The following is a 56,088-nucleotide window of genomic DNA, read 5'->3' as shown; positions in this document are numbered from 1 at the left end:
AACCGCACTTTGTTGAGTTTCAGCGTATCACCTTGAAGTGTGCGGGTAAAAGCAGCCTCCTGATCAGTCAGGGGGCGACCGCAAGCGGTGAGTACCAAAAGGGACGTCATCAAAATGAGGCGCAACATGACAAAAAATCTATTCTGGCAGCACTCGTGTGCAAATGGTTTTTTACAGGCTCATTGCCAGGACGCGGCTGATTTCCGTCAGAGATCGCCCGGACTGTTCCATCCATGTGTTGAATGCCGCTTGAACCGAGGCCATTGCCTTTTTCGATGTCGGCGGCTTATCGACCACGCCCTCGGCCACCAGCCGTGCGGTCACATCCTGCGACAGGATGAAACTGTCACGCCCCGCAAATCGCATCGCATATTGCGCCGATGCGCCACCCAGGCGCGACCCTCGCTTGCTCAGCATGTTCAGCAAACCGACATAGTCATCCGAAGGCCACCCTCCCAGAATCTTTCCGACGCCACCTTCTTGGCGCAGTTCCAGCAAAAAGGCAGCATTGTCGCGGACCGTGGCGATCTTAGTGCCATTGCGCACGATCCGAGTGTCCTGCAGCAGAGCATCGAATTTTTCGTCGTCCATAAAGGCGCAGCGTCCAATGTCGAACCCGTCAAAAGCAGTTTCGAACCCGTCCCATTTGTTTTCGATGACCTTCCAGTTAAACCCGGCCTGAAAGATGCATTTCGTGATAATCGACAGCCAGCGATCTTCGGGCATTTCAGCCAGTTCCGCAGGGCTTTTGGGTTTGGAAAGCTTGTTGCTCAGGGCATCTGTCCCGCCGTGACGGCTGGCGGCTATGGCGAAAATCTCGTCGAAATGGCGCATCTGCAGAATCCTCCAAACCTAGCGTCGCGTTTTGCGGTCGATGTTGCAAGGTGGCCCGGGACACATGCCTGCCAAGGCAAAAAAACATCCCAAGCCCAAAAGAAATGCTCGACAAAGTGGGTGATTCTGGTTTGTGATTGACTCGTCAATCAATATCCGCACCGCAATGCTGGGGAAATGCAGTGGGCGCGGGCGCCTAGCATGATGCTGAAAGAGGGAAAACACTGGGGCAAAGGGGCGAGTTATTCCGTGCCGCGCCGAACTGTCTGCTTCCCTTCTTCGCCAGTTTTTGTGCATGTTGCGACATGGATTTGTCACATGACAAGCCGACTGGCGCGAAACAACGCGCCGGACCGGGCAAAACGAATATTGCAGGGAGAAAATCAATGAAAAAACTGAGTGTAAGCCTGATGGCGCTGACCGTTGCAGGCTCTGCCTATGCCGCCGAGATGGGGGCCGTGGATCAGCCGATCAAACTGGCGATCAACGAATGGACTGGCCAGCACGTGACCACCCATGTCGCGGGTGAGATGCTGAAAGCTGCCGGATACAATGTGGAATATGTGACTGCAGGCATGATGAATCAGTTCCAGGCGTTGGCCGATGGTGACATCGACGCGACCCTGGAAATCTGGTCGTCCAACGTATCGGATGAATATGCCAAGAAGATCGACGAAGGCACCGTCGTTGAAATCGGCGATCTGGGCCTCGACGCCAAAGAAGGCATCGCCTATCCCGCGCATGTGGCTGATCTGTGTCCCGGCCTGCCCGCATGGGAAGCGCTGAAGGACTGCGCGCAGGTGTTTGCGACGGCCGAAACGCTGCCCGGGGGCCGTCTGGTCGATTACCCGGCCGATTGGGGTACGCCCGGCGCTGACCGTATGGTGGGCCTGGATCTGCCGTTCAAAGCGGTTCCCGCAGGTTCCGAGGGTGCTTTGATAGCCGAGCTTCGGGCCTCGACCGAGCGCAACTCGCCGCTGCTGATCACCTTCTGGCAGCCGCATTGGGCCATGTCGGCCTATGATGTGCAATTCGTCGAACTGCCAGCCGGGGAAGACGCCTGTTTCACCGATCCCGCTTGGGGCCCGAACCCGAACGCTGTGAACGATTGCGATTTCTCGCCGTCGCGCATCTTCAAGGCGGGTTGGAGCGGCATGGAAGACAAATGGCCCGCAGCCTATGAAATCCTGACCAACTATCAGCTGGCGGTCGAAGATCAGCAGCCGATGATGGGTGCGATCGACGTTGAAGGTGGTTCCGTCGAAGAGGTCGTCGGCGCTTGGATGGCTGAAAACGAAGGCAAATGGCGCCCTGTTGTTGACGCGGCAACGCAGTGAGCTGACATCAGTGACTGATGTAAATTCGCCAGCCATCGCCTGCCAGAATCTCTGGCAGGTGTTTGGCCCCGGCGCTGACAAAGCCCTGACCGACGCGCTGTCTCGGTCAGGGAATGACGCTGACAAAGCCGCTGCCGATCTGCGGGAAAACGGGTTCATCCCCGCCGTTCAGGATGCCAATTTCGAGGTCAAGGAGGGCGAGCTGTTTGTGATCATGGGCCTGTCCGGTTCGGGCAAGTCCACTTTGATCCGCTGTATCTCGCAGCTTTTGCCGGGCACGGGTGGCGAAATCCGTGTGGATGGCGAGAACGTCATCGGCGCGTCAAAGAAAGCCATGACCGAGCTGCGCCGCAAAAAGCTGGGCATGGTATTTCAGCATTTCGGCCTGTTCCCGCATATGACCGTTGCCGAAAACGTCGCCTATCCGCTGCGTGTTCAGGGTGTTAGCCGCAAAGAGCGGCAGGCCCGTGCGCAGGAGGTGATCTCGTTGGTCGGTCTGGAGGGGCGCGAAGACAGCTTCCCGCGTCAGCTTTCGGGTGGTCAGCGGCAGCGTGTCGGGATTGCCCGGTCTCTGGCCGTGAACCCCGATATCTGGTTTTTGGACGAACCGTTCTCGGCCCTCGATCCCTTGATCCGCCGTCAGTTGCAGGATGAATTCCTGCGCATTCAGGCGACGTTGCAGAAATCCATCGTCTTCATCACCCACGATATTCAAGAGGCGCTGAAACTGGCCGACCGGATTGCCATCATGCGCGACGGAAAGATAGTCCAGATCGGTACACCCACCGATATCGTACTGCGCCCGGTGGATGATTACGTGCGAGAGTTTTCAAAGGATGTCGCCAAGGGTCAGCATGCCAAGGTCGCATCGGTCATGCGCCAAGACGGAGAGCGGGGACCAGATGACCCTGGCCTGACAACATCGATGACATTGGACGCTGCATTGGCGCATTGCATGGAGTTATACGAACCGGTGCCCGTCAGGGATGCCGATGGTAACATCGTCGGAACGGTTCATCCGTCCGATCTGGCCGCCGCCCTGCAGGTTGATGAAACATGACTGTAGCGACGGAAGTTTCTGTGCCGCAGGCGCGCCTGAGCATTGGCGCGCGCGCCGCACTGATCACAGTGATCGTCGGTGCGCTGTGTCTGGCGCTGGAAGGCGTCGCGCCCTGGCTGGTGAAATGGCCCGCAGGCTGGGAACTGCCTGCAACGCAATGGGTCGGCACGTTTCTGGACTGGTTCCTGAACGGGATCAAACCGGCGGCGCGGCTGTTTTCCGATCTCATGGCCTATCCCATGAACTGGGCCAACTTTGTGCTTGGCAATACGCCATGGCCCATCCTGATCGGTCTGGTGACTGCGCTGGGTTGGTATCTGGGCGGCTTGCCGATGGCGGCGCTGGGCTTTGTGGGCCTTAGCTTTGTGTTGGCATCGGGCTATTGGGCCGAAAGTATGAACACCCTAGCGCTAGTGGCCGTTTCCGTGCCGGTTGCGCTGATCATGGGCGGAGCTATCGGTATCCTTGCCAACGAAGTTCCGCGCGTGAAGTCATTTGTGCAGGCCGTGCTGGACGTGATGCAGACCGTGCCGACATTCGCTTATCTGACGCCGCTGCTGCTGCTGTTTGGTTTCGGTCCTGTGGTTGGGCTGATCGCCTCGGCCATCTATGCGGCCCCTCCGATGGCGCGCAACGTGATGTTGGGGCTGGAGCGGGTCGAACCGGAAATCAAAGAGGCTGCCATCATGTCCGGCGGCACGCGGTTTCAACAGCTGTTTCAGGTCGAGATCCCGGCTGCAGCCACGCAGATCATGGTCGGTGTGAACCAGTGCCTAATGGCTGCGCTGTCGATGGTTATCATCGCTGCCGTCATTGGCGGCTTCAACGATATCGGTTGGGAGGTTCTTCTGACCATGCGCAAGGCACAGTTCGGCGAAGCCTTGATGGCCGGTCTGGTGATCGTGGTCTTTGCCGTCGTCATCGACCGGATGAGCGGGACGCTGGCGACCGAACGTAAACGCTATGACCAGCGTGTCGCCTGGGCAGTAATTGGCGTTGCCGTGCTGTTCACCGCTGTCTTTTGGACCAGGCTGCCGAACCCGTCCGAACTGACCATTCTCGACCCGCTGGCCGGGGTGATTGACGGCGGGCTGACGGCGTTTACCCAGGCTAATGGGCCGTGGCTTGACGCGCTCAAGAACAACTCTCTGTTCTATGTGCTGCTGCCGCTTCGGATTGGTTTGGACCAGGCCGTGCTGCCGTTCACATGGGGTTTTCAGTGGACGCCCGTGATGAGCTATGGCCTGTTCGCCGCCGCCGCAGCGATTGCTGTGCTAATGGCATGGCGCGGACACCTGACCGGCGGGCTGGTGATGCTGATCCTGATCGGGATGCTGGAAACCGGCATTGCCAATCTGCCCTGGCCTTTCGTTCTGACTGCCGCCGCCGCGTTGGGTTGGGTGGCAGGGGGCTGGCGATTGGCGGCGCTTTCGGTCGGATTGCTCTGTACCATTCTTGTCTCGGGCCTGTGGGAACGCGCGCTGTTATCGCTGTATCTGAGCGGTGCTGCGGTGTTTTCTTGTGCCGTAGTCGGCGGTGTGATCGGTCTGGCCAGTGCGGTCTGGTTGCCTGTTTGGAAAGTAGTCCGCCCCGTCTGTGACATGTTGCAGACGATCCCACTGTTCGTGTTCCTGATTCCTGTGCTGATGGTGTTTCAGATCGGCGAGTTTTCGGCCTTTCTGGCAATCTGCGCCTATGCCGTTGTTCCGATGATCCGCTACACACGGCACGGGCTGGTCAATACACCGGATGAGATGATGGAGGCCGCCATCTCTAGTGGCGCGACCGAGTGGCAGATCATGCGTGACGTGCGCGCACCTTATGCTGCGCCGACTATCTTACTGGGTCTGAACCAGACCATCCTTTACGCCTTTGCCATGCTGGTGATCGCTGCGCTGATCGGAACCACCGGTCTGGGCCAGTCGATCTATCTGGCGCTGGGGCAGGCGGATGTGGGATTGGGGATTTCAGCAGGGGCGGCGATGGCTATCCTTGCGCTGATAGCTGACCGCATCGTGCAGGGCTTTGCCGAGGAACGTCGCATGGCGCTGGGCCTGTAAACATCGGCAGAAAGGCGGAACAACCGCCTCTCTGCCTCATTTGATTTCGGGCAAGGACGTTCCGGCGCAGGTGATTAAACCTGGTGCAAATGATCGGAGACTACCATGGCAGGCTGGCCCCTATTCTTTGCTGCACTGATAGCGTTTCTGGCGACCCATGCGATACCAGCGCGCCCCGCTGTGCGCGATCGCCTGATCACTACGTTCGGACGGCGCGGGTATTTCGTGGCTTATTCCATCTTGTCTCTGCTGGTTCTGGGTTGGTTGATCATCGCCGCAGCGCAAGCCCCGTATGTCGAGGTGATCCCACCCATTTGGATATTCCGCTGGATTCCCGTTCTGATGATGCCCGTAGTGTGCTGGCTCGCGGTTGCGGGCTTGACGATCCAGAACCCGTTTTCATTTGGTGGCTTGGGCCAGCGCCCGTTCGATCCGGAAAAGCCCGGCATTCTACGCACCACGCGCCACCCTGTTTTGGTGGCGCTGTTGGTGTGGGCTGTCGCTCATCTGCTGGCCAATGGCAGCCTGTCCCACGTGATTTTGTTCGGTTTGTTTGCGGTATTTGCTGCGATGGGGCTGCCGCTGATTGATCGACGCAAGTCCCGTCAGATGGGTGCTGAATGGGGTCGGCTGTCGCGCAACACTGCAAGGTTTTCTTTGCGTGCGCCACGCCCTTGGCCGCCTGTTTGGATCGGGTTTGTAGCGCTGGTGGCATTTGCAATCCTGCTTCACCTACACGAACCGGTGATCGGATTGTCTCCGCTGCCATAAGCTGAGTGGTGGTCGGGGCGGGTCGTGCGTGCTATTTGATGTTTCGAATTGTTGCGACAAGGGGATTTGCATGTACCTCGCCTATGTTACGACCACCGACCGCGGTGCAACCGACCGTCTGCTGAGCGCGGCTGCGGATCGCCTTTTGGCCGCAGATGCGCAGTTGGCGGGTGTGGTGCAAACCAACACCGAATGCGCCGACAGCAGCAAGTGCGACATGGACGTCCGTGTCCTGCCAGAGGGAGAGACCATCCGGATTTCGCAGTCTTTGGGTACACAGTCGCGCGGCTGCCGTCTGGACCCTGCGGCACTTGAGCGGGCAGTTGGATATGTGACGGCATCGCTGGCAGAGAATCCCCATTTGCTGATCGTTAACAAGTTCGGCAAGCACGAGGCGGATGGGCGCGGTTTTCGCCCGGTCATCGCTGAAGCACTGGCGCAGGACATTCCGGTTCTTGTCGGGGTGAACGGTTTGAACACGGCCAAATTCGAAGAATTCACGGGCGGCGGTGCCGAGCAGATTGAGCCCGACCTTGAGGCGATCTTGGCCTGGTTTGACCGGGTCACTGCGCAACGTGAAGCTGCCGCCTGACAGAGCGGTCATAAGGCGGGGCCATCGGTCCTGCCAATTTCTGCTTGGTACGGTGTGATCAGCCATGCATCACTCGCGCTGGCAAAGCTTGCTGGATGTCTGGAAGAAAATGGTGGGCGACCCTGGAATCGAACCAGGCGTGCGTCTCCGCGAGGGAGTTACAGTCCCCTGCCACACCTTGCGGCCTGTCGCCCACTGTCAGGCGTTGCACCTGACGTGGAGGCGTGATTACTAGCGCTCTAAAGGAGCGTCAACAGGAAAATACTGCTTTGACGCAGGAAACCGAATTCGCGGCCCGGAGGCCAAAGAAATGAAGAAACCCAAGTGGGTCGTCGAAAAAGAACAGGCGCGCAAAGCTGCTGCATCCGAAACTGTTTGGCTGTTTGGTCTGCATGCGGTGCGGGATGCGCTGATGAACCCAAACCGCACAAAATTGCACCTGATTGTGACGCGGAATGCGCGAGACAAGCTGGTGGAAGCCATTGAATTTGCAGGTATTGAGCCCGAGATGGTTGATCCACGCAAATTTACCGCTCCGATCGACCCGGGGTCGGTTCATCAGGGCGCGGCCCTTGAGGTTAAGCCTTTGGAATGGGGTGGTCTGGCGGAAAACTGCATCGGGCGCGAACACCCGCGCGTCATTTTGTTAGACCGCGTAACAGACCCCCATAATGTCGGAGCGATTCTACGGTCAGCTGAGGTTCTTGGAGCCAGCGCTGTAGTCGGTATGCGCCATCACGCGGCGCCGGAAACTGGCGCGCTGGCCAAGACCGCCAGCGGCGCACTGGAACGTCAACCCTATCTGCGAGTGCGTAACCTGGCTGATGCCATAGTCGAGTTGCAGGGAATGGGGTTTCTGGTCCTAGGACTGGACGGCGAGGCGGACGACACGATCGAGGCCGCCTTGGAAGGTAACCCGGACCAGCCAGTGGCATTGGTGTTAGGCGCAGAGGGACCGGGCCTGAGGCAAAAAACCAAAGAAACCGTCGACAAGTTGGTCAAAATTGACGCTGTGGGCGGGTTTGGTTCTCTCAATGTCTCAAATGCGGCGGCGATTGCCCTATATGCTTCTAGGCAAAGATAACGACAGGAGAACGCCATTTCCACGCCATCCAAAATTGCGACCTGCTGTTATTGTGGGACCCGGGCAGCGCTTGTTCTAAAAGGCACGCAGCGCCAAGAGCTCAGTTGTTCAAGCTGCGGTGCCCCGCTGCATAACCTCAAGATGATGCCAAAGCGCAAACTGGACGATGCCAAGGCGAACCGTCAAACAGCCAAGCAGGATCGTCCCTACAAAGGCAAAAAGAAGAAGAAAAAAGGCGTTTTCTCACGGGTGCTGGATGAAGCCTGGGATGTGATCGAGGACATTTTCGACTAAAGGCTGGCTTTGCCGGTTCGAATGTTCACAAGCGCGTTAAAAGGGGTTTCAGTTGCGATAAAAAATTGCATCTTGATACCCTGAGTTTCTATTTGTGATCCGATGACCATGAACAGACGTTTCCTTTTTGGCGCGATTGCCGCCTGTGTGATTGCTCTTCCTGCGTTTGCGCAGGATCTGCCCGTCTTCTATCGGACGGACGGTGCAGCTATGGCCGGATATGATGCGGTGTCCTATTTCAATGGCGAAACACCTGTTCGGGGTCAGCCTGAATACGCGGTTATGTGGAAAGGCGCTGAATGGCATTTTGCCACAGCTGAGAATCGGGATGCGTTTGAGATGAATCCGCGTGCCTATGCACCTCAGTTCGGCGGGTACTGCGCCTTCGCAATGGCGCAAGGAGAGCTTGTCAGCACCGATCCGACTATTTGGCAGGTGATTGACGGTCGGCTATATCTGACCCACTCGCCAGAAATCGAGCGCATCTGGCAACGCGATACTGCCGCTTATATCCGCGAGGCCGAGGCGCATTGGCCAAGCGTTCTGTATGAATAACAGGGCGACGGCCGTTTTTTCTGATCTGTCATCACAAAATCGCGCGCTACCTCTTTTTTTCTCTGAACTCATGCTTAAATGTCACAGTGACCGCGGAACGGAACTGCCGCGGGTCATTTCACTGTCCCTCGTTCCAACAACTGGCGCTCAGGTATTCCTGGGCGCTTTTTTCTTTTGAAAACGGCGGCTAGGGTGGCCGAATGACTGAGTATTCCGATGAATTCCTGACCCAGATCCTGAAACATACCAAAACCGTTGCTGTGGTTGGGGTGTCGATGGATCCTGTGCGACCCAGCTATTATGTGGCGCGGTATTTGTCACTCAGGGGATACAAAGTGATCCCTGTTAACCCCGGCCATGCGGGCAAGATGCTGTTTGGCCAGACAATCCGTGCGTCGCTATCCGAGATTTCCGAACCGGTAGACATGGTCGATATCTTTCGCCGATCCGAAGCTGTACCACCCATAGTGGACGAGGCGCTTGAGGCGTTTCCCAATCTGCGCACAATCTGGATGCAGATTGGAATAGAACATGCCACGGCTGCGGCCACAGCGCAGGCGCGCGGGGTGGATGTCGTGATGAACCGCTGCCCGAAGATCGAATATCAGCGTTTGTTTGGCGAATTGCGCATGGGTGGTTTTGCAACCGGAATGATTTCGTCGAAACTCTGAGCGGTTATTCACCGAGATATGGTTGCAGTTCGCCGAATTGTTCCAAACGTCGCCTTTCCAGAACCACTTCGCGCGGGACCCAGTCATAGCGCGTGTCTTGTGGTAAGGGCGTCCAGTACAGCACGCCGCCATAGCGCCAGGGGTCCAGCACAACACCGTCATACATTGTCTCGCCTTTGCGACTGATGATTGCCGTGCTGTGGTCGATCCGGAACGGGTTGTCGGCATTAGCGATGGCGCGGTGCATTTCCAGCGTCTGGAAGTTTTCCTGATCCAGCCGCCGTTCGATATCCTCGGCCCAGTGCCAGCACAGGCCGCGCGGTTTCAGGCCCTTGTTGACCTTGGCATTGTGGATCAGCGGCGGGTCGGTGATCTGGTATGACTGTGCCAGCTGCGCGGTATAGGCATAGGCAATGCGCGCGGCGCGGTCGGCCTCTTCGGGGTCGATATCAGGCCCGAGGCTGCGGATTTCAGATGCCAGCCGCTGAACCTCATCACCTGTGGGCGGGGGCGCGCTTGCGCAGGCCCCTAGAACGGCAAGGGCCAATCCAATCACCAAAGCTCTGATCATATCTGCGCCCTTTGCCCTGCGGAGCTGTCAGGATCAGAATAAAAAAGGATCGGCAACATCCGCGTCACCCCTTGGGCCGCGCGGCCTTTTCCGCGATGCCGCTGGAGCCCTGACGGCGGGCCAGTTCGGCCAGCACATCATCCAGCGCCACATCGCGCGCGGCCAGCATGACCAGTAGGTGATACAGCACATCCGCCGCTTCAGAGGTCAGCTTGGCCTGATCGCCCTTGACCGCCTCGATGATGGCCTCAACCGCCTCTTCGCCAAACTTCTCGGCGCATTTTTCGGGGCCCTTGGCCAACAGCTTGGCGGTCCAGCTGCTGTCTGGATCGGCGCCTTTGCGGGCCTCAATCGTTTGGGCCAGGTCGTGCAGAATGCTCATGTCAGCCTCATCGGGATGCCAGCGGCGGCCATATGTTCCTTGGCCTCGCGGATGGTGTATTCGCCGAAGTGAAATATCGAGGCCGCCAAGACGGCGCTTGCTCCACCCTCGGTGACGCCTTCGACCAGATGATCCAGAGTGCCAACGCCGCCCGAGGCAATCACCGGTACATTTACCGCATCCGAGATGGCGCGTGTCAGCGGCAGATTGAACCCGGCCTTGGTGCCGTCGCGGTCCATCGAGGTCAGCAGAATCTCGCCCGCGCCCTTGGCAACGACGGTCTTGGCGAACTCGACAGCGTCAAGGCCGGTGGGCTTGCGCCCGCCATGGGTGAAGATCTCCCACTTGCCGGGGCTGACGGTTTTGGCGTCGATGGCGCAGACGATGCATTGGCTGCCGAATTGGTTCGCGGCTTGGGCGATCACATCCGGATTTGCCACCGCGGCTGAGTTGAAGCTGACCTTATCCGCCCCCGCCAACAGCAGGGCCCGCACATCATCTTTGGTGCGCACTCCGCCGCCAACGGTCAGGGGAACAAAGCACTGTTCCGCCGTGCGCTGCACCACATCGAACATGGTGCCACGGTTTTCATGGGTCGCATGGATATCCAGAAAACAGATCTCATCCGCGCCCGCCGCGTCATAGGCCTTGGCGGATTCCACCGGGTCACCCGCATCGCGCAGGCCAACAAAGTTAACACCTTTGACAACGCGGCCATCGGCGACATCCAGACAGGGTATGATACGGGTTTTCAGCATCTCTCGTCCTTTGTTGGCGCACCTCTAACGGCAAAGCCCCGCCGATGCCAGACTTGTGATTGTCACAACTCTGGAACCTGTGAAAACTGTCCCCAATTCATCAGGAGATCAATGAGATGCGTAGACTCTTTTTAGCAACCACTTTCATTTTCGCAGGAGCAGCTGCCGCAATGGCTGACGATATCATCAAGATGAAGACCGACAAATCGGTGACACAGGCGCTGGACGCGCTTGAGACGGCGATTGGCAACGCGGGTGCAACGGTTTTTGCGCGGGTTGACCACGCGGCCGGGGCCGAAAAGGTCGGAACGCCGATCCCGCCCAATCAGGTGCTGATTTTCGGCAACCCTGCGCTGGGTACGCCTGCAATGCAGATCGACCCGCGTGCCGGACTGTTCCTGCCGCTCAAGGTGCAAGCGTATGAAGATGCCGACGGTCAGGTTTGGCTGATCTATGAAGATCCAAAAGAGACGATGGATGAGTTCGACGCGGTCGAAAACTCTCCCATCATCGAGAAAATGCGCGGGGCGCTGGCAAAGTTGACTGCGGCTGCCGCGCAGTAAATCAGGTCAGGGCGCGAATGGCCTCTGCCAGGTCAATCGCGCCGTCATACAGCGCCCGGCCGGAAATCGCGCCGTTCAGTTCCACACCGCAATCACGCAGAGCAATCAGATCATCCAATGAGCTGACGCCGCCTGACGCGATCACCGGGATCGATACGGCACGGGCCAAGTCCGCGGTGGCCTCAATGTTAGGGCCCTGCATCGCGCCATCGCGGTTGATATCAGTATAGATGATTGCAGCAACGCCGGCATCCTCGAAGCTGCGCGCCAGATCAGTGACCTGCACATTCGTCTCTTCAGCCCAGCCTTTGGTCGCGACCATGCCGTTGCGGGCATCAATGCCAACGGCAACTTTGCCGGGAAAGGCTTTGGCCGCCTTGCGCACCAGATCCGGGTTCTCGACCGCGATTGTGCCCAGAATCACTCGGGCCAGACCTTTGTCGATCCAGGTTTCAATGGTGGCCATGTCGCGGATACCGCCGCCAAGCTGGGCGGGAACGTTGCATTCCTTCAGAATTGCCTCGACTGGGGCGGCGTTGACCGGCTCACCGGCAAAGGCACCGTTCAGGTCAACCAGATGTAGCCATTCGCACCCCGCGTCGACAAAGGCACGGGCCTGGGCGGCGGGGTCTTCATTGAACACGGTCGCTTTGTCCATTTCTCCGCGCAGCAGGCGCACGGCCTGTCCGTCTTTGAGGTCGATGGCAGGATAGAGGATCATGTTGTCAGGCCTTGAATCGCTGTTTTCCCGGCGGGATATCGCACAGGCAGGGCAGGGGATGCAACGCGACGCAAAGTCAATCTTGCCCCACGTCCACCAGCGCGCCAGACTGCTGGTCAAATAGGGAGGATTTTATGAAGAAAACAACTTTTGCAGCAGCCTTGGGGCTGGGATCTCTGATTTCGGGAGCGGCGATGGCCGACCCGGTTGACGGTCTTTGGAAAACCCAGCCCGGAGACACCGGCGGATATCTGCATGTTTCGATCGCCGAATGCGGCAGCGCGATTTGCGGTACCATCGATACCGCTTTTGACAAAGACGGGAATGAACAGCTGGAATATGAAAATCTCGGCAAGCAGATCATCTGGGATATGGTGCCTGATGGCGACGGCACCTATGGCGGGGGCAAGATCTGGGCTCCGGACAGAGACAAGACCTACAGCTCGAAAATGACCCTGGACAGCCAGAACAAGCTGACCGTCAAAGGTTGTGTTGCGGGTGGATTGGTGTGTCGCGGGCAGGATTGGACACGGGTTCAGTAACCGCTCAGGGCGTCCAGGTCAGGAAATTCCCGATCATGCGCAGGCCCACATCCTGGCTTTTCTCAGGATGGAACTGCATCCCGACCATAGTGTCACGGCCAATTACGGCCGTGACGTCCTGACCGTAATCCACATAGGCCAGACGCTGTGCGGGATCGCTGACCCGGAAATGGTATGAGTGGACGAAATAGGCGTGATCGCCTGATGTGACCCCGGCAAAGACAGGGTGTTCGCTTTCCAACACCAGATCGTTCCAACCCATATGCGGCACTTTCAGCGACCGGTCTGACGGCGCAATTTGCACCACATCCCCGGCAATCCAGTCCAACCCATCGGTGTCAGTGTACTCATGACCTTTCGAGGCCATCAGCTGCATACCCACGCAGATACCCAGAAATGGGCGGGCTTTCTGCTCGACCGCTTCGACCATCGCGTCATAGATACCCTTGTGCCCGCGCAGCTCGGCCGCGCAGGCAGGGAAAGCGCCGTCACCGGGCAGCACCAGCCGGTCGGCGCGTGCAACGACATCCGCGTCTGAAGTTACTACGACCTCGCCGGCGTCCAGTTCCCGCGCCATGCGCTGAAACGCCTTTTCAGCGGAATGCAAATTGCCGCTTTCATAGTCGATAATGGCGGTGAGCATTTACAACGCGCCCTTGGTCGACGGAATCGCATCTGCTTTGCGCGCATCGGTCTCAACCGCGTCGCGCAATGCGCGCGCGACAGCTTTGAACGCCGCTTCTGCGATGTGGTGGCTGTTGAACCCGTGCAACTGGTCGATATGCAGCGTGATGCCGCCATGAGTGGCCAGCGCCTGAAAGAACTCGCGCACCAGTTCAGTGTCGAAGGTGCCTATCTTGGGTGTCGGCAGGTCTACGTTCCAGATCAGAAACGGTCGTCCTGACAGATCCAGCGCACAGCGCACCTGTGCATCGTCCATCGGCAGGTGACATTCGCCATACCGCCGGATGCCCTTTTTGTCGCCCAAGGCCAGTGTCAACGCTTGCCCCAGTGCGATTCCGGTATCCTCGACCGTGTGGTGGTCGTCGATGTGGTAATCGCCCTTGGCGCGGATCGTCATGTCGATCAGAGAATGGCGCGCTAACTGATCCAGCATGTGGTCAAAGAAACCGACGCCGGTCTGATTGTCATACTGGCCGGTCCCATCCAGATTGACCTCGACCGTGATCTCGGTTTCGGCGGTCTGACGGCTGATCTTTGCGCTGCGCATGGGCGAATTCCTTTTACTACAGGCGTGCTTATAGACGGGGTAGGGCGGGTTGATCCAGACCATCCGTCGCAATCGCCGCAAACTGTTGCAGGGGATTGCGCCCGGGCACAGCCCGTGTCAGCCTGCGGCCAACTCAACCAACAAGGCTCGGCCCATGTCCACCTGTGTTTTCATCCAGATCCGCTGCAAACCCGGCACCACTTACAAGGTGGCTGAAGAGATCGCGTTGCGCGAAATCCACTCGGAGCTCTACTCTACCAGCGGCGAATATGACCTGCTGCTGAAGCTTTACATCCCCGAGGCCGAGGATGTGGGACATTTCATCAATGAAAATCTGCTGGTGATCTCGGGTATAGAACGCTCGCTGACCACAATGACGTTCAAGGCCTTCTAGCCCTGCTCAAACGTGGTCACGCGGAAGATTCGGTCCAAGTCGTGATTGGAGTACTTCGGCGCGGTGTCAAAGACGTTCTTACGCGCCGCCCGCGCGGCCAATGTGAAGGCGGCTTTGTTCGGTTGCGGCATATGAACATATACGCGGGTCATGCTTTTCAGCAGGCCGCGCCATAAGAAAACAGCGTTGAGTGAGAGGGTTTGTATCTGGAGCGGGCGAGGCGATTCGAACGCCCGACCCTAACCTTGGCAAGGTTATGCTCTACCCCTGAGCTACGCCCGCATCAGATACATATTTGGTCCTGAGACCTCTCAATGGAGCGGGCGAGGCGATTCGAACGCCCGACCCTAACCTTGGCAAGGTTATGCTCTACCCCTGAGCTACGCCCGCGCCGTTGAGTGAGGCGTGAAGTATTAATTCTGGCGGAAAGCTGCAAGGGGAAAAACGCGACTTTTGCAAAAAATCTTCTCGTGCGGAGGAAATCCAGACAGACTTGACCTCGCGTAGTAGCAGCCCGGTTCAACTGGACCGGTCGAGATTCCGCGTTAAGCTTTGCCCAGAGCTTAGGAATATTAATAGACGGAGCCACCCATGCTGACAATTACACCGGTTTATGCGGCATTAGCCGCCTTTTTGTATCTGGCGCTGAGCCTTCGGGTCATTGGCCACCGACGAGGCGAAAAGGTTTCCTACGGGGATGGTGGCAAGGGTCAAATGATCAAGGCTATCCGAACTCATGGCAATTTCGCCGAATACGCGCCGTTTGCGCTGTTATTGATGGCAATGGTTGAATTGCAGGGCGCCAGCGGGTTGCTGTTGAACCTGTTGGGATTGGCCTTGCTGGGTGGTCGCCTGCTTCATGCATATGGGTTTGGCAGGTCTCCGCAGATCGTTATCCTCAGGCAAATCGGAATGCTGCTGACATTTGGTTCAATCCTCGTAGCTGCAATAGCCAATATTGTGCTGGCGGTGTGAGCGCGGTGGGTCGCTCACGCCGAAAAAGGCCACCGTTTTACCCAAATTCGATTATTAACTAACTGTCAACATTATCTCAGGCGCTTGATTTTGTGGTATCTGCTGCCACTGCTCAAGAAGGACAGGTGAATAATATGAAACGGTTCCTGTTACTTTCGCGTGTAGTTGCGACCTCATTTCTGCTGCTTGGCGCTGTAAGCTTTGTGGCAGTTGTTGCCGCACCTGATATGGCCATCGCCAAAAATGGTGGCGGCAAAGGCAATGGCGGTGGCAAAGGCAATGGTGGTGGAAGTGGGAACGGCGCGGATAAGTCTGGCGACAAGTCCTCAAGGTGAAAGGTGGCAAGTCCTTGGGTGAAAAGGGGACGGGCAAAGGGTTGCTCGCCAGTCTTGGCCTGAAAAAGCAAAAAACTGCCAAAACGGGCGCTACGACTCAAAAGAAAAACGGGCTGGTCGCTTCGATTGGTAATCTGGTCAAGGGCAATAAGAAACCTGCCAAGATGACCAAAGTTACCACTGCTGTCGTTGATGAGAAGCCGGTTCACCCCAACAAGCACGGCAAAATTGCATCGGAGCTTAAAGGTCTGAACGCGGCCCATGCCAGCCAAACGGCTCTTATGAATGCGTCCCCGAACAGTATGCCAGGAAAGCTGTACTCTTATCAGCAGAACATCCTTGGTCATACCGACGCGACGACAGATCTGCAGGATAAGAACGACGAACTGGAAGACCTGCAGGAACTGACCGCAGAAGAGATCGAAGAGGCCTATGAGCCGACCGAGGACGAGCTTGCCGAGGGCATCACCGCTCAGGACAAGTACGACGACGCGGTCGAAGAGGCTGAGCTGGCTGTAGAGGAGGCCGAGACAAACTTGGCCGGATCTTCTGACCCGCAAGAGGCTCTGGATACTCTGACCGGCGGTCGCGAGTTGTCTGACGACGCCCTGAACGAGCTGCACGACCTGCTGGGTCTGCCGGCGCTTGCGGATTATGATGTTTCTGATGATGAAACAGAAAAGGAATTGGTCGAAGATGAGGTTGAAGAAGAAACCGTAGACGGCTGAACCTTAACCCAATGAAATGGAAAAGGCGCGCCCCAGAGGCGCGCCTTTTTTGCTATTCCAGCTCGATCAGCAGGTCCTTGGCGTCAATTTGGCCGCCTGGCTGAACGTGGATGGCTTTGACTACGGCGTCCCTTTCGGCGTGAATGCCAGTCTCCATCTTCATGGCCTCGATGGTCAAAAGCATATCGCCTTCTTTGACCTCTTGTCCCGCAGTAACCGCAACGGTTGCCACGACACCCGGCATCGGTGCGCCGATATGTGCGAGGTTGCCGATTTCTGCTTTGGGTCGGGCCTGCGTGGTTGATGTCACCAAACGGTTTGGCACCCGGATCACACGGGGCTGACCGTTCAGTTCAAAGAACACTTTGACCTCACCATTTTCATCGGTTTCACCGATGGCCTGACAGCGAATTTCCAGAGTCTTGCCGGGATCGATTTCCGCGGCGATCTCTTCGCCGGGCTCCATTCCATAGAAGAATGTGCGCGTGGGCAGGGTGCGGACGGGGCCATAGATCCGATGGCGACCCATGTAATCAAGGAACACCTTGGGATACATCAGGTATCCGTTCAGATCCTCGTCGTCGACCTCTTTGCCGTCCAGTTGTTTGGATAGCTCGGCGCGCGTTTCCTCCAGATCGACCGGGGGTACGTCTTTGCCGGGGCGGTCAGTGTTGGGGCTTTCGCCCTTAAGCGCCTTGCTGATGATCGCATCAGGGAACCCGCCTGGAGGTTGCCCCAGATTGCCGCGCATCATGTCTATGACCGAATCCGGGAAGGCCACATCCGAGTCCGGGTTTTCGACATCGGCGCGCGTCAGCCCCTGGCTGACCATCATCAGCGCCATGTCGCCAACCACTTTTGACGAAGGCGTGACTTTGACGATATCGCCGAACATCTGGTTCACGTCCGCATACATCTGCGCCACTTCATGCCAACGCTCTTCCAGGCCAAGGCTGCGCGCCTGAGCCTTGAGGTTGGTGAACTGGCCACCGGGCATCTCGTGCAGATATACCTCGGATGCAGGGGCCTGCAGGCTGGATTCAAAGGCCGCATACTGGCCTCGGACCACCTCGAAATAGTCGCTGATTTCGCGGATGGCCTTGATGTCCAGGCCGGTGTCGCGTTCCGTATGGCGCAGCGCTTCGACCACAGTGCCCAATGTCGCCTGAGAAGTGTTGCCACTGAAGCTGTCCATCGCGCAATCCACTGCGTCCACACCCGCCTCGGAGGCGGCCAGAATGGTGGCGCTGGCGATACCGGCAGTGTCGTGCGTGTGGAAGTGGATCGGTAATCCGACCTCTTCTTTCAGCGCACGGATCAAAATCTTGGCCGAGGCTGGTTTCAGCAGGCCGGCCATGTCTTTCAGGCCCAGAATATGAGCCCCGGCATCGCGCAGCTCTTTCGCCATGCCAACATAGTATTTTAGGTCATATTTGGCACGGTTCGGGTCCAGAATATCGCCAGTATAGCAAACGGTGCCTTCACAGATTTTACCGTTCTCGACCACCGCATCCATCGCGACACGCATATTTTCGACCCAGTTGAGAGAGTCGAAGACGCGGAACACGTCGATATTTTGTGACGCCTGACGAACGAATTCCTGCACCACGTTGTCGGGGTAATTGGTGTATCCAACCCCATTTGCACCGCGCAAAAGCATCTGGGTCATCAGGTTCGGCATCACCTCGCGCAGGTCGCGTAGACGTTGCCACGGACATTCCTGCAAGAACCGATAAGCCACATCGAAAGTGGCGCCGCCCCAGCATTCGACGCTGAACAGCTGCGGCAGGTTGGCCGCATAGCTCGGGGCCACTTTGATCATGTCGATCGACCGCATCCGCGTCGCCAGCAGCGACTGGTGCCCGTCGCGCATCGTGGTGTCGGTGATCAGCAACTGGCGCTGAGCCTTCATCCAATCGGCCACCGCCTGCGGGCCCTTTTGTTCTAGCAGGTTGCGGGTGCCCATCTGCGGTTCACTTTTCAGAGCCGGGGCCTTGGCCTCTTTCAGATCGGTACGCGGTTCGGGACGATCCTTGGTTTCGGGATGCCCATTCACGGTGATATCCGCAATATAGGTCAGAACCTTGGTGCCCCTGTCACGGCGTCGTTTAAAGGTGAACAGCTCGGGCGTCGTGTCGATGAACTTGGTGGTGTATTCATTCGACAGGAAGGTCGGGTGTTTCAGCAGGTTGATGACAAAGTCGATATTGGTGCTGACGCCACGAATACGGAATTCGCGCAGCGCTCGGTCCATTCGCGAAATCGCGGCCTGTGGCGTCGGGGCCCAGGCCGTGACCTTGGTCAGCAGCGAGTCGTAGTACCGCGTGATTACACCACCCGCATAGGCCGTGCCGCCATCCAGGCGAATACCCATGCCAGTAGCCGAGCGGTATGCGGTGATGCGACCGTAGTCGGGAATGAAGTTGTTCTGCGGGTCTTCGGTTGTGATCCGTGTCTGAAGGGCATGACCGTTCAGGTGCACATCCGCTTGGCTGGCGGCGCCGGTGGCTTCGGCCAACGATTTGCCCTCGGCGATCAGGATCTGTGCCTGCACAATGTCGATACCTGTGACTTCCTCGGTGACGGTATGTTCCACCTGAACGCGCGGGTTCACCTCGATGAAGTAGAACTTGCTGGTTTCCATATCCATCAGGAACTCGACGGTGCCTGCGCATTCATAATTTACATGGGCGCAAATCTTGCGGCCCAGTTCGCAGATTTCCGCGCGTTGTTCTTCGCTGAGATACGGGGCAGGCGCGCGTTCCACGACTTTCTGATTACGGCGCTGGACCGAGCAATCGCGCTCATACAGATGGTAAATTTCGCCATGTTTGTCGCCCAGAATCTGCACTTCGACATGGCGGGCGCGGATAATCATCTTTTCCAAATAGCCCTCGCCATTGCCAAAGGCAGCCTCGGCTTCGCGGCGGCCTTCCAGGACCTTTTCTTCCAGTTCGTCCTCGGATTCGATTGGGCGCATGCCGCGGCCACCTCCGCCCCAGGATGCTTTGAGCATCAGGGGATATCCGATCTCTTTGGCTTGTGACCGGATCGCGTCCATATCGTCGCCCAGCACTTCGGTCGCAGGGATCACCGGAACTCCGGCGGCGATGGCCACGCGGCGGGCGCTGGCCTTGTCGCCCAAGGCGCGCATGGTTTCGGCCTTTGGTCCAATGAAGGTGATCCCGTTCTGGACGCAGGCATCCACGAAATCTGGGTTTTCCGACAACAAGCCATAGCCCGGGTGGATGGCATCCGCACCACATTCCTTGGCCACGCGAATAATCTCGTCAATGCTGAGGTAAGCGGCAACCGGCCCCATCCCCTCGCCGATGCGATAGGCCTCGTCCGCCTTGAAACGGTGCAAGCCAAGCTTGTCCTCTTCCGCATATACGGCGACTGTGCGTTTGCCCATCTCATTCGCTGCGCGCATCACGCGAATAGCAATCTCGCCGCGGTTGGCGATCAGGATCTTGTCGAAATGTGTCATATCAGGTCCCGGTCCTGTTTGTTTGGCGAACTTCTAGGCGAACAATACGCGCAGGTATATCGGTGATTTAGGTAGAACCGGCATGTTAACGCTCGCAAACGCCTCCTGTTGGTGAAGGCTTGATAGCCTTGCTGCGCTGCGGCATCAAGACTGGTGAATTGCGGCGTGATTTGGCGTGTTCATTAAAGACTTTTTGGCCACGGTCGGCAGGTGCTTTCCCAAGTTTCGACATAGCAGGCAAGTTGCGCGCATGGTCGTGCCGGGTGCCGAGCCGATTGACTTCAAGCACGTTGGGAATGAAAGGCCTGACTGTGTCCGGTTATCGTGGATGTGCAGCCCCGAGAGGTTTTGGGCAGATCGTTTGCGTACCGCTTGCCTCAAATCATTGCGTCACTTCTTTATCCGATCCTCTGAAAGATCACCGATCGTTTATGAGTCTAGGGATTGTGCCGCTCAAAAGCGATAGGGCTGGCTAGGACGGTTGGCAAGATCGCGATGTGGCCAAGATCTTGGAGAAAGCTAACAAGTATAGAAGTGGCTACCTTGCCCGCGCAGTCAGGCGCCGGGTAACTGGAGTTTTTGCTAAGTATTAGCTAGAGCTTCACGCCGCCGCGACTGGGCCTGAAGTCCGAACCTTTTGGCCGTTGCTATCAGCGGACCCGGTTTCGGTTGGCGTTCCCTTGGCGACTTGCACCTGATTGCGACCCTTATCTTTTGCCGCATACAGCGCATCATCTGCGGCGCGCATCAATTCTTGTGGAATGGTGCCATGGGCCGGATAATGTGAAACGCCGACGGAAATCGTAATTCGAGGCAGCGACTTGTCGCCATATCGAACTGAAACCGCCTCAACCGACTGCCGCAATTTCTCGGCACGGCTGATCGCGTCATCCGGGGTGTTATCCGGCAAGATCAGCATGAATTCCTCACCACCGATGCGGCAGGCAATTTCATCCCGATCACAGCCCTGCTCCAATGCGGCACCGACCGCGCGCAAGACCATGTCGCCTGCATCATGGCCATGGGTATCGTTGAACTTTTTGAAGTGGTCCACATCAACGGCGATCAGGCTAAGCGGTACACCGGTCTGCTGACTGCGCGAAATGGATTTGCGTAGGGTTTCTGTCATATGGCGACGGTTGAAAAGCCCGGTTAGCGGATCGCGCACGGATTGGTCGTGCAGTTGATCGCGCATCCTGACATTCGCGATGGCCATGCTGATCTGTTCGGCACAGAGTTGCGCCAGCTTCCTGCTGACATGGAACTCTTCTTCGCGATCTTCAAGCGCGCGCAGATGCAGCAAGCCCACCGTTTCGCCATGTGCCAGAATCGGAAAGCAGAAATACGGACGCCCGTCATGCGGCTCTGCGTGTTCGCAGATGAAATCAATCTCGGAGGCGCCGAATTCATAGGTGCGACCCCGTCGCAAGCCCCAACACCCCTCAGGGTGGATATGTGCCTTATGGGTGCCGCCGTTCCAACTGGCGCAGCCATCAAGCACATCGCGCGAGTTCGAGTAGACGTAAACGCTGCCCTCTGCTTCGGGCAGGATATGGGTCATAAAACGTGAGACCATGTCGAACAGCTCATCCAGAGAACGGCTGGATTGCAGCCACTCGTTCAGCTCCCCTAGCAGCCGCACCTCACGCGCCAGCCGCAACTGGTCAGCCATCAGATCACGCTCTTTCTCGGATTGTTTGTGCAAAGAGCGCAGTTGCGCCCGGTTGGTCCTGTAGGTCACCAATGACACCATCGCCAGCGCCAACAGGGCCACACCGCTTAGAACGATCAGCGAAATTCTCAGCCGGGTTATGAAGGTCGCCCGCAAATCCGAGATATCGGTAAAAAACTCTATCGCACCGATGAAGCGACCGTTTTTTGTAACCGGCATAAATACTTTGACTATGTGATGCGCACTGGAGTTCTGAATGTTGCCTGTGTGCAAGTCCAGGCCGTCAATCTCGGATAGGGGCACAACCTCTTGTAAATAGTACACCATTCCCCGGGCAACATCGGCGCGAAAGAACGCGCTGTCTTCGCGCAGGCCGACCTCACCTTGACGAGTGGACCAGACCACGCGTCCACTCGTGTCGAACAACCTGAACCGGTAGACATCCGATGCTTCGGGCATCGACGTCAGAAACTCTGCATCATGCCCATCTATATGGCCGGTTCGCAGCGTTGTTTCGGGGTCTTCAAGGTGCAAAACAACCCTGCGTTTCCACAATTCTGACTGTTTGAGGATATCTGTCCGCAGCATCCGTTCCACCAAGGGCGAAGGAAGCCGATAGACACCCCAACCCGCACCAATGGCGAGGCTGATCAGCAATAGGGTGATCCCGGTCCATTTGAGTCGATGATTGATCGTCCCCCGCTCAGCCAATGCCATATCCATATGCTCCCAAACCTTTGAGCCAAGCATCTGACCTAAGGCTTTACAGAGAGTTAATGGCATCAGTCGAACACCGCTTCATTTGGTTAGAATTGAACGCAAGGAAAATCTTAAAAGCTTGTGAACAAGCCGTGAACAAAGCCTTTCCCTTTGCGCCCATCCGGCGTAGTTTGAGAGTATGAGCAGTTTTGACGAAATGGACGCCTTCGAGGGCGCATCGCTGTCGGCGCGGGCGATGCCTGCAGCTGAGCACTATGAATTGGATTATCTCAATCCCGACCAACGTGAGGCTGCTGAGAGGGTAAGCGGCCCCATCCTTATTTTGGCTGGGGCGGGTACCGGGAAAACCAGAACGCTGATGGCCCGAGTCACGTACCTCATCCGGAATCGTCTGGCACAACCAAACGAAGTGTTGGCCGTGACGTTCACCAATAAAGCTGCCAGAGACATGAAAAAACGAATGGAGGAGGATCCATACAAACTAAGGTACCCTTTACCTTGGATGGGCACTTTCCACTCAATTTGTGCACAATTGCTACGGCGTCATGCGGAACTCGTGGAGTTGAAGTCAAATTTTACAATTCTTGACAGCGACGACCAGCTGCGTTTGCTAAAGCAACTCATTCAGGCCGCGAACATTGATGAGAAACGTTGGCCACCACGCATGTTGGCTGGGCATATTGATGAGTGGAAAAACCGCGCATTAACGCCCGACAATATACCTGCGGGAGATGCTGGAGCTTACAATAGCAAGGGCATTGAACTTTACGCTCAATATCAGAATCGATTACGCGAACTGAATGCTGTAGATTTTGGTGATCTTCTGCTGCACATGATTAATATTCTGAGAACTCATCAGGACCTTCAGAAACAATATCAGCGCTGGTTCAAGTATATAGTCGTGGACGAGTACCAAGATACTAACGTCGCCCAGTACCTTTGGCTTCGCCTGCTAACTAATGACGATAGAAACATTTGCGTTGTCGGAGATGACGATCAGTCGATCTATGGCTGGCGTGGGGCCGAGGTCGACAACATTCTACGGTTCGAAAAAGATTTCCCCGGCACGCACGTGGTGCGGCTGGAACAGAACTACCGCTCGACCCCGCATATTCTGGCGGCGGCATCGAATGTGATCCGAGGCAATGAAAGTCGGTTGGGCAAAGAGCTTTGGACCGACAGAGAAGAGGGTGAAAAGGTTCGCCTGATTGGACATTGGGATGGTGAGGAAGAGGCGCGTTGGATCGGAGAAGAGATCGACGCGATGCAGAGCGGGACGCGTGGCGTGCGCCCGATGAACTTGGACGAAATGGCTATCCTCGTGCGCGCCTCGCACCAGATGCGCGCGTTCGAGGATCGGTTCCTGACCATCGGTCTGCCCTACAAGGTGATTGGCGGGCCGCGGTTTTATGAGCGGATGGAGATTCGCGATGCCATGGCCTATTTCCGGTTGGTGGTCAGCCCCGAGGATGATCTGGCGTTCGAGAGGATCGTGAACACGCCCAAGCGCGGCCTTGGTGACAAGGCGCAGCAGACCATTCAGGTGGTGGCGCGTGAAAACGGAGTGTCTCTGGTCGAGGGCGCGCGGATCGTAGTCGAGCAGGGGTTGATCAAGGGCAAGGGCGGCAAAGCGCTGCGCGAATTGATCGACGGGCTGGCTCGGTGGAATGCGATGACACGCGGACCACGTATCGAAGTGGATGATGACACCGTCATTGATGACGGGGTGTCTCCGATCCGCTATGGCGCGCCCGAGCACACGCATATCGAACTGGCGCAGATCGTGCTGGATGAATCCGGCTATACCGCCCATTGGCAGAATGAGAAAACGCCCGAGGCGCCGGGGCGGCTGGAAAACCTCAAGGAACTGGTCAACCAGTTGGACAATTTCGAGAACCTGCAGGGGTTTTTGGAACATGTCAGCCTGGTCATGGACAATGAAAAGGAAACGGACGGGGCAAAGGTCTCGATCATGACTCTGCATGCGGCCAAGGGGCTGGAGTTTCCCGCCGTGTTCCTGCCGGGTTGGGAGGACGGGTTGTTCCCGTCGCAGCGGTCGATGGACGAGACCGGAATCAAGGGGCTCGAAGAGGAACGGCGTCTAGCCTATGTGGGCATCACCCGTGCCGAAGAGGTCTGTACGATTTCCTTTGCTGCCAACCGCCGGGTGTTCGGGCAATGGCAGAATTCGATGCCATCACGGTTTATTGACGAACTGCCCGAGGAGCATGTCGAGGTTCTGACGCCTCCGGGGCTCTATGGCGGGGGGCAGCCGTCGGCCGGGATCGAAACCCGCGCGGCTGAGGCAAATGTCTATAACTCACCCGGCTGGAAACGGCTGCAGGCGCGGCAGGGACAATATGGCATGTCGCAACCGCGCGAAACCCGCAACACGGTGATCGACGCAACCGCGGTGGCAAGTTTCACACTGGGTGAACGGGTGTTTCACAAGAAATTCGGCTATGGCGCAGTGGAGGGCATCGAGGGCGACAAGGTTGAGGTCGCGTTCGACAAGGCGGGCACCAAGAAGGTTGTTGCCCAGTATCTTTTTCCGAAGGACGACGTTCCGCTTTAACCAAAAGGAATGCGCCTGACGGCGCATGCTCAATGTTTTGAAAGGCGCCTGTGTGGGCGCCATTTTCTTTGGGGGAAACGAAAAACGGCGGTTCCCAGGGAGGAGGAAGGAAACCGCCGTTCTTTTGAACACCAAGGCAGGGAGGAGGAGAGCCCCGATGTATCCTAACCCGGGTTTGATCCCGGTATGAGGAAGACGCGGCGACGTCAGGGAGGAGGAGAGACGTCGCCGCGTACTTTCAACATCAGGGCAGGGAGGAGGAGAGCCCCGATGTATCTGCTTCCGGCGTTCAGGGCCGGTATAAAAGGCGGCAACGTCAGGGAGGAGGAGAGACGTTGCCGCAGATTACAGACCCAAGGGAGGAGTAGGGTCTGATCTCTGTATTGCTGTGCGCTTAACGCGCGAATTGTTCTTCTGCGGCCTGCATTGCCAGCCGACGGATCATTGAGCGGTGCAGGCCCAGGTCGGCCAACTCGCGATCGGACAGCTCGGACAGTTCGTTAACCGTCTGGCGGTAGGCCCGATAGCGTGCAAACCGGGTCTTTGCGGTTTCGATCATCGAAGCCAGGCCGAATGCCGGAGCGCTTCTCAGAGCGGTTTGTTGTGTTGCTACACCCATCTGCGTAACCCGTTTCGTATGTTGGTGCCGAAGTGTTTCGGCGTTTGCTTGAGGATGAAAATAAGCAAATGCTGCGATTGCACAATAGTTGACGTCGTCAATGCTGCTATGCAGCAAATGCATGGATATCAAAGAGTTGAATGTTGGCAATCGAATATGCCTTAAAAATATGGGTTTGAGTTGCGCCAAGGGTGTCGCTTCTAATGCGGTTCCACTGAAAACCATAGGATCGTGACGTGAGGTCCGATTGCTTCGGTACGGTTATCGAAGAAGCTGAATGGCTGTGGTCGTGCGTATATGGGAAATCGTGGGTTCAGGTGGTTTTTAGTAACTTGGGAGTGCGTGGGAACCCAGCCACCTTTGTTGATTCGTAGTTTGGAATGGAGGATTTGCTGGCTCTATCTACAGGGAATCGATGAAAGTGAAGAAATGTTGGGAATTCATGGGACGCTTATAATTTCTCTGATTTGTCTATATATGGTTGCATTGAGGTGGCTGTATTCTAATTCTGGTGTGTAAATAGAGTTTCCATTCATTTTCTTATCGAGTACATTGTGAGTTGGGACGTGAGTGTGAGAAATTTTCTATTGATTTCCATGAATTCCCATGCCATCCCTTGGTTATCCGATGAGGACGAGGCACATGGGGCGCTAAACGACCCCGAACCAATAAAATCAGGTTTCATACAGGCATCTCGCTTTCATCAATCAAGAGATCCGGCGCGCGGGCGAGCAGACATCCCCCCAGGTGGCGCGCGCAGCTGGACATCCCGCAAAGCGGGTCAATGCGGCGGGTTGATCAGTGGCAGCAGATCAACCCGCCGTTTTAATTCTGGGGGGAGTGAGAATTTCAAGTGGGGCGCAAGCGAAAGGGACAGTCGTCTTGGCGCGCAGGTTTAGAGGTGAAAGCCACCATAAGGTGGACACGAAGGGCAGGGTCTCGATCCCGGCCTCGTTTCGCCGTGTGCTTGAGGCTTCTGACCCCAACTGGCAGCCCGGTGACAATCCCGAACTTGTAATTGTTTATGGCGACCACCGGCGCAAATTCCTTGAATGCTATACCATGCAGGCGATTGACGAAGTTGACGCCAAGATTGATGCGCTTCCACGGGGTTCAATGCAGCGGAAGACACTGCAGCGCATGTTCCACGGACAATCCTTTCCGACAAACGTGGATGAGACCGGGCGTCTGGTTCTACCCGCCAAGCTGCGCAGCAAGATTGACTTAGAGGGTGAAGCCTTCTTTATTGCCGCTGGCGACACGTTCCAGATCTGGAAGCCTGAAACCTACGAGTCTGATGAATTGGCGGCGGCCGAAGAATGGCTGGATGATCAGCCCGAAGATTTTGACCCTCTGGTGTTCCTAGATGGCGTCGGGGACGCGTGACGGCATGGCCGGTGCGCAACCCTCTTCTGGCAAACCACATATTCCGGTATTATTGCGCCCTTTGCTGGCTGCGGTCTCTCCGGTGTCGGGTGTTTGGTTGGACGGAACCTTTGGTGCCGGGGGATATACCCGTGGCCTGCTCGAGGCAGGCGCGGACAAGGTCGTCGGCGTTGATCGTGATCCGCTGGCCTTTGAAATGGCCGCGGACTGGGCCAAGGGCTATGGCGATCGGCTGGTGATGCAGCCCGGCGTCTTTTCGCGTCTGGACGAATACGCGCAGGACTTGGACGGGGTGGTGCTGGACCTTGGGGTTTCCTCCATGCAGCTGGATTTGGCCGAGCGTGGCTTTTCCTTTATGAAGGACGGCCCGCTGGACATGCGTATGAGCCAGGACGGCGAAAGCGCGGCTGATCTGGTCAACACAGCAAGCGAAGCGCAGCTGGCCGACATCCTGTTTCACTATGGTGAAGAACGCGCCAGCAGGCGTATTGCCAAAGCGATTGTCAAGGCGCGGGCGGAAGAGCCGATCACAACCACTTTGCGGTTGGTGGGGCTTATCGAATCCTGTCTGCCCAGGCCCAAACCCGGACAATCGCATCCCGCGACACGCAGCTTTCAGGGGCTGCGCATCGCGGTAAATGCAGAATATGAAGAATTGTTCCAGGGCCTGATGGCCGCTGAGCGCGCGCTGAAACCTGGCGGGCAGCTGGCTGTTGTGACTTTTCATTCGATCGAAGACCGCATGGTCAAGCGGTTCTTTCAGTCGCGGGCGGGCAAAACAGGTCGGGCAAATCGCTATGCGCCCGAAATTGCGCAGGACCAGCCGCAATTTACGCTCAAAACCCGTAAGGCAGTGGGGCCGGACGAGCAGGAATTACAAGAAAATCCGCGTTCGCGCTCAGCCAAGCTGCGTGTCGCTGTGCGCACCGAGGCTCCGGCGGGGGAAATTGAAGCTCGCGCCATTGGGATGCCGCAACTAGGGGGAAGGGCAAAATGAAGAGTGTATTGTATGTGTTGACTGCCTTGGCCGTGTTCGGGGTGGCCCTTTGGGCGTATCAAGAGAACTACCGCACCCAGCAAGTTGTGAAAAAAACGCAAACACTGCAACGAGAGATCGGCGTGGCGCAGGTCCGACTGGCCGTTCTGAATGCGGAATGGGCTTATTTGAACCGTCCTGATCGTCTTCGAGAGCTGGCGGATCTGAATTTTGAACGTCTCGGCCTGCTGCCCTTGCGAGCAGAGCAGTTCGGACGCGCGGATCAGGTTGCCTACGCCGAGGATCCGGATCTTCCGATTGTCGATCCCATCGAATTGCAGGCGATAACCAACATTAAGGCGTTGGGAGAGGTGCAGTTCCCATGACGCGCACGCCCCTCCGCCCTCTGGCCCGTGTCCTGGATGCGCGCGCACGCGGTGAAAACCCCAAGGTTATCGAGCGCGAAAACATCCAGAAGCGCCATGAAGATATGAAGGACAGGGCCCGCGCTCGGGCCGAGGGCCGTTTGCTGGTGCTGGGTCTTTTCTTCTTTTGCGCCTTCTCGGTGGTTGGTGTTCGGATGGGGATGCTTGCGACATCCGAGGCGCAAGAGCCCTTGGCCAACGCCCCCGGTGCCACAATCGCGATGCAGCGCGCCAATATTGTTGACCGCGAAGGGCGCATTCTGGCCACCAACCTGGACACCTATTCCGTCTATGCCCAGCCGCCGTTGATGATCGACCCGATTGCCGCCGCGGATCAACTGGTGGCAATCTTCCCGGATTTGGAAAAAGACCGTCTGATCAAGGATTTCACCGGCAACCGCAAGTTCCTGTGGATCAAAAAGCGTATCTCGCCCGAGCAGAAGCAAGCCGTGCATGACATCGGTGATCCAGGTATTCTGTTTGGCCCCCGCGAAATGCGCCTTTACCCGAATGGCAAGCTGGCAGCACATATCCTTGGCGGGTCAGGTTTTGGGCGTGAAGGCGTGAGCGCTGCCGAGGTGATAGGCGTGGCCGGGATTGAAAAGCAATTCGACGATTATCTGCGGGACCCCGCCAACGGAAACAAGCCGCTGCAACTCTCGCTGGATCTGACCGTACAGGCCGCTGTCGAGCAGGTGCTTTTTGGTGGCATGAAGATCATGAACGCCAAAGGCGCCTCAGCCGTTTTGATGGATGCGCATACGGGCGAGGTCATCTCGGCGGCGTCGCTGCCATCCTTTGATCCCAATGATCGCCCGCGCCCCCCGACGTCGGGGTTCGATCCATCGGACAGCCCTTTGTTCAACCGCTATGTGCAGGGCGTTTACGAGCTGGGATCGGTGTTCAAGATATTCACCGCCGCGCAGGCAATTCAGCTTGGTCTGGTGAATTCTGAAACGATCATCGACACCTCGGGTCCGATGAAAATCGGTCGTTTTCCGATTGGTGAGTTCAACGGCAAGAATTACGGCAAGATCAGCGTGGCGGATGTGATCGTCCACAGCTCGAACCGGGGGACCGGGCGTCTGGCGCTGCAGATCGGTTCGCAGCGGCAACAGGAATTCCTGCGTTCGCTGGGCATGTTCGAACCGACCCCGTTTGAGATTGTCGAAGCCAAAGGCGGCGAACCGCTCAGGCCCAAAAAATGGGGCGAGCTGAGCACCGTGACCATTTCCTATGGCCATGGCCTGTCGACCAGCCCGATGCATCTGGCGGCGGGATATGCGGCGATTGCCAATGGCGGATATTATGTCAGCCCGACCATTTTGCGCCGGAGCGGGTCACAATATGGCCCGCGCGTGATGTCTCTGGGGGCGGCGACGCAGGCGCAGAAGATGCTGCGCAAGGTTGTCACCGATGGCACCGCCAGCTTTGGCGATGTCGTCGGCTATGACGTGGCAGGTAAAACCGGTACGGCAGACAAACCGAAACCGCGCGGTGGGTACTATGATGACAAAGTCATCGCCACTTTTGCGACGATCTTCCCGGCCTATGATCCGAAATACGTGCTGATCGTCACTCTGGATGAACCTTCCATCGTGGCCTATGGCGAAAAACGCCGTACAGCAGGGTGGACAGCCGTACCTGTGGCTGCGGAGCTGATCGGGCGTGTCGCGCCCTTGTTGGGATTGCGCCCCCGGCTTGAGCCTGAGGCGCGCGCTGCTATAACGCTGACCTCGAATTAGGCGTCCGGCGAAAGGTGGGTCATGGGCACTAGGACTAAGAAACTCAGCCAACTGGCCCTGACCGCACGTGCGGGTGCAAACCCTGAGATTACCGGGTTGGCCGTTGATAGCCGCGAGGTCAAAGACGGTTATCTGTTTGCGGCACTTCCGGGAACGCGGGTCCATGGCGCAGAGTTCATTCAATATGCTCTGCGCATGGGGGCCGCCGCAATCCTCACCGATGCCGAAGGGGCCGAGGTCGCAGCGGATGTGCTTGCGGGGACGGATGCCGCGCTGGTGGTGGTTGAAGACCCAAGGCAGGCGCTGGCAGGATGCGCAGCACTGTGGTTCGGAAAGCAGCCTCAGACCATCGTGGCTGTGACGGGGACCAATGGTAAAACCTCTGTCGCGACCTTTGTCCGCCAAATCTGGATGGAACTGGGTCATGCCGCCGTCAACCTGGGCACAACCGGGGTCGAAGGCGCATGGACGGCCCCTTTGGCGCATACAACGCCCGAACCGATCACCCTGCATCGGTGTTTGGCCGAAGCGGCTGAGAACGGTGTGACACATGCCGCGATGGAGGCATCCTCGCATGGTCTCGAGCAGCGCCGCCTCGACGGGGTACAGTTGGCGGCAGCGGGTTTCTCGAATTTCACCCAGGATCATCTGGATTATCACGAAACCTTCGAGGCGTATTTTGCCGCCAAAGCAGGACTTTTCGACCGCGTGTTGCCTCAGGACGGCACGGTTGTGGTCAACATGAGCGATCCAAAGGGTGGGCAGGTTCGTCGTATCGCTGAAACCCGCGGGCAAAATGTGCTGACCGTTGGATTGGGTGATGCAGATCTGTGTCTGCTCAATCAGCGCTTTGATGCAACCGGGCAGGATCTGCGGTTTTCGTGGCAGGGTAGGGTATATCAGACCCGATTGAACCTGATCGGTGGGTTCCAGGCTGAAAACATCCTGCTGGCATGTGGGCTGGTGATCGCTGGTGGCGAAGATCCCACGCGTGTTTTCGAGACCCTGCCGCATCTGACGACGGTCCGGGGACGGATGCAACTGGCTGCGACGCGTGAAAACGGGGCTGCTGTGTTTGTCGATTACGCCCATACGCCAGATGCTGTGGCCACGGCACTCAAGGCTTTGCGCCCTCATGTTATGGGCCGGCTGATCGCCGTCATCGGTGCCGGCGGAGATCGTGATGCGACCAAGCGCCCGCTGATGGGCAAGGCTGCGGCCAATAACGCTGATGTGGTATTTGTCACCGACGACAATCCCCGAACCGAAGACCCAGCTGCCATTCGTACTGCGGTGATGCTGGGCGCGCCCGAGGCAACCGAAGTGGGTGATCGTGCCGAAGCCATCCTGCGCGGCATAGATGCCCTGCAACCGGGTGATGCGCTGCTGATCGCTGGTAAAGGGCACGAGACAGGCCAGATCGTGGGCGATCAGGTTTTACCTTTCGACGACGTAGAACAGGCCAGCATCAGCGTGGCCGCCCTCGACGGGAGGGTGGCATGACGCTCTGGACTGCGGCCGAGGCCGCTGCGGCCACGGGTGGGCGTGCCACTGCTGATTGGCAAATCAATGGCGTATCCATCGACACCCGGACACTGCAGTCCGGCGACTTGTTTGTTGCTCTCAAAGCGGCACGCGACGGCCACGATTTTGTGGCGCAAGCGCTTGAGAAGGGCGCAGGCGCGGCGCTGGTCTCGCAGATACCCGAAGGCGTTTCCCCGGACGCGCCGTTACTGATCGTCGAGGACGTGCAGACCGGGCTTGAGGCGCTGGGGCAGGCGGCCCGCGCGCGGACAGAGGCGCGCGTGATTGGCGTGACCGGCAGCGTCGGCAAGACATCGACCAAAGAAATGCTGGTCAATATTCTGGAAACGCAGGGGAAAACCCATGCCAGCGTTGCCAGTTACAACAACCATTGGGGTGTGCCGCTGACGCTTGCCCGGATGCCGCGCGACACTGAATTTGCCGTGATAGAAATCGGGATGAACCACCCCGGAGAGATTGCTCCGCTGGCGCGTCAGGCCCGCCCGCATGTGGCCTTGGTTACCACCGTCGCGGCAGTCCATCTGGAAGCATTCGAGTCCGTCGCAGGTATAGCGAAAGAGAAAGCCGCGATATTCGAAGGGTTGGTCCCGGGCGGTGCGGCCATCGTGAATGCGGATATCGAACACGCCGACATCCTGCGCCAATACGCAGATGAGGCCGGAGCAGGGATCGTCGATTTTGGGCGCGCTGCGTCAGATTACGTGCTGACCGATGTTGCGCAGAAACCGGACTCGGTCCATGCAACGGCCAGGGTCGACGGAAAAGCCATCTCCTTTGATGTGCAATCAGCAGGCACTCATTTTGTCATGAATGCACTTGGGGCATTGGCGGCCTGCGTTGAACTTGGTGTCGACCTGAACGAAGCCATCGCAGGCTTGGGCAACTGGTTGCCGGTAAAAGGTCGCGGCGTTCGCGAGCAGATTTCACTGGCGGATGGTGGTCAGGTCGAATTGCTGGACGACAGCTATAACGCCAATCCAACTTCGATGGAGGCTGCCTTGGAAGTTTTGGCCGCCTCACAGGGCAGGCGCCGGATCGCGTTTCTGGGTGATATGAAAGAGCTGGGCGCGCAAGAGATCCCCATGCATGCAGCGATGGCGAATGTCGCGGCTATGACGCAGATGGATCAGGTTCACTGCATTGGCCCGCTTATGAAAGCGCTTTACGATGCGTTGCCAGCGGAAAAGCGCGGACTTTGGTTTGAGACCAGCGTTGAGATGGCTGAACGGCTGCCAGAGCTGATCTGCGCAGGCGACACTGTTCTGGCCAAAGGATCACTCAGCATGGCGCTGGCGCGAATTGTTGACGGTTTGCGGGAAATGGGGCAAGGGGACGCGCTTGAGCCATGATCGCCGCACGGGAAAGGTATTGATATGCTCTATTGGTTGACCGGCCTGTCGGACGGAGGGGATTTTTTCAATCTCTTCCGGTACATCACGTTCCGGGCGGGCGGTGCCTTTATGACAGCGCTGATTTTCGGGTTTATCTTTGGCAAACCGCTGATCAATGTTCTGCGCCGCAAGCAGGGCAAAGGGCAACCGATCCGGGATGATGGCCCCGAGGGACACTTTTCCAAGGCGGGCACGCCGACCATGGGCGGCTTGCTGATCGTGGGCGCGCTTGTCACATCGACACTGGTTTGGGCACGGTGGGATAACCCTTATGTCTGGATGGTCTTATTCGTGACGCTGGCCTATGCCGCCATTGGGTTTGCAGATGACTATGCCAAAGTATCCAAGCAAAACACCAAAGGTGTTTCGGGGAAAATGCGGTTGGGACTTGGGGTGATTATCGCGGTTCTGGCGTCTATTTGGGCCACGATGCACCACCCTGAGGCGCTGCAGAATCAGCTTGCTGTGCCGGTATTCAAAGACACGCTGCTCAATCTGGGGATATTCTACATTCCCTTCGCGATCGTCGTGATCGTTGGGTCAGCAAATGCGGTGAACCTGACAGACGGGCTGGACGGGCTGGCGATCATGCCCGCAATGATCGCCGCATCGACCTTGGGGATTATCGCCTATGCGGTGGGCCGGGTCGACTTTACCGAGTATCTGGATGTGCATTACGTGCCCGGAACCGGCGAAATCTTCATTTTCACTTCGGCCCTGTTCGGTGCTGGCCTTGGGTTTCTATGGTACAACGCGCCGCCTGCTGCCGTGTTCATGGGCGATACTGGATCGCTTGCCTTGGGCGGCGCTTTGGGAGCGATTGCGGTGGCCACCAAACACGAATTGGTGTTGGCTGTCGTCGGAGGTCTGTTCGTGGTCGAAGCGCTGAGCGTGATCATCCAAGTGCTGTATTTCAAACGCACAGGACGCCGCGTGTTCCTGATGGCACCGATCCATCATCACTATGAGAAAAAGGGCTGGGCAGAGCCCACAATCGTGATCCGTTTCTGGATCATCTCTCTGATCCTGGCGATGATTGGGCTTGCGACGCTGAAGGTCCGGTAGGCTCCCGCTAGGTTCGGAGGACAGCCGGCCCGCCGCCTCCTGTTGGGCCGGGCTCGCGCTGCGCACGAACCTGCTGTCGATCTTGCCAATGGCAGGTTCATCTGTGCAGTGTGTCGGCGCATTTGAAGTCGAAAGAAGGTGGGAAATATGATCCCGGTCAAAGGGTTTTCAAGACAGAAAGTTGCGGTTCTGGGGCTGGGTCGGTCTGGCCTGACCACGGCGCGCGCCTTACGGGCCGGTAAGGCAGAACCCGTCTGCTGGGATGACAACCCGGCTGCACGTGCGGCGGCCGAAGCCGAAGGGTTCACATGTCAGGATCTGGGGCGCCAGGGGGCGTTTGATGAGGTTGCCTGTCTGATTGTCTCGCCCGGGATACCCCATCTCTACCCATCGCCGAACCCTGTGGTGGCGGCCGCGCTTGAGGCCGGGGTACCGGTGGATAACGATATCGGTTTGTTTTTCCGCTCATTTGCCGGGCCGGAATGGGACAATCTCGATACTCCGCCCCGCGTGGTTGCGGTGACCGGGTCGAACGGGAAATCGACCACCGCCGCCCTTATCCATCATATCCTGACCGAAGCTGGCCGTGAGGCGCAGCTGGCGGGGAATATCGGCCGAGGCGTTTTGGACATTGATCCAGGGGGCAATGGCTCGGTCGTGGTGTTGGAGTTGTCGAGCTATCAGACAGAGCTTGCGCGGTCGCTGACACCTGATGTGGCCGTTTTCACCAACCTTTCGCCGGATCATCTGGATCGTCACGGCGGCACGGGGGGCTATTTCGCCGCCAAGCGCCGTCTGTTTGCCGAAGGTGGCCCTGACCGGGCCGTGATCGGTGTGGATGAGGACGAAGGCGCCTTTCTGGCCGGTCAACTGGCCGAAGCGCCAACGGATGACCGGGTGATCCGTATCTCGGTTGCCCGCAAGTTGACCGGACCCGGATGGCAGGTATTCGCGCGCAAAGGGTTCCTGTCGGAATATCGCAAGGGGCGACAGGCGGGGTCGATTGACCTGCGCGAGATCAAAGGTCTGCCCGGTGCACATAATCACCAGAATGCCTGTGCCGCCTACGCCACGTGCCGCGCGTTGGGGTTGGCCCCTCGGATCATTCAGGATGCGTTGCACAGCTATCCGGGCCTGCCGCATCGCAGTCAGATCATCGCCGAAGCGGATGGGGTCACCTATGTAAACGATTCAAAGGCGACCAATGTCGACAGCGCAGTAAAGGCGTTGAACGCGTTCAAGAAGGTCCGCTGGATCTGTGGCGGGCTTGAGAAAGAGGGCGGGTTGTCTGCACTCAACTCAGCCAGTGAACATGTGCTCAAGGCTTATGTGATCGGGCGCGAAGCTGCCGGATTTGCAATGCAGTTACATGCAGATACCCTGGTTTGCACCACAATGGCAGAAGCCGTTGAACAGGCAATGAACGACGCGCAGTCGGGCGAGACGATTTTGCTGGCCCCTGCCGCAGCCAGTTTTGATCAATATGACAATTTCGAACAACGCGGTGAGGATTTTGCAGAACAGGTTCGTAAACGGCTTTAGGACACGCCATTTGCAATAGATCGCCGGTTGGGCCAAGCTGAGATGCTATCAGCTTGACGCGCCATATTTTTTGGTTTTGCTACCCGTCAAATTCAACACGAGGTTATGACTATGCCATATCGTAAGTTTTCCCTGATCCTGCCTGCCATTCTGATTGCGGGTGCCTGCACCAACACTGGCGCAAACTACCAGCCGATCATCGATGGTCCGGTTGGCCCTAATTACAACGTTGATCTGCAGCAGTGCCAACAGCTTGCGGCATCGCAGGCATCTGTTGATGGCACCACGGCCGGGAATGCAGCCATCGGCGCCGTTGGCGCAGCCGCAGTGACCGGGATCGTACAGGACAGCAGCGATAATCTGGGCCGTGCTGCAGTTGCAGGTGCGTTGGTTGGCGCCGGTGCGGATGTGATCAACAAGAACCAGAACAAAGAAGTGTTGGTGCGTAACTGCATGCGTGGCCGTGGGTACAACGTCGTCGGCTAGTGCCGCGCAAATACCGTGTCGGCTAACCACGACTGGCGATTGCAGTTCCAGCGGCATGGCCTGAGGACCATGCCCATTGGAAATTGTACCCGCCCAGCCAACCGGTGACATCCACCGCTTCACCTATCGCATAGAGGCCGGGGACATCCCTGGCCTCCATCGTTTTTGACGACAGATCATCGGTGTCGATGCCGCCCAGCGTGACCTCGGCGGTGCGATAGCCTTCGGTCCCGGACGGGGTCAGATGCCAGTTCGACAGGGCCTCGACCAGGTCCGAAAGGGCGGTGTCCGATTGGTCGGCCAAATTGCCTTGCATGGGAATGTGTTGGCTCAGGAAATCGACCAATCGCGCGGGTAACTGCCGGGAAAGTTCAGTAGTCAGGGCTTTGCGTCCGCTGTTTTGGCGCTGATCTCGCAGCAGGTCGAACAGTGGCATATCCTGGATCAGGTTGACCCGGATCGCCTCACCCTCGCGCCAGTATGAGGATAGTTGCAGCGCAGCTGGTCCGCTGAGGCCGCGATGGGTGAAAAGCAAAGCCTCGTCAAAGCTGGTCCGGTCGTTCGACAGCCGCGTCGGCAGCGAGACACCGGACAGGTCCTTGAATCTGCCGTCGGTAAAGGTGAACGGCACCAGAGCCGCGCGTGTCTCGGTCATCCGCAATCCAAACTGGTGTGCGATGTCATAAGCCAGACCCGTCGCCCCCATTTTAGGGATCGACTTGCCACCCGTGGCCAGAACCAGATTGGTGCAGGTCAGGGCATGACGCTGTCCCTCGCGTTCAACCGTCAGCGCGAAACCAGTGTCGGTTTTGCACAGGTCCTTCATCTCGGTCCTTACCCACAGCTCGGCCCCGGCGCGCTCTATTTCATCCAGCAACATTTGGATGATCTGTTTCGAGGAACCGTCGCAGAACAGCTGTCCCAGTGTTTTCTCGTGCCAAGCGATGTCATGACGCCCGACCATTTCAATGAAATCCCACTGCGTGTAGCGCGCCAATGCGGACTTACAGAAATGCGGGTTCTGAGACAGGAAGTTGCCCGGCCCCGCGTACATATTGGTGAAATTACACCGCCCGCCGCCCGAGATGCGGATTTTCTCACCCGGCGCCTTCGCGTGGTCGATCACCAGAACGCGCCCAACGCAATGGGCGGCACACATCAAGCCAGCAGCACCGGCGCCCAGGATGATCGTATCATAAGTCATGCGCGGGGGATGGCGTGGAATGGCTGGGATGGCAAGGGGGAGACGTAAACACGCGCTGCAATCGTCCGTCCGTGACTGTGGATCCGTCCTCTGATTGGTTTGGGAAAATGGAATGAAATTGGCAGTTGGAACATTTGTGATATTGGCCGGAATACCATGTGCCAGAATACGCCCGACAAGGAAGCTCAATATGACGCACTGCACAGGAGGGCGGTTCAGTGATCACGCGCATTTCCCAAGTCACAGTTCAACTGGGAAAAAAGGCTGAATTGGTCGAATCCAGGAGGATAAAGCACTACGATCTTGTTCCCTAGGTGTTCCGAACGCCCGGGACGGGAAGCCCTGAAGCGGATCACTGGCTTGAAGGCGCCAATTTCCCTCTGTTGCGGCGTCATTCCACTAGCCCAAACACTAAAACCCCTGTAGACTCGCTCGTAGACCCCGAAAACGGGGCGTTGACGAGGCAGATAGTGGCGGTATCTCATGACTGAGATGGTGTATGGCGCGGTTCAGGACCAGCGCGGAGAACCGATTCTACCAAAGTGGTGGCGGACGATTGATCGTTGGACGATGTCCTGCGTACTGATCCTGTTTGTCATCGGGCTGTTGCTGGGGCTGGCCTCATCGCCGCCGCTGGCTGGTCGCAACGGGTTCGACCCGTTCCATTACGTCGAACGCCAGGCGCTGTTCGGCGGATTGGCGCTTGTTGCGATGCTGCTGACCTCGATGATGTCGCCCACACTGGTTCGACGTCTGGCGGTGTTGGGGTTTCTTGCTGCTTTTGTCGCGCTGGTCTTCCTTCCCGTCTTTGGCACAGATTTTGGCAAAGGTGCGGTGCGCTGGTATTCGCTTGGCTTTGCCTCGCTGCAGCCGTCTGAATTTCTGAAACCCGGGTTTATCGTTGTGGCGGCCTGGTTGCTGGCCGCGTCACAACAGATCAACGGCCCGCCCGGTCGGCTATGGTCTTTTGCGCTGTGCATGGCGATTGTCGCCATGTTGGTTATGCAGCCCGATTTTGGTCAGGCCTGCCTGATCCTGTTTGGCTGGGGCGTGATGTATTTCGTTGCCGGTGCGCCGATGTTGTTGCTGGTTGGTATGGCGGGGTTTGTCGTGCTTGGCGGTATGTTCGCCTATTCCAACTCGGAACATTTCGCCCGACGCATTGACGGGTTCCTGAACCAAGAGGTCGATCCGACCACTCAGCTGGGCTATGCCACCAATGCGATCCGCGAGGGCGGGCTTTTCGGTGTCGGCGTGGGTGAAGGGCAGGTGAAATGGTCGCTGCCCGATGCCCATACGGATTTCATCATCGCTGTCGCGGCCGAGGAATATGGCCTGATCCTGGTGCTGATCATCATCGCGCTGTATTCCCTGATCGTCGTGCGGTCATTGCTGCGGCTGATGCGCGAGCGCGACATGTTCATCCGTCTGGCGGGTACCGGTCTGGCCTGCATGTTCGGGGTTCAGGCGATGATCAATATGGGCGTCGCCGTGCGCCTTTTGCCTGCCAAAGGCATGACTTTGCCGTTCGTCAGCTATGGTGGGTCCTCGCTGATTGCAGGTGGTATTGCAATCGGCATGCTTCTGGCGTTTACCCGCACCCGCCCTCAGGGCGAACTTGGTGATATTCTACGCGGACGAGGCTGATGGGCAAACCCTACCTTCTGATTGCGGCTGGCGGGACCGGGGGCCACATGTTCCCGGCTCAGGCGCTGGCCGAGGCGATGCTGCACAGGGGCTGGCGTGTGCGCTTGTCCACCGATACGCGCGGCGCACGATATACGGGTGGCTTTCCGCATTCGACTGAAATTGTCGAGGCGTCCTCGGCCACATTCGCCCGTGGCGGACTGCCCGCCAAACTGATGGTCGGTCCCAAGATCGCAGGTGGTGTCGCCGGTATGGCGTTTCAGATGTTGCGCGACCGACCGGACGTCGTGGTCGGCTTTGGCGGCTATCCCTCAATCCCGGCGCTGGGCGCTGCGACGATGTCGAAGATCCCGCGCATGATCCATGAACAGAATGGCGTTTTGGGCCGTGTGAATCAGCTGTTTGCGACTCGCGTGGCGCAGGTGGCTTGCGGTGTCTGGCCGACTGATCTGCCGGACGGTGCAAAGGGCATACATACTGGCAACCCGGTTCGGGCCGCTGTGCTGGACCGGGCTGCGGCGGGCTATATCCCACCAGGTGATTACCCGATGTCGATCCTGGTGATGGGTGGCTCGCAAGGGGCGCGCATCCTTAGTCAGATTGTGCCCGAAGCGATTGCCGCGCTGCCTGATGAGATGCGCCGCCATATTCGTGTCGCGCATCAGGCCCGCGACGAAGACGGTGCCCGTGTTTCCGCGTTTTATGACGACCACGGTATCCGTGCCGAAGTGAAACCGTTCTTTCAGGATGTGCCCCGTCGTATGTCCGATGCGCAGCTGGTGATATCACGCTCAGGTGCGTCAAGTGTGGCGGATATATCCGTCATCGGGCGGCCCTCGATCCTGATCCCGTATGCCGCCGCCGCGGGCGATCATCAGACCGCCAATGCACGCGGGCTGGTTCAGGCCGGAGGGGCAATCATGATCCCCGAGAACCTGCTTGACGTTCCTTCGCTGACGCAGCAAATCACCGCAGTTCTGACAAACCCTGAAGCCGCACAAAAGATGGCCCATGCCGCCCTATCGACCGGCGCACCGGACGCGACCGAGCGTTTGGTCGCCCAGGTCGAACAGTTGGCGCAGAAGGAGACCGCATGACCCCAGCAACCAAACTGCCGCAGGATGTCGGGCCGATCCATTTTGTGGGGATTGGCGGGATCGGGATGTCAGGCATTGCCGAGGTGCTGTTGAACCTGGGCTACCGGGTGCAGGGCTCGGACCTGAAAGCGTCAAAAATCACCGACCGCCTTGCTGGTCTGGGCGCCGAGATCTTTGTCGGTCAAAGTGCTGAAAACCTTGAGAACGCCGCCGTGGTTGTGGTGTCGACCGCGATCAAACCGGGCAACCCGGAGCTGGACGGTGCCCGTGCGCGCGGCCTGCCAGTGGTGCGTCGGGCCGACATGCTGGCCGAGTTGATGCGCCTGAAATCCAACATTGCCATTGCCGGAACCCACGGCAAGACCACCACCACCACGATGATGGCTGAACTGATGGTGGCAGGGGAATTTGACCCGACCGTGATCAATGGCGGTATCATTCACGCTTATGGCTCGAATGCGCGGATGGGGCAGGGCGAATGGATGGTGGTCGAGGCGGACGAATCCGACGGCTCGTTCAACCGGCTGCCCGCGACCATTGCCATTGTCACCAATATCGACCCCGAGCATATGGAGCATTGGGGTGATTTCGACCAGCTGCGCGACGGGTTCTACGAATTTGTCTCGAACCTGCCGTTTTACGGGCTTGCCGTCTGCTGCACCGACCACGCCGAAGTGCAAACACTGGTGGGTCGCATCACAGACCGGCGCGTGCGGACCTATGGTTTCAACGCGCAGGCGGATGTGCGGGCCGAGAACCTGACCTATAAGGGCGGCGTCGCACATTTCGACATTCACCTGCAATACGAAGACAAGAGGATCGAGGGCTGCACCCTGCCGATGCCCGGCGACCACAACGTCTCGAACGCGTTGTCTGCGGTTGCTGTTGCCCGCCATCTGGGCATGAAAGCCGCCGAAATCCGCGAAGCGTTGGCTAATTTCGGTGGCGTCAATCGTCGCTTTACCAAAGTGGGTGAGGTCGATGGCGTCACAATCATCGACGATTACGGTCACCACCCGGTTGAAATCGCAGCGGTTCTGAAAGCCGCACGCCAGGCCACCGAAGGCCGTGTGATCGCGGTCCATCAACCCCACAGGTATTCGCGTTTGTCTAATCTGTTCGATGATTTCTGTACCTGTTTCAATGACGCCGACGTTGTTGCCATCGCCGATATTTTCGCTGCCGGAGAGGACCCGATCGAAGGGGCGTCCCGCGATGACCTGGTTCAGGGGCTCATCCGGCATGGGCATCGACATGCCCGCGCTTTGATGGACGAATCCGATCTTGAACGTCTGGTTCGTGAGCAGGCCCGCCCCGGAGACATGGTTGTCTGCCTTGGTGCCGGTACGATCAGCGCCTGGGCCAATGGCCTGCCTTCGCGCTTGCAGAAATAACAGGCGATGTGACGTAATGGACTCTTTTGCGGTGCAACCCTAAAGAGTGATCGTGCAACCGCAGAAAAAGCGGTCTCGGAGGCAAGATTTGGCGTACTCGGTATTATTTGCAGGGATGTGGGTCATAGCGTCGACTATCGTGGCCATGCTACCGATGCGCCTGCAATTTCCACCGGGGATTGTGTTGGTTATCGTTGCGCCGGCGCTGATTGTCTGGCTGGGTTACGATTTCGGCTGGTTCTTTTCGGTCCTGGGCTTTGCGGCTTTTGCATCCATGTTCCGCAACCCAATTCGCCACTATTGGCAACGTTGGACAGGCCGAGGGGACGACGAATGAATTGGTCCATTGCCCTTGCCGCCCTGTGGGGAATTGTTGCGAATGTGCTGGCGATGATCCCCAGCAAGGATAATCACTGGACCCGCGCCTATTTCTTGATTGCTGCGGGTATTCCTATCGTTGGCTATGTCACGCTGCAGAACGGCCCATGGATCGGGTTGATTGTTCTGGTTGCTGGGATCTCGGTACTGCGTTGGCCCGTGATTTATCTGGGCCGGTGGTTGCGTCGGATCCTGGGTGCCGCGCAATAGCGGATACAGCTTGCTTTGGCGGTTCAAATCCGCGAATTAGCGGCCATGACTTCTGTTCCCTCGCCACGCGGCAAGCTCACCCAGAACCGCCCGCTGAATGATCTGACCTGGTTGCGGGTCGGAGGACCGGCGGATTACCTTTTTCAACCCGCCGACCAGGAAGACCTGCAGCAGTTTCTGCGCGACTTGCCTGACGATATCACGGTTTTCCCGATGGGCGTCGGTTCGAACCTGATCGTCCGGGACGGAGGGCTGCGCGCCGTAGTGATCCGGTTGGGCCGGGGATTTAATGGCATCTCGATTGAGGGCAACATTGTCACCGCAGGCGCGGCGGCGCTGGATGGGCATGTGGCGCGCAAGGCAGCTGATGCGGGCGTGGACCTGACGTTTTTGCGAACCATTCCGGGGTCGATCGGCGGCGCTGTGCGGATGAATGCGGGATGTTATGGCAGCTATACGGCGGATGTTCTGTGCAAGGCGACGATCATCACGCGGCAAGGGCAGGTCGTCGATCTGACGCCCGAAGAACTGAATTTTCGCTATCGTCAGTCGGATCTGCCTGAGGGTGCGGTGCTGATCTCGGCCACGTTCGAAGGCCCCCTAGATGATCCTGATGAACTGCATGCCCGCATGGACTCGCAGTTGAAAAAGCGGGATGAGACCCAGCCGACCAAAGATCGCAGCGCGGGCTCGACCTTCCGCAATCCGGCCGGGTTTTCCTCGACGGGCCGCGCAGATGATGTGCATGACCTCAAGGCCTGGAAGGTGATCGACGACGCGGGAATGCGGGGCGTGATGCGGGGCGGAGCGCAGATGAGCCCCAAGCATCCCAATTTTCTGATCAACACCGGCTCTGCCACCGCTGCCGACCTCGAAGGGTTGGGCGAAGATGTGCGAAAAAAGGTTTACGAAACAAGCGGCATCACGCTAGAGTGGGAAATCATGCGGGTCGGTGATCCGCTGACAGATTAAAGCTCCGACCGTCAGACCCAAAACAGGCAAAATAGGGCGACGGATCAAAGGCATAAAGCAGGACGGACCACCACATAAGGTCCGCAGGATTTGAGGCGCACGACGTGGGTAGTTCGAGCAGGACAAACCCCAAAGTGGCGGTATTGATGGGTGGACCCTCGGCGGAACGTGAGGTGTCTCTCAGCTCTGGGCGCGAATGCGCAGCCGCCCTAAGGGGAGAAGGCTTTGAAGTGGTCGAACTGGACGCGGGTCCGGACCTCTATGCGCGCCTTTTGGATATCAAGCCGGATGTGGTCTTCAACGCTCTGCATGGTCGCTGGGGCGAGGATGGCTGCGTGCAGGGTCTGCTGGAGTGGTTGCGTATTCCCTATACCCATTCGGGTGTGCTGGCTTCGGCGTTGGCCATGGACAAGCAGCGCAGCAAAGCGGCGTTCCATATCGCGGGTCTGCCAGTCGCCGAAAGTGTGATCGAGGCCAAATCCGAAGTTGCCGCGCGTCACACGATGGAACCGCCCTATGTGGTCAAGCCCAACAACGAGGGTTCCAGCGTCGGCATTTATCTGGTGCATGAGGGCGCCAACACTCCACCGAAACTGGCAGACGACATGCCCGAACTGGTAATGGTCGAACAATATGTGGCTGGCCGCGAGTTGACCGTCACAGTCATGGGCGACCGCGCCCTGACCGTGACAGAAATCATGACGGATGGCTGGTACGATTACGATGCCAAGTACAAGCCGGGCGGGTCGTGGCATGTGCTGCCTGCTGAAATCCCGCTGGACATTTTTGACCTGTGTATGGGCTTTGCCAAACAGGCGCATGATCTGTTGGGTTGCAAAGGCGTCAGCCGCACAGATTTTCGGTGGGATGACAGCAAGGGCGCAGAGGGCTTGTTCCTGCTGGAAACCAACACCCAGCCAGGAATGACGCCGACGTCACTGGCTCCGGAACAGGGCGCGCATTGCGGGATAACCTTCGGCCAGTTTTGCGCATGGATGGTGGAGGACGCATCATGCGACCGCTGACAGCCACCCGTGCGCCGGTTATCCATCGGTCAAAGCCACTTGCCGGTCCGGATGCCGATTTCGCTTCGGGGGACCGCAACAATGTAGAACCCAAGTTCCGCCTGCGGCGACTTTGGGGGCGTAAGTCATCGGCGTTTGATCCGGCGCCGTCCCGCCTAAGCTATCGGTTGCAGCGCTGGATGTTGACGCCTGGTGTTCGCCGTGGCCTGAAATACGGGCTGCCGGTCTTCGCTGTGTGTGCTGCGCTTGGCGGGTATTTCAGCTCTCAGGACCGGCGCGAAGCGATTGTGGCTCATGTCCATGATGTGAAAATCTCGATCCAGCAGCGACCAGAATTCATGGTCAACCTGATGGCGATTGATGGGGCGGGAACCAACCTTTCGGAAGACATTCGTGAAGTGGTGCCGCTGGACTTCCCAATCAGTTCCTGGGACCTGGATGTCGAACAGATGCGCGAAACGATCACAGGATTGGATCCGGTTAAATCAGCCTCTGTGCGCATCCGTCCAGGAGGTATCCTGCAGGTGGATGTTGTCGAACGGCAGCCCGCCATTGTCTGGCGTACCCGCCGAGGGGTCGAATTGCTGGATGAAACTGGCGCGCATGTTGAAATCATCGCATCGCGGCAGGATCACTCCAATCTGCCACTGATCGCGGGTGAGGGCGCGGATTCCTATGTACCCGAAGCGCTGCAACTGACGGCCACAGCCAGCAGTCTTGGCAATCGGGTGCGCGGTCTGGTGCGAATTGGCGAACGTCGCTGGGATCTGGTTCTGGATCGCGGTCAGCGCATCATGTTGCCGACAGAACGGCCAGTGCGCGCATTGGAACGCGTGTTGGCCGTGAACGAGGTTCAGGATCTTCTGGAACGCGATGTGGCCGTGGTGGATATGCGCCTGGGTCAGCGACCGACAATCCGAATGACCAAAGCCGCCAGCGAAGACTGGTGGAATACAAAAGTAGATGTGAGTAGTGGGCAGTAACGACAATGATGACCGATCTTTATCAGTCCCAACGGGCCATGCGGCAAATGCGCAGGCAGGCGATGCAACGCGGCGTTGTCGCTATTCTGGATGTCGGGAGCTCAAAGATTTCCTGCCTTGTGCTGCGGTTCGACGGCGCCGGGCGTTTGCACGAGGACAGTGGCATCGGGTCTTTGGCCGGACAATCCGGGTTTCGGGTGATCGGTGCCGCGACCACGCGTTCCCGTGGTGTGCAATTTGGCGAAGTCACTGCGATGCAGGAGACCGAGCGCGCCATTCGAACCGCGCTTCAGGCCGCGCAGAAAATGGCAGATATCCGGGTCGACCATGTGATCGCCTGTTTCTCGGGGGCAAACCCGCGGTCCTATGGTTTGGATGCCCAGGTGGATCTGGAAGGTCAGCTGGTAACCGAGGCCGAAGTCGGCCGGGTTCTCAATGCCTGTGACGTGCCCGACTATGGTGCGGGCCGCGAAGTCCTACATGCTCAGCCGGTGAATTTTGCGCTGGATAACCGATCGGGCTTGATCGACCCAAGGGGTCAGATGGGGCAATCGCTGGCCGTCGATATGCACATGCTGACCGTGGACGCGGTTGCAATCCAGAATATCGTGCGCTGTATCAAGCGTTGCGATCTCGAATTGGCCGGTATCGCAAATTCGGCCTATGTCTCGGGCATCTCGGCGCTGGTTGAGGATGAACAGGAACTGGGTGCTGCCTGTATCGATATGGGCGGTGGCACGACGAGCGTGTCGATCTTTATGAAGAAACACATGATCTATGCCGATTGCGTGCGCATGGGTGGGGATCACGTGACCAGTGACATCTCGATGGGGCTGGGCGTTCCGGCGTCTGTGGCCGAGCGGATCAAGACCTTCAATGGCGGCGTTCACGCGACCGGCGCGGATGATCGTGACCTGATCGACATCGGAGGGGATACCGGTGATTGGGAACATGACCGTCGTACGGTCAGCCGGGCCGAGCTGATCGGCATCATGCGCCCGCGTGTCGAAGAAATTCTGGAAGAAGTGCGTGTCCGGCTGGATGCTGCCGGGTTTGAGCATATGCCCAGCCAGCAGATCGTGCTGACCGGTGGCGGCAGTCAGATTATGGGGCTCGACGGGTTGGCCTCTCGTATTCTGGGGCAACGTGTTCGCCTTGGTCGCCCGCTGCGGGTCCATGGGTTGCCGCAATCGGCCACGGGGCCGGGGTTCTCTTCGGTTGTGGGGCTAAGCCTGTTTGCAGCCAACCCACAGGATGAATGGTGGGATTTTGAAATCCCCGTAGACACCTATTCCGCACGCCCGTTCAAGCGCGCTGTGCGGTGGTTCCGTGACAACTGGTAAGGCCGCGATCGCGGCGCTGGTCATGGCTGTGCCGTCAGCGATAGAGGCTCAGACCCGTATCACACCCGAAGCCTTCCTGGGGGCCGTTCAAGGAAAGACCGTAAAGATTCACGTCTATGACAGCGGAATGCTGGTCGGCACCGAAGAGTTCCTGAGCCCGACTCTCTCGGTCTGGCGTATGGAGGGCAAGGGTTGTGTGTACGGGAAAATTACAACTCCTAATGGGCAGATTTGCTTTCTGTACGACGATGACGAGGATGGTCTGCCAGTTTGCTGGTGGCCGTTTTTGTATGAAGACCAGTTGATGGTGCGAATGGTCGGTTTCTCCAGGACAGAAATTCAAGAGGTCAGGGACATTTCTGAGAAAGGTCTTAACTGCCCAAGTGCCCCAATTAGCTAAAGAAATATCTTGCGGGGGCTGTCAAAATCCCGCAAGATATCCACAGGGTCCGTCAGAGGCCTTGCGAGAGGGCTTGAGCAGTTTTCCGCAGACAGAATGTGAATGAATTGCAAGTGACGCGCCCGTCAACAGTGGCGCGAGCGTCGCATGTTTTGTGGTGCTTTGAGATAATTCCGCAACATCTGGCAATCTCTGCCAAATACTGTTTCCAGGTGCCTTATTTCCTCCATATTTTGTGGATTTTCGCGATTTTTGGCGTGACGTTTGCCGTTTGGATCGGTAGGATTGTTAGTGGATAGGTAAGAAAAACACCGCGTTGGCGGGTTATATAAACAGGCGGACAGAAGCATGACATTGAATCTTTCGATGCCCGGGCACGACGAGCTGAAGCCTCGGATTACAGTTTTTGGCGTTGGCGGAGCGGGCGGTAACGCCGTCAACAACATGATTGAAAAACAGTTGGACGGTGTCGATTTTGTCGTTGCCAACACCGATGCCCAGGCGCTGCAGCAAAGCCAGTCTTCGTCACGAGTTCAACTAGGCGTGAAAGTCACCGAAGGTCTGGGTGCGGGCGCGCGTCCGACAGTGGGTGCGGCAGCGGCCGAAGAAAGCATCGAGCAGATTGTAGACCATCTGGCAGGCGCGCATATGTGCTTCATCACGGCCGGTATGGGCGGTGGCACCGGCACGGGTGCCGCACCGATCATCGCGCAGGCAGCGCGTGAATTGGGTGTTTTGACCGTCGGTGTTGTGACCAAGCCTTTCCAGTTCGAAGGCGCTAAGCGGATGCGTCAGGCCGAAGACGGTGTTGAAGCCTTGCAGCGCGTTGTCGACACGCTGATCATCATTCCAAACCAGAACCTGTTCCGTCTGGCCAACGAAAAGACCACGTTTACCGAGGCGTTTTCGATGGCGGATGACGTTCTGTATCAGGGTGTCAAAGGCGTGACCGACTTGATGGTGCGTCCGGGCCTGATCAACCTCGACTTCGCGGATGTTCGCGCCGTTATGGACGAGATGGGCAAGGCGATGATGGGCACGGGCGAAGCCACCGGCGAAGATCGCGCGGTTCAGGCCGCCGAGAAGGCCATCGCGAACCCGCTGTTGGATGAAATCAGCCTCAAGGGCGCCAAGGGCGTTCTGATCAACATCACCGGCAGCCACGACCTGACCCTGTTCGAACTGGACGAAGCCGCAAACCGTATCCGTGAGGAAGTGGATCCTGAGGCGAATATCATCGTCGGCTCCACGCTGGATACCGCAATGGAAGGCGGCATGCGCGTTTCGGTTGTGGCAACAGGTATCGACGCCAGCGAAAAACAGGATGATGTGCCTGTCGCGCGTCGTTCGATGTCGGCACCGCTGACCCGTTCGGTTTCTGCAGAGGAAGCGGCCCTGGAAGAAATGTCAGTGGCGGCAAGCGCCGAACCTGAACCTCAGCCCGAACCAACGCGTGAACCTTCGCTGTTTGAGGCAACTGAAGAGCCGATGGAACCGCAATTCCAACCGCGCGCAGAACAGGATGATGACGGCCTGCCACCCCCGGCTTATCAACCGCGCGTGGCCGAATTCGAGCCGACTCCCGAGCCGGTCGAATACGCCCCAGAAAGCTTTGTCGCACCTCAGCCGCAAGCACCCGCAGGATCGCCGTCACCTGAAGCGCTGAGGCGCTTGCAGGCAGCCGTCCAGAATGTACCTCCGGCTGAAAGAGGTCATCCTGCGCCTCGGCCACAGGAGGTCTCCGATAGTCATGGAGATGCCGACCGCCCGCGATTTGGTTTTAACCGCCTGATTGATCGCATGACCGGCCACGCAGCCGATACTCCGGCGCAGCAACCGGCCCGCCAGCAGCCGGTATTGCGCCAATCTGACGCTACGGCACCTGCACATGTCGAGGACGACCCGGAGCAGGATCGGATCGAAATACCGGCCTTCCTTCGCCGTCAAGCCAACTGATCGCGGTAACAATATACTAAAGAGGGGCTGCCATTTGGCGGCCCTTTCTTATTTTAAAACAGTGCATTATCCCTATGTGAGCAGGGTTTTGCCGACCTGTCACATTCATGTTTCATTCGGTTGCAAAGAGTGAGTTGAGCCTTTTGACCTGCTTCCTTAGTTGAATGCCAACACGGCCATCACAGGCCGGACGCCACTCACCGAGGTCACACTTGCAACATACGCTCAAATCTTCGATCACGTTTACAGGCCTCGGGCTGCACAGCGGTAAGCCTGCGACGATGATCCTGAGGCCGGCTGCTGCTGGCCACGGCATCTGGTTCAAACGGACGGATATCGAGCTGGGCAATGCGTTGATCCCTGCAATCTACGATGTGGTCGATCGTACCCCGCTTTGTACCCGACTGGTCAATGAAGCGGGCGTTACGGTTTCCACCGTCGAGCATATCATGGCAGCCTTGGCTGGATGCGGTGTCCACAATGCGCTGATCGAGATCGATGGCCCCGAAGTGCCGATCATGGACGGGTCTTCGATTGAATTCGTTCGTGGCATCATGTTGAAAGGCGTGCGTCGTCAGGCAAGCCCGGTCCTGGCCTATGAAGTTCTTAAACCTGTGACCGCAACCCGTGAGGGTGCCAGTGCTTCGATTGCGCCTGCGGACGGTTTGATTATCGATTTTCATATCGATTTTGAAGACAGCGCCATTGGTCGTCAGACTAAGAGGCTGGATATGTGCAATGGCTCTTTTGCACGCGAGCTTAGTGATTGCCGGACATTCTGCCGTCGTACCGACGTCGAAGCAATGCGCGAGAACGGCTTGGCTCTTGGCGGCACGCTTGAAAATGCTGTGGTCGTTCAGGGCGACGAAGTTCTGACCCCGGGTGGCCTTCGCCACGCAGACGAGGCAGTGCGTCACAAGATGCTAGATGCTCTGGGTGACTTGTATTTGGCGGGTGGACCGATTCTGGGTCATTTCATCGGCGACAAGTCTGGTCATGCGATGACAAACACGCTGCTGCGCAAGCTGTTTGAAACGCCCGGTGCTGTGCGTCCGATCCTGTGTACCCCCGAACAGGCCGCGCGTCTGCCCGGGCAGGGTCTGGTCTGGGACGAAATCCCCGAAGTCGCCTGATTGGTTCCACTCTGCTGACAAATCCGCCAAAGGGCCTACTAAGGCGTTTTGCACTGGAATTTTATGTGCTAGACCAAGGCCCAAACCGGGGTATTCCCATTAAGCAAGACGACAAGGATTGGCGGAATGATAGGCACCAAAGCGGCGGTCAGATTCGCAGGGGCGGTACTTCTGACAGCAGTTTTGACAGCGTGCAACAGCGGGGGCGCTGACCGCAATCAGAACCTAGAAGGGTTCACCCCCGAACAGATTTTCACGCGTGGGGAATTTGAGCTGTCGGAGAATCGTTCCGACGATGCGGCGTGGTACTTCTCTGAGGTTGAACGTCTTTACCCTTACTCTGACTGGGCAAAGCGCGCGCTGATCATGCAGGCGTTTTCGTACCATGCAGATGAGAATTACGAAGAAAGCCGTGCAGCGGCACAGCGCTATATAGATTTCTATCCAACCGACGAAGATGCGGCCTATGCCCAATATCTGTTGGCACTCAGCTATTATGACCAGATTGACGAGGTGGGCCGCGATCAGGGCCTGACGTTCCAGGCGCTTCAGTCATTGCGCACGGTGATCGAAGTCTATCCGGACAGCGAATATGCCACCTCCGCCGTGTTGAAATTCGATCTGGCCTTTGACCATCTGGCTGGCAAAGAAATGGAGATCGGACGTTATTATCTGCGTCAGGATCACTATACTGCCGCGATCAACCGGTTCCGCGTTGTGGTAGAGGATTTTCAGACAACTTCGCATACCGCTGAAGCGCTCTATCGCCTGATCGAGGCCTATCTCTCGTTGGGTCTGGTGGATGAGGCGCAATCGGCCGGTGCAATTCTGGGTTACAACTACCAATCCTCGGAATGGTATGACGCTGGCTATAAGCTGCTGACCTCTCGCGGGCTGAAACTCAAAAGCCGCGGCAACAACTGGCTCAGCACGATTTATCGCCAGACCGTCAAAGGTCAGTGGTTGTAATCGCCATGGCTAAAGGCGTGGGACGCTGAGACCCGATGCTGCGCGCCCTTGATATCCGCGATATGCTGATCATCGACCGGTTGGAACTGACGTTCCAGTCGGGATTGAACGCGTTGACCGGCGAGACCGGCGCGGGCAAGTCGATCCTACTGGATTCGCTTGGGTTCGTTCTGGGCTGGCGCGGGCGGGCAGAGCTGGTGCGTCAGGGGGCCGCTCAGGGCGAAGTTGTGGCCGAGTTCGAGCTGCACGAAAACCACCCCGCACATGCGATTTTGGCCGAAGCCGGATTGCCCGGAGGCGAAGAGCTGATCCTGCGCCGCGTGAACACAGCCGAGGGCCGGAAAACCGCATGGGTCAATGACCGGCGTTGCTCGGGCGAGGTGCTGCGGGCCTTGTCGGAAACCCTGGTGGAACTGCATGGCCAGCACGATGATCGCGGCCTGCTGAACCCACGTGGCCACCGCGCGATGCTGGATGATTTTGCCGAGGCAAGGGGGCAACTGGCCACTGTGCGCTCTGCATGGTCCGAGATGTCGCGTGCGCGCAAGCTTTTGTCTGAGGTCGAATCTGCCTTGGCTGCCATGCGGGCAGAGGAAGAATTTCTGCGCCATGCGGTCACTGAGCTTGATAAGCTTGATCCGCAGCCCGGCGAGGATGCCGAACTGGATGCAAGGCGCCGCATGATGCAGGGGGCAGAGCGGATTCGCGATGACGTCGCCCGTGCCTATGACTTGCTTGGCAGCGATGGGGCCGAGGGCGCGATGTCTGATGCTCTGCGCTGGTTGGAAGGGGTGTCCGATAATGCGGGCGGGCAGTTGGAAGAGCCTGTTGCCGCACTGGGGCGTGCACTGGTCGAATTGGGCGAGGCGCAAGATGGCGTTAATGCCAGTCTTCAGGTGCTGGACTTCAATCCGGCTGAACTGGAGGCAGTCGAGGAACGGCTTTTCGCCATTCGTGCGTTGGCCCGAAAGCATGACGTTGCCCCGGACGACTTGGGTGGGTTCGCGGAGACCCTGCGTGAGCGGCTGAACCGTTTGGATGCTGGTGACGCTGATCTGGCCGACAGGCGCTTTGCGGTTGAGACTGCGCAGGCAGTTTATCACAAGGCTGCGGAAGCACTCAGTAGCCTGCGCCAACGGGCAGCGGGTGAACTTGACACCGCTGTGATGGCCGAGCTTGCACCGCTGAAAATGGAACGCGCTGTGTTCCAGACCGAGATCACCCCGTCCGATCCCGGCCCCGAAGGTGCGGATGCTGTGGCGTTCACCGTTGCCACCAACCCCGGTGCACTGTCTGGACCGTTGAACAAAATCGCCTCGGGCGGTGAACTAAGCCGCTTCTTGCTGGCGCTCAAGGTCTGTCTGTCCGGCGATGACAGCGCGCGCACGATGATCTTTGATGAGATCGACAGGGGTGTTGGCGGCGCGACTGCGGACGCCGTCGGCAGGCGTCTGGCATCGCTGGCACAGGGCGGGCAGGTATTGGTCGTGACGCATTCCCCGCAGGTCGCCGCACGTGCCGCCTATCACTGGCGTGTTCAGAAACATGTGACCGATGGGCAAACCCTGTCGACCGTGGTGCCCTTGGCCCAGGCCGACCGGGTGGACGAGATCGCCAGGATGGTCGCCGGAGACACGATCACGGACGAAGCGCGCGCCGCTGCCCGTGCTCTTCTGGACGCATAGGCCCTCACAGACGCGCGATCCGGCTTTTATCCGTGCCCTCCGTGGCTTAGTAAGGGGTGTATCCTGATCCCCCGAGGGCAAATGACCCAGTCAACCCGCACCGTTCTGCGCAACCAGCTCAATCAGGCTCTGGCCGCGATGAAGGACGCGTGGCGGGTGATGCGCAGGCGCGGGCCCAGCCAAATTCAGTTCTGGTTCATCGCGCTGGCGATTGGGATTGCCGCAGGCTTTATGGCATTGGGATTTCGTAAGGCAATTCAGGCATTGCAGGCCTATGTCTACGACACCGGGGATATCTCGTTACTGCACAGCCATGTGGAAAAGCTACCCTGGTTCCTGATCCTGATCACACCGATCATCGGCGGTCTTATCGTTGGCATCATCCTGCACCGGTATACCGATGACGGGCGCGTGCGTTCAGTTGCCGATGTAATCGAAGGCGCTGCCCTCACCGATGGTCGGGTCGAAGGCAAGGCGGGTATCGCGTCTTTTTTCTCCTCGCTGATTACGCTCAGCACAGGTGGGTCCACGGGTCGAGAAGGGCCGGTTGTGCATATGGCAGGCGTGATCTCGACCTGGGTCAGTAATCGTATCCATGCCGACGGAATTACCGGGCGTGATTTGCTGGGATGTGCGGTGGCGGCGGCAGTTTCGGCCAGTTTCAACTCACCCATTGCCGGTGCTTTGTTCGCACTTGAGGTGGTGTTGCGCCATTTCGCGGTGCATGCTTTTGCGCCCATCGTTATCGCTTCGGTCGCCGGGACGGTGATTAACCGGCTGGAATACGGCGACGTGACCGAATTCACTCTGGATACGCCCGGATCCCTGCAATTCTATGTCGAGCTGCCCGCGTTTCTGATCCTTGGGTTGATCTGCGGGTTGGTGGCCTTGCTTCTGATGCGGTCGATCTTCTTTGCAGAAGATATTGGCAATCACATTCAAAGCCGGCTGTCCTTGCCCGGATGGCTGCGTCCTGCTGTATCAGGCGCAATGTTGGGACTGATCGCGATCTGGTTTCCCCACATCATCGGCGTTGGATACGAAACCACGATCCGGGCTCTGGCCGGAGATTTGGTTCTGACAACCGCCATCCTGTTCGCAATCATCAAAACTGTGGCTGTTGCGATCACGATGGGGGGACGTATGGGTGGCGGTGTGTTTTCACCCTCGCTGATGATAGGTGCGTTAACCGGGTTGGCATTCGGGTTGATTGCAACGAGTTTGCTGCCCGATGTATCGGGTACCCATACCCTCTACGCATTTGCCGGGATGGGCGCGGTGGCCGCTGCCGTGCTTGGTGCCCCGATTTCGACCACGATGATTGTCTTTGAACTGACCGGAGATTGGCAGATCGGTCTGGCGGTGATGGTGTCGGTTTCAATGTCCACGGCGCTGGCTTCGCGCCTCGTGGATCGATCCTTCTTCCTGACACAACTGGAACGGTGCAATGTGCATCTGGCCGCGGGGCCACAAGCCTATCTTCTGGCAATGTTGCGCGCAGGCGCAGTGATGCGACCGCTTGGCGATGCACGTTCAATCAGCCGGGAAGAAGCACAGGTTTTGATTGATCAGGGTCTTTTTGTTCAAGCAAGCGCAACACTTGAGGCGGCGATGCCGTTCTTCGACCGAGACGAAATCCTCTGCATACCGGTGGTTGTGAGCGGTGATGACGGAGCTGAGACCCCAGTCGGTACGCTCTACCATATTGATGCGCTAAAGGCCTATAACCGCGCGTTGGCAGCCACGGCTGCAGAAGAACATTCATAACAGGGGCCCCTGCAACATTGGTCCTTGTCAATCTTGTTCCTTGAAACAGGCGAGGCATTGACGCGATACGATCTTTGGATCTGCACTTGCCGGGCGTGGCCAGTCGAAATCCAGAGGCTCATGTGTTCGATCTGACAAGCTGTGCAGAACTGAGCTTTCTAGCTGAAAAACATTAGGCCTTGGAGCGCTGGTGAAGGACTAACTTTACCTCACTGACGCTCTGGAATTTGTGGAACGACGCGCAACTTTGAGCCGTCGACAGCTTCCCAGGATATTTTCGAGCCAGCGGGTCATGCAATATTGGCCGTAACATCGAGAAATTCTGATCTATTGCGGACTTTTGTCGGTATCTGGTCAAAGAAGGGCAGTGTGGCACAGCCCAATTCCGCTGCAGCTGCGCCAATGTCTGATTTTGGAAGTTAGATTCAATTTCCGCAGAATCCGATTTGCACACTCTTTGTCTGTCATCGCGCTCTGAGGGCAACAATCCGAGCTAGTGATGAACTTTGCGCCAACACCGCTCCTTACGATCTGTTGGCATTCGCCGCTGGAAGGAGGCCATCCGGGCGTAACAGCAACAACAAGATGACAGAGGCCAGAACCATTGCATCCCGGTATGGGGCCAGACTGTCTGGCAGGAAAGCCTGTAGCAGAACCTCCAGCCCGCCGACGATGAACCCACCAAGGACAGCGCCGCCCAAGCTGCCCAAACCCCCAAGTACGGTCGCAATGAAGGCCTTGAGAACGGGGAAAAATCCCATCAGTGGATCCACTGACCCGCGTTGTGCCGTCCAGATGACAGCGGCAATACCCGCAAGTAGCCCTGACAGGGCAAAAGCCACAGCAACGACCCGGTTGGCCTTGATACCCAGCAGTTTGAGCATCTCGATATCTTCGGCAGCGGCGCGCATGGCCATGCCAATCGTTGTGCGCCGCAACACGAATGTCAGGCCTGCAAGGGCTGAAAATGTTACGATGATTGATACGGTCGGGATAATGCCAAATGTCGTCTGGCCGATATGATACGTGCCAGACCATGACGCTGGAAAAGAGATCGGGACGGGTCTGGCGGAAATTCCGTTCTGGAACAGAACTTTGAGGATCTCGGATACCGCGAAAGATGTGATCAAAAGTGCAACGACATCTGCGCCGCGCATGGCGCGAAACGCTGTACGCTCCATTGCCATGGCCATGAACACAGAAGCGCCAAGCCCGACAACAAGAGCGGCGATCGGCGGCAGGCCAAAGCTCATGGCCAGAAAGATGCCATAGCCCCCGAACGTCATGATTTCGCCATGCGCGAAATTGATCAATCGCACAATAGAGAACACAATCGCCAGCCCCAGGGCCAGCATCGCATAAATTCCCCCAAGGCTAAGCGCGTTGATCATTTGTTGAAGAAGAACTTCCATCGCTCAAGCCGCCAGATATGCGGATTGCAAGACCGCGTTATTTGCTAGTTCCGACGGTGCACCGGCAGCGGCAACAGCGCCATTCGCCAGCACGACAGCATGATCGGCAATGTCCAGGGCAAGAGCCGCGTTTTGCTCGACCAGAAGCACTGAAATACCGTCGGCTTTCAATTCTTCTACGATGTCGAAAATCTGATCCACGACCTGCGGCGCAAGGCCAAGCGACGGTTCGTCCAGCAACAGCAAGCGCGGTCCGCTCATCAAGGCACGTCCCACCGCCAGCATCTGTTGTTCGCCCCCCGACAAAAGCCCCGCCATCTGACGGCGGCGTTCGCCTAGGATCGGGAAACGCTCTTTCATCTCGGCCAAACGTTTGGCGCTGAGCGTCTCGTCGCCCAGAATTGATCCGGCCAGCATA

The 56,088-nt window shown here is 57.9% G+C and carries 55 protein-coding genes and 3 tRNA genes (2 of these 58 only partly in view); 40 read left to right on the top strand and 18 right to left on the bottom strand.

Features of this window, described 5'->3' with window-relative positions; all coding sequences use genetic code 11:
- Together AC2FIP_RS06440 and AC2FIP_RS06435 are read right to left on the bottom strand one after the other, a co-directional pair.
- A protein-coding gene (locus AC2FIP_RS06440) for a hypothetical protein (protein WP_496785604.1) crosses the window boundary here: on the bottom strand, nt 1-128 show its beginning. The gene continues 559 nt to the left of window position 1, outside the view; only the first 128 of its 687 coding nucleotides appear in the window; its start codon is at nt 126-128; the stop codon falls past the left edge of the window.
- Nucleotides 129-171: 43 nt separating this feature from the next.
- Nucleotides 172-834 (bottom strand): DNA-3-methyladenine glycosylase I, encoded by a 663-nt coding sequence (locus tag AC2FIP_RS06435; RefSeq protein WP_142636846.1) that lies wholly within the window; start codon nt 832-834, stop codon nt 172-174.
- 386 nt (nt 835-1,220) lie between these two features.
- Between AC2FIP_RS06435 and AC2FIP_RS06430 the strand changes: the two genes are divergently transcribed.
- From AC2FIP_RS06430 to AC2FIP_RS06410, 5 genes are all read left to right on the top strand, one after another.
- On the top strand, nt 1,221-2,171 hold the full coding sequence (locus AC2FIP_RS06430; RefSeq protein WP_271949491.1) for an ABC transporter substrate-binding protein: 951 nt from the start codon (nt 1,221-1,223) through the stop codon (nt 2,169-2,171).
- Between the two features lie 10 nt (nt 2,172-2,181).
- Nucleotides 2,182-3,231: a quaternary amine ABC transporter ATP-binding protein gene (locus AC2FIP_RS06425; RefSeq protein WP_271949493.1), complete on the top strand. Its 1,050-nt coding sequence runs from the start codon at nt 2,182-2,184 to the stop codon at nt 3,229-3,231.
- Nucleotides 3,228-5,291, top strand: a complete 2,064-nt coding sequence (locus AC2FIP_RS06420) for an ABC transporter permease (protein ID WP_496785601.1) — start codon at nt 3,228-3,230, stop codon at nt 5,289-5,291. The genes AC2FIP_RS06425 and AC2FIP_RS06420 overlap by 4 nt, the downstream gene beginning before the upstream one ends.
- Nucleotides 5,292-5,396: 105 nt before the next feature.
- On the top strand, nt 5,397-6,062 hold the full coding sequence (locus tag AC2FIP_RS06415) for an NnrU family protein (RefSeq protein ID WP_496690923.1): 666 nt from the start codon (nt 5,397-5,399) through the stop codon (nt 6,060-6,062).
- 70 nt (nt 6,063-6,132) lie between these two features.
- On the top strand, nt 6,133-6,654 hold the full coding sequence (locus tag AC2FIP_RS06410; protein WP_496694801.1) for a DUF2478 domain-containing protein: 522 nt from the start codon (nt 6,133-6,135) through the stop codon (nt 6,652-6,654).
- Nucleotides 6,655-6,764: 110 nt separating this feature from the next.
- On the opposite strand, the gene AC2FIP_RS06405 is transcribed toward AC2FIP_RS06410, so the two are convergent.
- A tRNA-Tyr gene (locus AC2FIP_RS06405) sits at nt 6,765-6,848 on the bottom strand.
- A gap of 116 nt (nt 6,849-6,964) precedes the next feature.
- Here AC2FIP_RS06405 and rlmB point away from each other — a divergent pair.
- From rlmB to AC2FIP_RS06385, 4 genes are all read left to right on the top strand, one after another.
- A complete protein-coding gene (gene rlmB / locus AC2FIP_RS06400; RefSeq protein ID WP_496785599.1) occupies nt 6,965-7,738 on the top strand; it encodes a 23S rRNA (guanosine(2251)-2'-O)-methyltransferase RlmB in 774 nt (257 codons plus the stop codon).
- A gap of 15 nt (nt 7,739-7,753) precedes the next feature.
- Nucleotides 7,754-8,032, top strand: a complete 279-nt coding sequence (locus AC2FIP_RS06395) for a hypothetical protein (RefSeq protein ID WP_142636860.1) — start codon at nt 7,754-7,756, stop codon at nt 8,030-8,032.
- 108 nt (nt 8,033-8,140) lie between these two features.
- Nucleotides 8,141-8,587 carry a YHS domain-containing (seleno)protein gene (locus AC2FIP_RS06390; RefSeq protein WP_271949503.1) on the top strand — a complete coding sequence of 149 codons (447 nt, stop codon included), beginning with the start codon at nt 8,141-8,143 and terminating at the stop codon, nt 8,585-8,587.
- A gap of 200 nt (nt 8,588-8,787) precedes the next feature.
- Nucleotides 8,788-9,258, top strand: a complete 471-nt coding sequence (locus AC2FIP_RS06385; protein ID WP_496785595.1) for a CoA-binding protein — start codon at nt 8,788-8,790, stop codon at nt 9,256-9,258.
- A 4-nt stretch (nt 9,259-9,262) separates the two neighbouring features.
- On the opposite strand, the gene AC2FIP_RS06380 is transcribed toward AC2FIP_RS06385, so the two are convergent.
- The 3 genes from AC2FIP_RS06380 to hisF form a co-directional block, all read right to left on the bottom strand.
- A complete protein-coding gene (locus AC2FIP_RS06380; protein WP_496785594.1) occupies nt 9,263-9,829 on the bottom strand; it encodes a hypothetical protein in 567 nt (188 codons plus the stop codon).
- 64 nt (nt 9,830-9,893) lie between these two features.
- The gene (locus tag AC2FIP_RS06375) at nt 9,894-10,211 is read right to left on the bottom strand and encodes a phosphoribosyl-ATP diphosphatase (RefSeq protein WP_496785592.1); all 318 of its coding nucleotides are present in this window, start codon (nt 10,209-10,211) and stop codon (nt 9,894-9,896) included.
- Nucleotides 10,208-10,969 carry an imidazole glycerol phosphate synthase subunit HisF gene (gene hisF, locus AC2FIP_RS06370; RefSeq protein WP_496785591.1) on the bottom strand — a complete coding sequence of 254 codons (762 nt, stop codon included), beginning with the start codon at nt 10,967-10,969 and terminating at the stop codon, nt 10,208-10,210. Before hisF ends, AC2FIP_RS06375 begins: the two co-directional genes overlap by 4 nt.
- Nucleotides 10,970-11,139: 170 nt before the next feature.
- Here hisF and AC2FIP_RS06365 point away from each other — a divergent pair, with 170 nt between their 5' ends.
- The gene (locus tag AC2FIP_RS06365) at nt 11,140-11,532 is read left to right on the top strand and encodes a DUF302 domain-containing protein (RefSeq protein WP_271949511.1); all 393 of its coding nucleotides are present in this window, start codon (nt 11,140-11,142) and stop codon (nt 11,530-11,532) included.
- Nucleotide 11,533: 1 nt separating this feature from the next.
- Here AC2FIP_RS06365 and hisA read toward each other — a convergent pair whose 3' ends face one another.
- Nucleotides 11,534-12,253 (bottom strand): 1-(5-phosphoribosyl)-5-[(5-phosphoribosylamino)methylideneamino]imidazole-4-carboxamide isomerase, encoded by a 720-nt coding sequence (hisA, locus tag AC2FIP_RS06360; RefSeq protein ID WP_496690915.1) that lies wholly within the window; start codon nt 12,251-12,253, stop codon nt 11,534-11,536.
- Nucleotides 12,254-12,387: 134 nt separating this feature from the next.
- Between hisA and AC2FIP_RS06355 the strand changes: the two genes are divergently transcribed.
- Complete coding sequence (locus AC2FIP_RS06355) at nt 12,388-12,795, top strand: DUF2147 domain-containing protein (protein WP_496694806.1); 408 nt, start codon at nt 12,388-12,390, stop codon at nt 12,793-12,795.
- Nucleotides 12,796-12,799: 4 nt separating this feature from the next.
- On the opposite strand, the gene hisH is transcribed toward AC2FIP_RS06355, so the two are convergent.
- Nucleotides 12,800-13,438 (bottom strand): imidazole glycerol phosphate synthase subunit HisH, encoded by a 639-nt coding sequence (gene hisH, locus AC2FIP_RS06350; protein WP_496690913.1) that lies wholly within the window; start codon nt 13,436-13,438, stop codon nt 12,800-12,802.
- Entirely contained in the window at nt 13,439-14,026 is a 588-nt protein-coding gene (hisB, locus tag AC2FIP_RS06345) for an imidazoleglycerol-phosphate dehydratase HisB (RefSeq protein WP_496785590.1), read from the bottom strand.
- Between the two features lie 154 nt (nt 14,027-14,180).
- Between hisB and AC2FIP_RS06340 the strand changes: the two genes are divergently transcribed.
- Nucleotides 14,181-14,420, top strand: a complete 240-nt coding sequence (locus AC2FIP_RS06340; protein WP_142636899.1) for an Lrp/AsnC family transcriptional regulator — start codon at nt 14,181-14,183, stop codon at nt 14,418-14,420.
- Here the strand turns inward: AC2FIP_RS06340 and AC2FIP_RS06335 are convergent.
- The 3 genes from AC2FIP_RS06335 to AC2FIP_RS06325 form a co-directional block, all read right to left on the bottom strand.
- Entirely contained in the window at nt 14,417-14,572 is a 156-nt protein-coding gene (locus AC2FIP_RS06335; protein WP_496785588.1) for a hypothetical protein, read from the bottom strand. The genes AC2FIP_RS06340 and AC2FIP_RS06335 overlap by 4 nt on opposite strands.
- A gap of 55 nt (nt 14,573-14,627) precedes the next feature.
- Nucleotides 14,628-14,702: transfer RNA gene (locus AC2FIP_RS06330), tRNA-Gly, on the bottom strand.
- 33 nt (nt 14,703-14,735) lie between these two features.
- Nucleotides 14,736-14,810: transfer RNA gene (locus tag AC2FIP_RS06325), tRNA-Gly, on the bottom strand.
- A 201-nt stretch (nt 14,811-15,011) separates the two neighbouring features.
- On the opposite strand from AC2FIP_RS06325, the gene AC2FIP_RS06320 reads away from it, so the two are divergent.
- The 3 genes from AC2FIP_RS06320 (at nt 15,012) to AC2FIP_RS06310 (ending at nt 16,458) form a co-directional block, all read left to right on the top strand.
- Complete coding sequence (locus AC2FIP_RS06320; protein WP_496690910.1) at nt 15,012-15,395, top strand: MAPEG family protein; 384 nt, start codon at nt 15,012-15,014, stop codon at nt 15,393-15,395.
- Nucleotides 15,396-15,529: 134 nt separating this feature from the next.
- The gene (locus AC2FIP_RS06315) at nt 15,530-15,730 is read left to right on the top strand and encodes a hypothetical protein (protein WP_496785587.1); all 201 of its coding nucleotides are present in this window, start codon (nt 15,530-15,532) and stop codon (nt 15,728-15,730) included.
- A gap of 14 nt (nt 15,731-15,744) precedes the next feature.
- Nucleotides 15,745-16,458 (top strand): hypothetical protein, encoded by a 714-nt coding sequence (locus AC2FIP_RS06310; RefSeq protein WP_496785586.1) that lies wholly within the window; start codon nt 15,745-15,747, stop codon nt 16,456-16,458.
- A 52-nt stretch (nt 16,459-16,510) separates the two neighbouring features.
- On the opposite strand, the gene AC2FIP_RS06305 is transcribed toward AC2FIP_RS06310, so the two are convergent.
- Nucleotides 16,511-19,948: a pyruvate carboxylase gene (locus tag AC2FIP_RS06305; RefSeq protein ID WP_496785585.1), complete on the bottom strand. Its 3,438-nt coding sequence runs from the start codon at nt 19,946-19,948 to the stop codon at nt 16,511-16,513.
- A 601-nt stretch (nt 19,949-20,549) separates the two neighbouring features.
- On the bottom strand, nt 20,550-22,337 hold the full coding sequence (locus AC2FIP_RS06300) for a sensor domain-containing diguanylate cyclase (RefSeq protein WP_496785583.1): 1,788 nt from the start codon (nt 22,335-22,337) through the stop codon (nt 20,550-20,552).
- A gap of 181 nt (nt 22,338-22,518) precedes the next feature.
- Here AC2FIP_RS06300 and AC2FIP_RS06295 point away from each other — a divergent pair, with 181 nt between their 5' ends.
- Entirely contained in the window at nt 22,519-24,915 is a 2,397-nt protein-coding gene (locus AC2FIP_RS06295; RefSeq protein ID WP_496785582.1) for an ATP-dependent helicase, read from the top strand.
- Between the two features lie 394 nt (nt 24,916-25,309).
- Here AC2FIP_RS06295 and AC2FIP_RS06290 read toward each other — a convergent pair whose 3' ends face one another.
- Nucleotides 25,310-25,534 carry a DUF1127 domain-containing protein gene (locus tag AC2FIP_RS06290; protein ID WP_142635057.1) on the bottom strand — a complete coding sequence of 75 codons (225 nt, stop codon included), beginning with the start codon at nt 25,532-25,534 and terminating at the stop codon, nt 25,310-25,312.
- Between the two features lie 882 nt (nt 25,535-26,416).
- On the opposite strand from AC2FIP_RS06290, the gene mraZ reads away from it, so the two are divergent.
- The 9 genes from mraZ (at nt 26,417) to AC2FIP_RS06245 (ending at nt 36,095) form a co-directional block, all read left to right on the top strand.
- Complete coding sequence (gene mraZ / locus AC2FIP_RS06285; RefSeq protein ID WP_142635055.1) at nt 26,417-26,920, top strand: division/cell wall cluster transcriptional repressor MraZ; 504 nt, start codon at nt 26,417-26,419, stop codon at nt 26,918-26,920.
- A gap of 4 nt (nt 26,921-26,924) precedes the next feature.
- Complete coding sequence (gene rsmH, locus AC2FIP_RS06280; protein ID WP_496785808.1) at nt 26,925-27,917, top strand: 16S rRNA (cytosine(1402)-N(4))-methyltransferase RsmH; 993 nt, start codon at nt 26,925-26,927, stop codon at nt 27,915-27,917.
- A complete protein-coding gene (gene ftsL / locus AC2FIP_RS06275) occupies nt 27,914-28,282 on the top strand; it encodes a cell division protein FtsL (protein WP_496702076.1) in 369 nt (122 codons plus the stop codon). Before rsmH ends, ftsL begins: the two co-directional genes overlap by 4 nt.
- Nucleotides 28,279-30,066 (top strand): peptidoglycan D,D-transpeptidase FtsI family protein, encoded by a 1,788-nt coding sequence (locus AC2FIP_RS06270; protein ID WP_496785580.1) that lies wholly within the window; start codon nt 28,279-28,281, stop codon nt 30,064-30,066. The genes ftsL and AC2FIP_RS06270 overlap by 4 nt, the downstream gene beginning before the upstream one ends.
- Before the next feature lie 21 nt (nt 30,067-30,087).
- Nucleotides 30,088-31,569, top strand: a complete 1,482-nt coding sequence (locus tag AC2FIP_RS06265) for a UDP-N-acetylmuramoyl-L-alanyl-D-glutamate--2,6-diaminopimelate ligase (protein WP_496785578.1) — start codon at nt 30,088-30,090, stop codon at nt 31,567-31,569.
- Complete coding sequence (locus AC2FIP_RS06260; protein WP_496785574.1) at nt 31,566-32,960, top strand: UDP-N-acetylmuramoyl-tripeptide--D-alanyl-D-alanine ligase; 1,395 nt, start codon at nt 31,566-31,568, stop codon at nt 32,958-32,960. The genes AC2FIP_RS06265 and AC2FIP_RS06260 overlap by 4 nt, the downstream gene beginning before the upstream one ends.
- 24 nt (nt 32,961-32,984) lie before the next feature.
- Nucleotides 32,985-34,067 carry a phospho-N-acetylmuramoyl-pentapeptide-transferase gene (gene mraY / locus AC2FIP_RS06255; RefSeq protein WP_142635045.1) on the top strand — a complete coding sequence of 361 codons (1,083 nt, stop codon included), beginning with the start codon at nt 32,985-32,987 and terminating at the stop codon, nt 34,065-34,067.
- A gap of 147 nt (nt 34,068-34,214) precedes the next feature.
- Nucleotides 34,215-35,609: a UDP-N-acetylmuramoyl-L-alanine--D-glutamate ligase gene (gene murD / locus AC2FIP_RS06250; RefSeq protein ID WP_496785572.1), complete on the top strand. Its 1,395-nt coding sequence runs from the start codon at nt 34,215-34,217 to the stop codon at nt 35,607-35,609.
- A gap of 111 nt (nt 35,610-35,720) precedes the next feature.
- On the top strand, nt 35,721-36,095 hold the full coding sequence (locus AC2FIP_RS06245) for a glycine zipper family protein (protein ID WP_246097157.1): 375 nt from the start codon (nt 35,721-35,723) through the stop codon (nt 36,093-36,095).
- Between the two features lie 22 nt (nt 36,096-36,117).
- On the opposite strand, the gene AC2FIP_RS06240 is transcribed toward AC2FIP_RS06245, so the two are convergent.
- On the bottom strand, nt 36,118-37,299 hold the full coding sequence (locus tag AC2FIP_RS06240; protein ID WP_496690899.1) for a BaiN/RdsA family NAD(P)/FAD-dependent oxidoreductase: 1,182 nt from the start codon (nt 37,297-37,299) through the stop codon (nt 36,118-36,120).
- A 483-nt stretch (nt 37,300-37,782) separates the two neighbouring features.
- Between AC2FIP_RS06240 and ftsW the strand changes: the two genes are divergently transcribed.
- The 15 genes from ftsW (at nt 37,783) to AC2FIP_RS06165 (ending at nt 54,258) form a co-directional block, all read left to right on the top strand.
- Nucleotides 37,783-38,946: a putative lipid II flippase FtsW gene (gene ftsW / locus AC2FIP_RS06235; RefSeq protein ID WP_142635039.1), complete on the top strand. Its 1,164-nt coding sequence runs from the start codon at nt 37,783-37,785 to the stop codon at nt 38,944-38,946.
- The gene (locus AC2FIP_RS06230) at nt 38,946-40,043 is read left to right on the top strand and encodes a UDP-N-acetylglucosamine--N-acetylmuramyl-(pentapeptide) pyrophosphoryl-undecaprenol N-acetylglucosamine transferase (protein ID WP_496706537.1); all 1,098 of its coding nucleotides are present in this window, start codon (nt 38,946-38,948) and stop codon (nt 40,041-40,043) included. The genes ftsW and AC2FIP_RS06230 overlap by 1 nt, the downstream gene beginning before the upstream one ends.
- Nucleotides 40,040-41,437: a UDP-N-acetylmuramate--L-alanine ligase gene (murC, locus tag AC2FIP_RS06225; RefSeq protein ID WP_282021454.1), complete on the top strand. Its 1,398-nt coding sequence runs from the start codon at nt 40,040-40,042 to the stop codon at nt 41,435-41,437. Before AC2FIP_RS06230 ends, murC begins: the two co-directional genes overlap by 4 nt.
- Before the next feature lie 88 nt (nt 41,438-41,525).
- Nucleotides 41,526-41,774 carry a DUF2484 family protein gene (locus AC2FIP_RS06220; RefSeq protein WP_496694818.1) on the top strand — a complete coding sequence of 83 codons (249 nt, stop codon included), beginning with the start codon at nt 41,526-41,528 and terminating at the stop codon, nt 41,772-41,774.
- Complete coding sequence (locus AC2FIP_RS06215) at nt 41,771-42,025, top strand: DUF2484 family protein (protein WP_496694819.1); 255 nt, start codon at nt 41,771-41,773, stop codon at nt 42,023-42,025. The genes AC2FIP_RS06220 and AC2FIP_RS06215 overlap by 4 nt, the downstream gene beginning before the upstream one ends.
- 45 nt (nt 42,026-42,070) lie before the next feature.
- Nucleotides 42,071-42,997, top strand: coding sequence for a UDP-N-acetylmuramate dehydrogenase (murB, locus tag AC2FIP_RS06210; RefSeq protein ID WP_496690897.1), 927 nt, complete (start codon nt 42,071-42,073; stop codon nt 42,995-42,997).
- A 146-nt stretch (nt 42,998-43,143) separates the two neighbouring features.
- Nucleotides 43,144-44,022 (top strand): D-alanine--D-alanine ligase, encoded by an 879-nt coding sequence (locus AC2FIP_RS06205; RefSeq protein WP_496785570.1) that lies wholly within the window; start codon nt 43,144-43,146, stop codon nt 44,020-44,022.
- The gene (locus AC2FIP_RS06200) at nt 44,010-45,005 is read left to right on the top strand and encodes a cell division protein FtsQ/DivIB (RefSeq protein ID WP_142635027.1); all 996 of its coding nucleotides are present in this window, start codon (nt 44,010-44,012) and stop codon (nt 45,003-45,005) included. The genes AC2FIP_RS06205 and AC2FIP_RS06200 overlap by 13 nt, the downstream gene beginning before the upstream one ends.
- An 8-nt stretch (nt 45,006-45,013) precedes the next feature.
- Nucleotides 45,014-46,348, top strand: coding sequence for a cell division protein FtsA (ftsA, locus tag AC2FIP_RS06195; protein WP_281972769.1), 1,335 nt, complete (start codon nt 45,014-45,016; stop codon nt 46,346-46,348).
- Nucleotides 46,335-46,748 carry a hypothetical protein gene (locus AC2FIP_RS06190; RefSeq protein WP_496785568.1) on the top strand — a complete coding sequence of 138 codons (414 nt, stop codon included), beginning with the start codon at nt 46,335-46,337 and terminating at the stop codon, nt 46,746-46,748. The genes ftsA and AC2FIP_RS06190 overlap by 14 nt, the downstream gene beginning before the upstream one ends.
- 348 nt (nt 46,749-47,096) lie before the next feature.
- A complete protein-coding gene (gene ftsZ / locus AC2FIP_RS06185; protein WP_142635025.1) occupies nt 47,097-48,704 on the top strand; it encodes a cell division protein FtsZ in 1,608 nt (535 codons plus the stop codon).
- 212 nt (nt 48,705-48,916) lie between these two features.
- A complete protein-coding gene (gene lpxC / locus AC2FIP_RS06180) occupies nt 48,917-49,837 on the top strand; it encodes a UDP-3-O-acyl-N-acetylglucosamine deacetylase (protein WP_496785567.1) in 921 nt (306 codons plus the stop codon).
- A gap of 126 nt (nt 49,838-49,963) precedes the next feature.
- Nucleotides 49,964-50,806: an outer membrane protein assembly factor BamD gene (locus AC2FIP_RS06175; protein ID WP_142635022.1), complete on the top strand. Its 843-nt coding sequence runs from the start codon at nt 49,964-49,966 to the stop codon at nt 50,804-50,806.
- A 35-nt stretch (nt 50,807-50,841) separates the two neighbouring features.
- Nucleotides 50,842-52,491, top strand: coding sequence for a DNA repair protein RecN (gene recN / locus AC2FIP_RS06170; RefSeq protein WP_496785566.1), 1,650 nt, complete (start codon nt 50,842-50,844; stop codon nt 52,489-52,491).
- A gap of 81 nt (nt 52,492-52,572) precedes the next feature.
- The gene (locus AC2FIP_RS06165) at nt 52,573-54,258 is read left to right on the top strand and encodes a chloride channel protein (RefSeq protein WP_496785564.1); all 1,686 of its coding nucleotides are present in this window, start codon (nt 52,573-52,575) and stop codon (nt 54,256-54,258) included.
- 524 nt (nt 54,259-54,782) lie between these two features.
- Here the strand turns inward: AC2FIP_RS06165 and AC2FIP_RS06160 are convergent.
- The gene (locus tag AC2FIP_RS06160) at nt 54,783-55,670 is read right to left on the bottom strand and encodes a branched-chain amino acid ABC transporter permease (protein WP_142635016.1); all 888 of its coding nucleotides are present in this window, start codon (nt 55,668-55,670) and stop codon (nt 54,783-54,785) included.
- 3 nt (nt 55,671-55,673) lie between these two features.
- Nucleotides 55,674-56,088, bottom strand: partial view of an ABC transporter ATP-binding protein gene (locus tag AC2FIP_RS06155; RefSeq protein ID WP_496694826.1) — the 3' portion only. Its footprint extends 299 nt past the window's final position; only the last 415 of its 714 coding nucleotides appear in the window; its start codon lies off the right edge, out of view; the stop codon is at nt 55,674-55,676.

Source organism: Ruegeria sp. CDSB114 (genome assembly GCF_059611025.1).
Note: the sequence above shows the minus strand (reverse complement) of the source record. Positions and strands in the feature narration are given on the sequence as shown.

What these genes read in the sequence shown, in the direction of transcription:
- AC2FIP_RS06435 (WP_142636846.1), bottom strand. Translation starts at nt 834, where the DNA reads ATGCGCCATTTCGACGAGATTTTCGCCATAGCCGCCAGCCGTCACGGC.
- AC2FIP_RS06430 (WP_271949491.1), top strand. Translation starts at nt 1,221, where the DNA reads ATGAAAAAACTGAGTGTAAGCCTGATGGCGCTGACCGTTGCAGGCTCT.
- AC2FIP_RS06420 (WP_496785601.1), top strand. Translation starts at nt 3,228, where the DNA reads ATGACTGTAGCGACGGAAGTTTCTGTGCCGCAGGCGCGCCTGAGCATT.
- AC2FIP_RS06415 (WP_496690923.1), top strand. Translation starts at nt 5,397, where the DNA reads ATGGCAGGCTGGCCCCTATTCTTTGCTGCACTGATAGCGTTTCTGGCG.
- AC2FIP_RS06410 (WP_496694801.1), top strand. Translation starts at nt 6,133, where the DNA reads ATGTACCTCGCCTATGTTACGACCACCGACCGCGGTGCAACCGACCGT.
- rlmB (WP_496785599.1), top strand. Translation starts at nt 6,965, where the DNA reads ATGAAGAAACCCAAGTGGGTCGTCGAAAAAGAACAGGCGCGCAAAGCT.
- AC2FIP_RS06390 (WP_271949503.1), top strand. Translation starts at nt 8,141, where the DNA reads ATGAACAGACGTTTCCTTTTTGGCGCGATTGCCGCCTGTGTGATTGCT.
- AC2FIP_RS06385 (WP_496785595.1), top strand. Translation starts at nt 8,788, where the DNA reads ATGACTGAGTATTCCGATGAATTCCTGACCCAGATCCTGAAACATACC.
- AC2FIP_RS06380 (WP_496785594.1), bottom strand. Translation starts at nt 9,829, where the DNA reads ATGATCAGAGCTTTGGTGATTGGATTGGCCCTTGCCGTTCTAGGGGCC.
- AC2FIP_RS06375 (WP_496785592.1), bottom strand. Translation starts at nt 10,211, where the DNA reads ATGAGCATTCTGCACGACCTGGCCCAAACGATTGAGGCCCGCAAAGGC.
- hisF (WP_496785591.1), bottom strand. Translation starts at nt 10,969, where the DNA reads ATGCTGAAAACCCGTATCATACCCTGTCTGGATGTCGCCGATGGCCGC.
- AC2FIP_RS06365 (WP_271949511.1), top strand. Translation starts at nt 11,140, where the DNA reads ATGGCTGACGATATCATCAAGATGAAGACCGACAAATCGGTGACACAG.
- hisA (WP_496690915.1), bottom strand. Translation starts at nt 12,253, where the DNA reads ATGATCCTCTATCCTGCCATCGACCTCAAAGACGGACAGGCCGTGCGC.
- AC2FIP_RS06355 (WP_496694806.1), top strand. Translation starts at nt 12,388, where the DNA reads ATGAAGAAAACAACTTTTGCAGCAGCCTTGGGGCTGGGATCTCTGATT.
- hisH (WP_496690913.1), bottom strand. Translation starts at nt 13,438, where the DNA reads ATGCTCACCGCCATTATCGACTATGAAAGCGGCAATTTGCATTCCGCT.
- hisB (WP_496785590.1), bottom strand. Translation starts at nt 14,026, where the DNA reads ATGCGCAGCGCAAAGATCAGCCGTCAGACCGCCGAAACCGAGATCACG.
- AC2FIP_RS06340 (WP_142636899.1), top strand. Translation starts at nt 14,181, where the DNA reads ATGTCCACCTGTGTTTTCATCCAGATCCGCTGCAAACCCGGCACCACT.
- AC2FIP_RS06335 (WP_496785588.1), bottom strand. Translation starts at nt 14,572, where the DNA reads ATGACCCGCGTATATGTTCATATGCCGCAACCGAACAAAGCCGCCTTC.
- AC2FIP_RS06320 (WP_496690910.1), top strand. Translation starts at nt 15,012, where the DNA reads ATGCTGACAATTACACCGGTTTATGCGGCATTAGCCGCCTTTTTGTAT.
- AC2FIP_RS06315 (WP_496785587.1), top strand. Translation starts at nt 15,530, where the DNA reads ATGAAACGGTTCCTGTTACTTTCGCGTGTAGTTGCGACCTCATTTCTG.
- AC2FIP_RS06305 (WP_496785585.1), bottom strand. Translation starts at nt 19,948, where the DNA reads ATGACACATTTCGACAAGATCCTGATCGCCAACCGCGGCGAGATTGCT.
- AC2FIP_RS06300 (WP_496785583.1), bottom strand. Translation starts at nt 22,337, where the DNA reads ATGGCATTGGCTGAGCGGGGGACGATCAATCATCGACTCAAATGGACC.
- AC2FIP_RS06295 (WP_496785582.1), top strand. Translation starts at nt 22,519, where the DNA reads ATGAGCAGTTTTGACGAAATGGACGCCTTCGAGGGCGCATCGCTGTCG.
- AC2FIP_RS06290 (WP_142635057.1), bottom strand. Translation starts at nt 25,534, where the DNA reads ATGGGTGTAGCAACACAACAAACCGCTCTGAGAAGCGCTCCGGCATTC.
- rsmH (WP_496785808.1), top strand. Translation starts at nt 26,925, where the DNA reads ATGGCCGGTGCGCAACCCTCTTCTGGCAAACCACATATTCCGGTATTA.
- ftsL (WP_496702076.1), top strand. Translation starts at nt 27,914, where the DNA reads ATGAAGAGTGTATTGTATGTGTTGACTGCCTTGGCCGTGTTCGGGGTG.
- AC2FIP_RS06270 (WP_496785580.1), top strand. Translation starts at nt 28,279, where the DNA reads ATGACGCGCACGCCCCTCCGCCCTCTGGCCCGTGTCCTGGATGCGCGC.
- AC2FIP_RS06265 (WP_496785578.1), top strand. Translation starts at nt 30,088, where the DNA reads ATGGGCACTAGGACTAAGAAACTCAGCCAACTGGCCCTGACCGCACGT.
- AC2FIP_RS06260 (WP_496785574.1), top strand. Translation starts at nt 31,566, where the DNA reads ATGACGCTCTGGACTGCGGCCGAGGCCGCTGCGGCCACGGGTGGGCGT.
- mraY (WP_142635045.1), top strand. Translation starts at nt 32,985, where the DNA reads ATGCTCTATTGGTTGACCGGCCTGTCGGACGGAGGGGATTTTTTCAAT.
- murD (WP_496785572.1), top strand. Translation starts at nt 34,215, where the DNA reads ATGATCCCGGTCAAAGGGTTTTCAAGACAGAAAGTTGCGGTTCTGGGG.
- AC2FIP_RS06245 (WP_246097157.1), top strand. Translation starts at nt 35,721, where the DNA reads ATGCCATATCGTAAGTTTTCCCTGATCCTGCCTGCCATTCTGATTGCG.
- AC2FIP_RS06240 (WP_496690899.1), bottom strand. Translation starts at nt 37,299, where the DNA reads ATGACTTATGATACGATCATCCTGGGCGCCGGTGCTGCTGGCTTGATG.
- ftsW (WP_142635039.1), top strand. Translation starts at nt 37,783, where the DNA reads ATGACTGAGATGGTGTATGGCGCGGTTCAGGACCAGCGCGGAGAACCG.
- AC2FIP_RS06230 (WP_496706537.1), top strand. Translation starts at nt 38,946, where the DNA reads ATGGGCAAACCCTACCTTCTGATTGCGGCTGGCGGGACCGGGGGCCAC.
- murC (WP_282021454.1), top strand. Translation starts at nt 40,040, where the DNA reads ATGACCCCAGCAACCAAACTGCCGCAGGATGTCGGGCCGATCCATTTT.
- AC2FIP_RS06215 (WP_496694819.1), top strand. Translation starts at nt 41,771, where the DNA reads ATGAATTGGTCCATTGCCCTTGCCGCCCTGTGGGGAATTGTTGCGAAT.
- murB (WP_496690897.1), top strand. Translation starts at nt 42,071, where the DNA reads ATGACTTCTGTTCCCTCGCCACGCGGCAAGCTCACCCAGAACCGCCCG.
- AC2FIP_RS06205 (WP_496785570.1), top strand. Translation starts at nt 43,144, where the DNA reads ATGGGTGGACCCTCGGCGGAACGTGAGGTGTCTCTCAGCTCTGGGCGC.
- AC2FIP_RS06200 (WP_142635027.1), top strand. Translation starts at nt 44,010, where the DNA reads ATGCGACCGCTGACAGCCACCCGTGCGCCGGTTATCCATCGGTCAAAG.
- ftsA (WP_281972769.1), top strand. Translation starts at nt 45,014, where the DNA reads ATGACCGATCTTTATCAGTCCCAACGGGCCATGCGGCAAATGCGCAGG.
- ftsZ (WP_142635025.1), top strand. Translation starts at nt 47,097, where the DNA reads ATGACATTGAATCTTTCGATGCCCGGGCACGACGAGCTGAAGCCTCGG.
- AC2FIP_RS06175 (WP_142635022.1), top strand. Translation starts at nt 49,964, where the DNA reads ATGATAGGCACCAAAGCGGCGGTCAGATTCGCAGGGGCGGTACTTCTG.
- recN (WP_496785566.1), top strand. Translation starts at nt 50,842, where the DNA reads ATGCTGCGCGCCCTTGATATCCGCGATATGCTGATCATCGACCGGTTG.
- AC2FIP_RS06165 (WP_496785564.1), top strand. Translation starts at nt 52,573, where the DNA reads ATGACCCAGTCAACCCGCACCGTTCTGCGCAACCAGCTCAATCAGGCT.
- AC2FIP_RS06160 (WP_142635016.1), bottom strand. Translation starts at nt 55,670, where the DNA reads ATGGAAGTTCTTCTTCAACAAATGATCAACGCGCTTAGCCTTGGGGGA.